This is a genomic window from Halalkalirubrum salinum (assembly GCF_005543295.1).
Classification (GTDB): Archaea; Halobacteriota; Halobacteria; order Halobacteriales; family Haloferacaceae; genus Halalkalirubrum; species Halalkalirubrum salinum.
Genome location: NZ_SRSG01000022.1, coordinates 1 through 55,472, shown reverse-complemented (window position 1 = coordinate 55,472; position 55,472 = coordinate 1). Strand labels below are relative to the sequence as shown.

Sequence of the window (55,472 nt, the reverse complement as noted above, 5' to 3'; positions counted from 1 at the left end):
ATACGTCGCTCCTGTTGAACGAGAAGTGAGACAACGATTTTTGTAAACTTCGTATTCGGCCATAGACAAAATATACCATTTCTCAGTATAATATTTTAGATTGATATATTTCTCTAATACGCTCGATCATCTGCCCATACTCATGACTACAAAACTAATCTACATGCCTGAGCTCAAAATCATGATCACAGCACCCCCGACGACCTTGTCGCCCAACTCGCAGACAAGCAGCAACATATATACCGCGTTGTTGATCCAGAAATATACGAATTGCTCTGTGCAAAGTCTGAATAGTGACGACCAAAATAATGCCTTCTGGAGCCGTTATCGACCACTGTGGGAATCACAATGTAGATGCCGTCACGTAGCAATCCCTAGTGCAAAGGATACGCATCGCTCCCCGACAACGCCATCTCTCTTAGCAGCTGACCACACCCGTTGCAGTGCGTCTGGGTGAGACACAGTCTCAATCTCAGATACAAACACAACAAAATCCGAACCAATTCAATATATCAAATATATAAGAAAATACTAAAAGTATATTTTTTTATTTCTTTATACCGGCGAAGAAACTACTGCAGACTGAATTTCACGTGCTATGTATTCCCCTATAGATCAGATCTCTCAACGACTGGAATTTGCAACCGTGTCGATCGTGACTCTGGGCTACGTTTTGATTTCGAACCGTGCGCCTCCTTCTTCGCTCGTTGTTACAGTCACCGACCAGCCATGTGCCTCGACGATCTCTTTGACGATCGCTAGACCGTATCCAGTACCGTCCTCAGCTGTCGAGTAGCCGCTCTCAAAAACGTTCGCTCGATCGTCTTCTGGGATTCCAGGACCATTGTCGGCAACATAAAAGCCACTATCTGCTATATCACCGACCTCGATCGTCACGCTCGGATTGCTATTACCTACTTCCGTTAGACCCTGTGTATCGGCGTCTGTCGAACCGTGTTCGATCGCGTTCCGAAAGAGATTCTCGAATAGTTGCTTGAGCCGGTTTCGGTCGGCGTTGACGGTTTGTTCGGTCTGGAGTGTGAGTGTTGCGTTGGCCGTGTCGACGGTTTGCCAGCAGGTATCTGCAAGCGCAGCCAGAACGGTGGGTTCGGTTTCGTTGAGCTGGCTCCCAGCTTGTGCGAGTGCCAACAGCACGTCAATCAGTGTCTCCATCCGATCGAGCGCGTGACTCACTTTTGTGAGCTGCTCACTGTCGTTTGCGTCCCGTTCAGGAGATACATAACCTTTGGCAACGGCGAGCGGATTCCGGAGGTCGTGGCTGACAAAGTTGGCACACTGCGAAAGCTGGTTGTTTTTTTCGTTTTAGCTCCTGCTCTTTTTCAAGACGATCAAGTGCTGCGGTTGCGTGGGCACAGAGAAGCTCTGTGACTTTAAGATCGCGCTCGTCGAACGCCCCGGGTTCTGAGGCGTATCCCTGAAACACCCCTCTGTCGTCAAGTGGAACGGTAAGTCCCGATACGATCGACTGGTCGCTCGGTTTTGCCTCCCTATTTTCAAACGCGTTCTCAACAATTACACTCTCACCGTTCTGGAAAGATGTGCCGATAATACTTCATCGACTCGAAACGAGCGGGTTCCCTCATCGAACGGAGCAGACTCAGACACTACTCGTTCGTCGAACACACCGTTGTCTGGAACGGAGACTGCACATGCATCAAATCCGAGCGTGCTGACCACGGTCTCGACGATCGCTTCGTAAATCGCTGTCTCGCTGGAAGCTGACTGCATCCCCGGTACGGCGTCGTGGAGTCGGGTAATTCGCTCGTCGGCCCTCGTTCGTGCCTCGTTGTTTCCCATCCCCGAACCCGTTGTCTACGTACCGGATTGTAACTAAGTGTATTTAATATTATGAAATGTTAATAGTAAATTTATGTTAGGAGATAGCTTTTGTTGTGAATGTTTTTATCGGAATCCTACTTCGTGGGTATTCGTGTGTGAATGGCGAAATCCCTCGCGTATATTGTAGTCTTCTGCCTGTGGGTTGTTTGCAAAATGATCGGCTTTCCCGACTTTCCTTCATTCGATGAGCGGTGGATTTGAGGGCGGGAATTCCCAGAATCCAGGAATCAGCACGAACTTGATTAAAACTCGTCAGTAGAAACAAATCCACGCTTCACTCGGCTAGTTCATTTTCGTTTCCTAGTAGAACTCGATCGCTGCGATGGACCCGCCGGGACTGAGCAAACCCGAAGGGTTTGCGAAGGTCGGCGGGGCCACTGAACGAGTTTGAGGTCAGCGAAAACGAAGTGAAGTGGACCCGCCGGGATTTGAACCCGGGGCCTCTCCCATGCCAAGGGAGTGATCTACCCCTGATCTACGGGCCCTTGCTGCACCCGATTCTTCCCCTGTCCACATATTAAGCCCTTCGACTCGATCGCGATCGGGTGTGACCCAGTTGCACGCCCCTGCGAAATGAAAGCCGTTAAACCCCAGAACAACTCACACGTGACTGGGAACAGCACAGTCGTAACTCTGACTCGCCCACGAGGGCTTGGGATTACGATAGTGCGTCGCCTGTCGAACGGCCGGAAACCGATCGCGGTTGGGTCTCGACAGGCGAACATGTCGTTTTGCGGCTTGTGCCGTTCCAATTCAAACAATGGCACGAATGCATACCCGCCGCCGCGGTTCGTCCGGTTCGGACCGACCGGTGGCAGACGAACCCCCGGAGTGGAGCGACGTAGATGCCGAGGAGATCGAGGCTCGCGTCGTCGAGCTCGCCGAACAGGGCCACGACCCGAGCGTCATCGGGCTCAAACTGCGCGATGAAGGCGTCAAAGGTGTCCCGATTCCGAACGTCAAGCTCGCGACTGACAAGAAGGTTACCGAGATACTCGAAGCTCACGACGCTGAGCCGGAGATTCCTGAGGACCTCCGAAACCTGATGGAACGGGCCATCCGACTGCGCGAGCACGTCGCAGAAAACGGCCAGGATCATCAGAACAAACGCGCCCTACAGAACACCGAATCGAAGATTCGCCGCCTGGTTAATTATTACCGTGGCGACGTCCTCGATGAGGACTTCAGCTACTCGTACGAGGCTGCCGTTCGACTCCTCGAGTAACCCGAACACACCCACACGCACTCGCACTCGCACATGTCCGACACCCGTTCGACGACCGGCACGCAACCCGACGGCTCCAGCAGCGTTGCTGAGGCACTCGCGAGCGCGCCGTTCGTCCGGATGCGGGTCGCACCTGATGCGGATTCGATCGCCGCCGCTGGCGTCCTCGTCGACGGCCTTGACGCCGTTGGCGTGCCGTTTCACGCACGAGCGATCGATCCTATCGCGGTCGATGTGGATGAAGATCATCCCCCAGCCGAAGATGACACAGTCGACGTCTACGTCGGTCCACTCGCCTACGGAGGATCGATCGACACCCTGGCAGTGCTGAGAACAGAGACGCCTGCGAGTGCGACGGCCTTCGAGATCGTCCAGTCACTTGGGGTCGAGCCCGATCCGATTCGAACGCTCGCTGGAAGCTTCGCCGCCGGTGGAGTAGATTCCGCCCCCGGAGCGGCCCGATCGCTCATCGAAGAACAAGAGGCGATCGTGCGTCGTCCGGGCGTTTCGATTGCGACGCGCGATCTCACAGATGGCCTCGCACACGCGACGCTGTTTCACGCGCCGTTTTCGGGGGACGAGGCGGCGACAACGTCGCTACTCGCGGCGTTGGATCTGCCTGCCGAGCCTGACCGGGATGCGTGGACCCGGCTAGCGAGTCGGGTTAGCCTTGCGGTCACCGATCGAACAACTGTTGATTCCCCCGCACGATCGGCGGAATCGATCGGTAGTGCGCTGTACCCGTACGCGACCGTCGAGCATCCATTCGCGACGATCGGCGGCTTTGCCGATGTACTCGCGACGCTCGCACCCGCGTACCCAGGAATGACACTCGCGATCGGGCTCTCGCCCGCCAGCGACGGGATTCGATCAAATGGACTCGAACGCTGGCGATCGATCGCGACAGGGGCCCACGCCGCGATTGAGTCCGGACACACGGGCCGATACGACGGCCTGTTTGTCTTGCGTGCAGCCCTCGACGACCCGAAAACGTTGCCGACAATCGCTCGCCTGGCACGGACATCGATCTCGCCGGAACCGATCGTGGTAGCGATCGAGGGATCGCCGATCGATGGTCGCCAGCACGCAGCGGTTTACTCGGATGGTCCGATCGACGCCGTCGAGGCGCTGCGATCTGCTGCGACGTCAATCGACGGCAACGCGGCCGGCTCAGAAACGGCGGCAGTGGCCAGAATCGACACAGAGTCAGACCGAAGCAGCGACCTCATTGCTGCACTTCGGGAGGCGATCGCATGAGCGAACCTGTGCGACCGACGGACGGAGGGCGGTCGGCAACGATCGAGACGCCAAGCGACGATCCTGTGACGGTTGCGGCCGCGCTTCGGCCGGACAACACCTCATCGATCCGTACCGACGCTGCCAGTGGCTGCGTTCGGACCGCGATCGAACGTGACACGACTGGCGGACTTGCCTCGACCGTTGACGACTACCTTGTCAACTTGGGCGTCGCCGAAACGGTCGCAGCGACTGCACGGCTACACGCGAGGCCTGTGGGGGCACACAACGAGAACGGAGCACCGACTGACAACCAACCCAACAACACATACGAAACCCATGAGTGAACGATCAGTATCACGACAGAAACGCGGAAAGCGATGGTACACCGTACTCGCGCCCGAGCAGTTCGATCGCGAGGAACTCGGTGAAACCGTCGCAGAAGAGCCCGACCAAGTCCTTGGTCGAACGATTGAAACGACGCTTGGTGAACTCGGCGGTGACGCCGGTGCGAACAACACGAAGCTTACGTTCAAGATCACAGATGTCGGTAGCGACAGTGCCTACACTGAGTTCGTCCAACACGAACTCACCCGTGATTATCTCCGCAGCCTCGTCCGCCGCGGTGCGTCGAAGGTCGACGCGAGCATTACGGTCTTGACACAGGACGACTACCGTCTGCAGGTGCAGCCGGTGGCGTTCACGACGAAGAAGGCCGATCGGAGCCAAGAGGCGGCGATCCGCCGCGTCATGATCGACCTCGTCAAGGAGGCCGGCACCGAGCGGACCTTCGAACAGTTCGTCGATAGCGTAATCGAGGGACGACTCTCCTCGGCGATCTACGGCGAAGCAAAGACGATCTACCCGCTTCGCCGCGTCGAGATCAAAAAGTTGAGCCTCCGTGCGCGACCGTCTGAGGTTGCTGCAGAGGAGGAAGCAGCCGTTGACGTTGACGAATCCGACGTCGCCGTCGACGAGTAATACGCTCGCTATCGACGATCGAGACATTCATTTTTTGACATCATTCTTCGACGAGAATCTCGCCGATCATTCCACCCTGCTCGTGGGGGATACAGACGTACGGAAATTCGCCGGGTACCTCGAACGTGTGGGAGAACTGTTCGCTGTTATCGATTCCACCGGAACCATCCTCGGCCCATGCATCCCGGGCATCTTGCGTGTTTGAAAAGTCACCTGTTGCAAAGAACGCCGCATCCTCAGGAATCCGTGAGCCGTAGGCAGTCACCGTGTGTGCTCGCGTGCTTGTGTTCTCCCAGACAACAGTGTCGCCCACTTCGATTGTGAATTGGTCCGGCGTATACGCACTCGCGGTCATGCCGATGTCGTAGTCGTCATCACCATCGAGAAGCGTCACACAGCCGGTGACCGACACGATTGCCGTCCCTCCCATCCCCTGCAAAAACCGGCGTCGATCCATACAGATGGCTAAGAGTCGGAGAAATTTATGGTATCCGATTGTTCTCACTGGCCGGGCTTTGTCGCACTGGATAACAACACGTAAATCGATCGTGTCCATCGGCGGAGGTATGAAGCCTCGGTTCCTGGGACGCCTTGGGCTCGCCGACGCGGTGACGGTCGGTAATGCGGCGCTTGGCTTTCTTGCCGGTGCTGTTGCGATCGTCGATACGGGGCTCGCCTCGCGACTTATTTTGTTGGGCGCGATCGCCGACGGGCTCGACGGGGTGATCGCACGACGCAGAGGCGGAACGGCCGCAGGACCGTACCTCGATTCGCTTGCGGACGTCGCCTCGTTCGGGATGGCTCCGGCGATATTGGTCGCAGCAGTGACCTTCGACACGTGGGACCCACAGACGGAGCCAGGGATGGTTGCGATGGGGTTGGCGATCGGCGCGCTGTTTGTCGCGATGGCGGTCACGCGGCTCGGCCTCTATACGGCGTATGATACTGATGTCAAACAGACTGCAGGCGCACCGACTACGCTCGCGGCGACGATCCTTGCGGCCAGCGTGCTCGCGGGCTACACCGACCCGTGGTTCTTGCTCGCGCTCACCGGATTGCTCGCTGGACTCATGGTATCGACGCTGACGTACCCCGATCTTCACACACAGGACGCACTGGTGATGGGTGTTGTCCAAGCGGTCGCAGTCGTTGCACCCGGCTGGGTTGGACGGGACTTCGCAGTTGCGCTGTTGGTACTTTCGCTCGCGTATCTTTCTTTGTCGCCAATCTACTACTGGCGCGACGGGCTGAACTGGGGCCCACTCAGACGACGCTCGTGACTTTGGAGTTGGTCGACGGTACTCGCGTCGAAACGCCCCAATTGGGAGCGCTCAAACGTCGATTGTGACGGTCAGTGGGACAGTTGCGTCACTCACATCCCCATGTCTGCGGCTGACTCAGGGATCGGCAGGTCGTCAACAGACACGCCGAGTAGCTCCGCAACATGATCGAGCGCCATGTCAAAACCGTAGTAGCGTTCGAGTTCGTCGCCGTCTGGAGTCGGTCTGACCTTCACCATCGCGTACCCGTCGATGTTCTGGGCGATCGCAGCCGATCCATTTTGACCCGAGAAAGACAACACTCGCTCACCGTCGCGTTCGGTGTACGTTGAATCAATCTGCCCGGTGGTTTCCGTAGAGTCGGTCATACCATGGGTACGTACTCAACGTAATCGAAACTGTCGGTTCGATACCTGCGTAGCTGTCAAATATCGATCCCCATGTACGTCGTGGTCTGTGTAAATATTAGTGTTGATAGTTTCTGCACCCATTTTAAGTTAATCGAGTCATGTTACCACATTATACATGTCCCCGGAGCCACCGGAACAAATCTCTACGGGCGTTACAGTTCTCGATACAATGTTAGATGGCGGCCTTCCGTATCGTCGTGGAACTCTTGTCAGTGGCGGTCCAGGGACTGGTAAATCAACACTTGCGATGCAGTTTCTGCAAGCCGGATTAGATACAGGCGATCGGTGTCTCTACATCAGTACTGAACAGACAATAGAAGAGCTCACAGATTCGTTCGCCAGTTTCGAGTTTGATCTGGCGCATGAAAATCTCATGTTTGCCTCCATCCATGCGACGCCAGGAGAAACACTGGAAGACGGTGAGCAGTTCGTCCTGCAAACACTAAATGATGGTGAGCGGTTTGGAGAGGGATTTAATATCCCGTTCACCAGCCAGTATATTCACGAGCACTTACAACGGTATCAACCGTGTGACCGTATCGTGTTGGACAGTGCTTCAGGACTTGCGACAATAACCGACGGGCCAGACCGGTATCGGCGGATCGCACTCGATCTGATTCGATTTTTTACCGATGAACTTGAGGCAACCGCACTGTTGACCGCAGAAAATCATGGAGATCAGGACACATATGGTCACACCAGCGTCCTCCAGTTTACGACCCACGGCGTCATCGAACTCGATCGCGAGTTGGTGAACAACGATCCACATCGTTATCTTTCGATTAAAAAGATGCGTGGAGTCGATCACGATCGCCGACGGGTCGAGATTGAATTTACCCCAGAAGGCCTCAGAGGCGCACCGAGTCGGCGGTCACAACCACCCGAATTGAAAAATCACGCCCACGAACCGGTTGGGATCGAAGGGCTTGATAACCTCGCAGGCGGCGGTATTGTCCGTGGTTCAGGTGTTCTTCTCGAGCACGATGGCCGTGCTAATCTCGGTGCCTTCTTTAGTCAACTGCTTGCTTTCGCGATTAGAAACGGTTATTCGATAGTGCTGGTCCCGACGATCGAACTCAGACAAACCCGCGTTGAGGCGCTGCTTGCAAGCCATGATATCTCTTTAGAGGAACTGCTCGAAACTGAGAGACTCCATGTTGTTGATCTCATTGGTGCGTGGGACCAGACGGTCGACAACGTCTATGGACCCCAAGGGACTGCGGATGAACTCATTAATGTAATGGGGTCAATCCGACGCGATTCTGATAAAAAACAGTTCTGTTTGATCAATGCTGACGCAGTGATCCACGCCCTTGGTGCGGCAGACGCTCGTCGATTCCGATATCATGAAACCTACTGGCTCACTCCGGATGATATGTTGATTCATGTTACGAATGCAAGCGTTGTCGATGATCAAATTAACGCGTTCTACGGCGATGCTGCCGAACAAATTCTGAAAACTTGGATTAAGCCTGATGGGCTGCAGTATCTTTCTCTCCCAAAATCACCGTGCGGATTTGTTGGCAGTACATCACTCGTTGAATACATCAGTGAGCCGCCATATATCAGAGTACAAAATCCGCCACAAACACCCAAGAACCCGTATGCGTCAGAGTGATATAGGATAACCCGTATCTGGCGGAGTGATCAATTAGTCGAGCCTACGGCTGTAAAAGGAAATGTCGTATGAATGTGGACGTCGCCGAGGTTGCCCGGCGTGCCGACGTGGGTAGTCCCAGTTGCCTCCTCCACCCCGCGACCCGACGAGCGACGCACGTCCGGTGGTGGGCTGCTCACTTCCGTGCCTGACCCAATACCGCCGGCGAACCGGCGACAAGCGTCCCTTCGGACGCGGCCGCCGGACCGCTGTCCCCGTCGGACGAGGCTTCTCTGTTGGCTGTTGGGGCCCGCGTCGGTCTGACCGGACGCCCAGGGCGTTCGGCCCCCGCTAAAGACTCTATGGCGGGTTTCGAGCAGGGCCTAACTGCCCGGCCTAGTCCGTCAGATTGTACACCCGAGTCACATAAGGGCCTTTCGACTCGCCACCTTCTCGTCCGGCGATCGTCCGCCCCCGGTCGTCAGGGTGCAATCGGCCAGTTACGGCTGATAAAAGCCTGCTATCAGCTGCGTTCAAGCACTCCTCACTGTAGTCTACCGACTCCATGGGGCTACTACCGGAGGACAGCCCACGCGTAGAGTCCGCCGGTCGCGGCGACGATCGCTGACGTGCCCGCGCTCAACATGGGATGATACTCGATCCACGAGTATTCGGACGGAAAACTAAACACGATCGTATCGGTAATGCTCACTGCCCACAACACCGTCATACCAAAGAGGACAACGCCGACGACAGCCATGATTCCCGCAATGAGCTCTGGGTCGGCCTGGCCACGCTCGCCGGAGAGAAAAATTACGACGCCCAAAAGCGACAGGAACACGGCACCGGCAATGCCGACTGGCCCAGCCCCATAGTATGACCCGAGCAACATGGCTTCGGAGTTGACAAGCAGGTATGGAGCCGACAGCACGATCGCAAGAACGAGACACGACACCGCACCGATGTACGGCACAATCCGGGCGAGATCCATCGTACATGCTCTTGAACTCGATCGGTGTTAAATACCGGTCGTTTCGGCCGCGGGCACGGTCACTCGGGCGCATTACTACAAAAAGTCGAAACGGGTAAACCGATGGCAGACGCGGGTTCGCTATGGAACGCGTTGCACTCATTGGCGCGTCGATGACCCAGTTCGGGCAACGAGACGCTTGGGTCCGAGAGCTACTCTCGGAGGCCGGACTCGCGTGTCTCGACGATGCGGGAGTCGAACCGACGGCGATCGACCACCTGTACGTTTCGAACATGGCAAGCGGGGAGTTCGAGGGCCAAACCGGGATCCCGAATGCTCTCGCGCACGACCTAGCCGCGATGCCGGCGTACACTGCCCGGATTGACCAGACCAGCTCATCTGGCGGGGCGGGCGTCTACGCCGCCTGGCAATCGGTTGCCTCAGGAGCGTCTGACATGACGATGCTTGTTGGCGGAGAAAAGATGACCCACCGATCGACCGCAGAGGCGACGGACGTGATCGCGTCGCTGACTCACCCCGTTGAGTACAAACACGGCGTCACCCTCCCGTCGTTTGCAGGACTCACCGCTCGGCTGTATCTGGACACCTACGACGCACCGAGAGAGAGCCTTGGGAAGGTCGCCGTCAAGAACCACGCAAACGGCGTCGACAATCCACATGCACAGTTCCAAAAGGAAGTCGACCTCGACACCGTGCTCGACTCGCCGATCGTCGCTGACCCACTCCGGCTGTACGACTTCTGTCCGATTACCGACGGCTCAGCAGCGCTCATGTTCTGTCCGGAGTCGATCGCCCGCGAGTACACCGACGACTATGTAACGATTGAGGGGATTGGCGGCGCGACAGACACCCACGTCGTTCACGAGCGCGCGGATCCGACGACAATGGGCGGTGTCGTCGATTCGAGCCAGATCGCCTACGAGATGGCTGATATGGACCCCGACGACATGGACATCGCCGAACTCCACGATATGTTCACTATTCTCGAGTTCCTCCAGTCAGAGGATCTTGGGTTTTTCGAGAAAGGAACCGGGTGGAAGGCCGTCGAAGAGGGACGGACCGATCGCGACGGCGAGTTGCCGATCAACACCTCAGGCGGACTCAAATCGAAGGGCCATCCGCTCGGCGCAAGCGGTGTCGCACAGGTGTATGAGATCTACGCACAGCTCACCCGCACCGCAGGGAACCGCCAGGTCGACGCCGACGTTGGCCTCGCGTGTAACGTCGGTGGGTTCGGCAACTGTGTTACGACGACGATCATGGAGGCACACTAATGACCGACGAGCATCCACCCATGGAAGCCGCGGTGTACGGCGACGGATCGATCACGTACCCACCACACCCGCGCGGCCCAGACGGCAGCGAGGCAGAATCGACGATCGACCTCAGCGATTATAATGCCGAGATCATCACGTGGACGACGTCCACGGCGACCCCACCGGGCGTACGCGCACCGAATCACCTCGCAATCGTCGAGTTCGATGTTGACGGTGAACCGGTCCGGGCGATCGGACAGCTCACGACTGACGACGTTGCGATCGGCGATCGTGTCGAAGCGGTGTACGTTAACGAACTCCGAGATCCTGACGCGGGAATCAGAGAACCCGAAAGTCAGGCGTGGGACGGCTACCGGCTCCGTCCAGTGGACGACAAATAGCAGCTGCGACCCAGGATCGACTGTTTGCGTTACGCGTTACTCTGTTTTCCGATCGTCAGGAGTCTCATCATTCTTACCACTCTCAGCAGCCGCATCATTCTCGCCAGTCTCATCAGCCCCCTCGGTCTCGCCAGTCTCATCTTGATCAGCTCCGTGGGAGTCCGCGCTGGCCTCGTCTTGGCTCTCAGACCTCCCTGAGTCGTCCTCGTCGACATCTTCCTCCGGGTCGAGATCCTGCTTGATGGCCTCCAGCTCAGCGTCGACATCGATCGCTGTCGGATCGTCCAACTGTTCGTCGTTCGATCCGCTACTCCCATCAGTCTCTGTGGAATTGGCAGCCTTGTCGTCGTCGGTGACGTCAATGAAGACGCCGCCATCGCTGTCGCGCGTTCGGGATCGATCGATCTCGTTGGTTGACTGTGTTGGTTGATCGCGCTTTGTTCGATCGCGACTCGCTCGGACGTCGCCTTCGGCCTCACGGATTCGATCTTCGATCTCGCGGGTGAGCGATCGTGCGTCTTCGACCAGTCGACGCGATTCGGGGTTTTCCGGAAGATTTGCCTCCGAAAGAGCGGTTCGGAGCTCAGAAAGCCCACGAGCCAGCTCTTCGCTGGCCTGTGAACCGAGGCGATCGAGCTCTGTTCGCGCTCCAGACGTCTCCTCGCGGACTGCCCGTTTTGGATCCGCCAGCCGCATCGTCCGCCGGAGCAGTTCAAGCGACTTGATCGTCGCTTCTAGCATCGCGATAAGCGTTGGAATGGTGTACTGCTCGGTAAACCGAAGCAGCTCGCCTAATGAGGGTGGCCGCGGCGGTCGGCGGGCAGAATCCGATCGGAGTTCGCTGCGAAGCGCTGAAAGCGTCTCTTCTAACTCGTCGAGGCGATCGGCCAACTCGTCGTCACGGGGCGAACGAGAACTCATACACTCTGTTAGGACCGGATTGTGGTTAAGCGTGGTGACGGATGGTCGACCGAGTTCGGCAGTGGAGGGTGCCGATCGGTTGTGGGTGAGTGCCGGTGAGTGATGACAAAGCATGCCCAGCAGACGGTCTTGTGAGAAATACACAATATATTTATTACGTGAACGCGTAGTCTAGATAATGGAACAACAGTCATCGACACCCGACAGCACTCGGCCGACGGCGATCGCAGACGTTGCAGGCTGGGAGTCGTTCATCGATCGACACGGGACGGCCCTGCTCGAACTGTACACCGAGGGGTGTGGCATCTGCTCGAGCATGGAACCGGTTGTGGCAAACGTAGCCAAGGCAGTCGATATTCCCGTCGCGACGGCAAACGCCCGCGGCGATCCGCAGTTCATCGATCGGTTCACCGTTACAAGCGTCCCCATGTTCGTACTGGTCATCGACGGGGAGATCGCGGCCACACGTGCGGAGGGATTTATTTCGGGAGACGATCTCACGGCGTGGATTGAGGATCACCTCGAATAGCGGACGCAGGTTGAGAGGGAAACACGGCGATCGCTTATCGCGGCTCACCGCGGCTTCGCGCGGCGGTACTGCGGCGGCCACTCGACATCAACCCCGAGCTCGTCCGCCGCATGCAGCGCAAAATAGGGATCTCGGAGGTGTTCACGGCCGACAATTGCAAGATCAGCGCGGCCGTTCCTGACGATCGCATCCGCATGTGTCGCGTCGGTGATCCCACCAACCGCTCCGACGGCAATGTCAGTTTCAGCGTTGATCCGTTCAGCGAACTCCACCTGATAGCCCGGACCGGTATTCGTGATATTTTGATCCGGATGGATGCCCGCTGAGCTCACGTCAATCAAGTCCACTCTGAGGTCGCACAGCCGGTCGGCGAGGCGTACAGACTGTTCGAGATCCCACGACGGGCGATCGTCGATCCAGTCGGTTGCGGAGATCCGAACGAACACCGGCTTATCGTCGGGCCAAATATCTCTAACCGCCGCAGTAACCTCCTCGAGGAGACGAACTCGATTCTCGAAGCTTCCGCCGTAGTCGTCCTCGCGATCGTTCGCGATCGGCGACAGGAACTCGTGCAACAGGTAGCCGTGGGCGGCGTGTACCTCTGCGATCTCGAATCCCGCGTCGAGCGATCGCCTCGCGGCCGCGGTAAAGTCGTCGATCAGGTCCTCAATATCTTTGAGGCTCAGCTTCGTGACGCCGCGATCGCTACCCTCGTAGGGATATGGTTGATCGCTCGGCCCGATTGGCACCCAGCCGCCTTCCTCCAGCGGAATCGGACCGCTCTCGGCTTCCCAGGGACGATACGTGCCCGCCTTTCGGCCCGCGTGGGCGAGTTGAATACCCGGAACGCTGCCCTGTGAGCGAATGAACGACGTGATCGGTTCGAGCGCTTCGGCGTGCTCGTCGCTCCAGATCCCGAGATCTTGCGGGGAAATCCGTCCTTCAGGCGTGACTGCGGTTGCCTCACTAAGGACGATCCCCGCCCCGCCAACTGCGCGGCTTCCGAGGTGGACACGGTGCCACTCTGTCGCAATTCCCTCCTCGGCAGAGTACTGACACATCGGCGAAACGGTAATCCGGTTTCGAACGTGTGTGTCGGCCAGCGTGATCGGGTCAAAAAGCGTCTCCGTCATTACCTGCGATAGATCCCTCGTGGGTATACCGCTGCGGTCCCCGGAGGGCCTTGCCGGCGATCGCAGACCCTCGGTCTGGCTTAGGTCAACCAAAACCTATATAACTTTAGGGTCGCCTAAGCTCAAGTATGGCTGCTCGACATGCTGGAACTGTCGGTGATACCGCCGAGGAACCCCCCTGTGTCTCCGCGCTTCGGTCCTCGCCGGATCGAACTGTCTTTACTGAAGAAGGAAACTGCGACGGCTGGATTTCGACGGACTTTACTGTCGAACTCTGGCGGTAACTCGCTGTGTTCGGATCAGTAGAGCGCTGAATCGGCTGTTCTGTCTCGCTTGTATCGCTGCGAAAGGGAAACGCTCTTAGGAGTATCGCGCCGACGTGTGTACATATGAGCAACGGCGACGACGAGGAGACGCCGGCCGAGGATGAATCTGATTCGGCCACCGAAGCGATCACCGAGGAGGACCTCACCGAGCGGCTCGACGACGCCGAGGCGGCGCTCGAGGCTGCCGAGACCGAGGCTGACCTCGACGCGATCGAAGCGGACCTCGACGAAATCGAGACCGACATTGAGGCCGCGGACCTGCCCGAACCGGACGACGAGGACGAACAGTCCCCTGCGGAGGCACTCGACGAACGCCTCTCTGAACTCCGCGATGAACTTGAATCCCAGCGCGGCCCATACGCCTCTGAGGCGATCGAAGCTGTTGAATCGGCCGCCGAAACTATCACCGATACTCGCTGGACGGACACTGGCGAGGACGAAGTCATCGCGGCAGTAGCGACATTCGCGGCCGAGATTGAGGAGACCCTCGACGCCTCAATCGAGACGGATGTCTCTTCGCTTGCGGCGACAGACGAGGTGCTTTCGAGCGCAGTCGACGCGATCGAGGCGGCTGATCTCGACGCTGACGAGGACACCGAAACGATCGCATCACTACTCGAGGCCACCGGAACCCTCGAAGACGATCTTGAGGCTGCCGAAGAGTGGGACGACCTCGAAACCCGCGAACAGCTTCAGGCACAGGGATTTTACGACATATTGGGTCACTACAAGGACTATCCCCCCGAGTGGTCTGCGCTCAAAGAATACGAGTCCCGTGGGAACGTCGAGATGATCCTCCTCGCGCTCGAGAGCTTCCAGTCGGATTTCATGGAGCGTCACTGTCTCGAAGCGCTCGAGCGGATGGGCAAGCGCGCGGCGACCGACGAGGCGATCGAGACGATGCTCCAGCGAGCGAACAAACGCGACAAGCCGGCGATCCGAATCCTCGGCAAAATGGGTGCAGAGGACGCTGTCGAGACACTCGTCGAGTATGTCGATGAGGATTCTAATCCCGCCTTACAGAAGGTGACGTTCAAAGCCCTCGGCGAGATTGGCGACGCATCGGCGACCCAACCACTCGCGGACAAACTCGTCATGGATAACGGAAACGTCAGGCCGCACGCGGCCCGTGCACTCGGGTTGATTGGCGACACGCGAGCGATCGATCCGCTCGCGGATACCCTCCGTACTGACGAGAACGACAACGTCCGCGCGAGTGCCGCGTGGGCGCTCCGACAGATCGGCACCAAGCGCGCGCTTGAACGGGTCGTCGATCTTGAATCTGACAGCGCATTCATCGTCGACACAGAGATCCAGAAAGCCACCGAAGAGCTCAACGCCGCTGCTGCGTCCGCCTGAACCACCTTTTTATACAAAGCCGACCCCAGCGATTGCGTGTCACGAACCTGGGACGCGCTTCGATCGATCGCGATCGTCTGTGTATTGCTCGGAGCCGCTGTTTCACCGATCGGTGCAGCGAGTCCCGACTCCGACCTCAACCACGACGCAAATCCAGCGCACCCACACAATGCGTTTATACACGATAGTGAACACGCCAACGCAACGACCGAGTCGAACACGACCGCCGCAGAGCCGGGAATTCTCGAACTCTACCCAAACACCTACCGCCACGGGAACGAGGGCGAATTTCTCGTTGTCTCAATAACAGATGAAGGAAACTGGACAGTTCGGGACAACACGGTGAGCCTACCGCTCCCGAAAAACCACAGCGGGCCGATCGCGATCAGTCCCGATCCAACCGTTGCACGCACACTCACTGACGTCCCGGTGATTGATGCGCCGGATGGCTTTCGGCTCTCACAGGGCGGTGAGACGATTCGCCTCGAACAGAACGGATCAATCATCGACGAGGTAACCTACGGCCGTGCCCCAGAGGGCTCACGGTGGGTCAAAAGCGCGGACCCTCACTGGGTTCCAATTGGGCTCAATCTCCGTAGTGCGGCGCCGACAGGATCGGCCACAATCACCACGTTCGTCCTCCCGGACTCGCCCGAAGCAGCGATCGAACCGATCGAATCGGCGACCGATCGGGTGTACGTTGGTGGATATACGCTCTCTTCGGAGCGAGTCGCAACGGCGATTATCGACGCACACGAACGAGACGTCGACGTCCGGGTAGTGCTCGAAGGAGAACCCGTTGGTGGCATTAGCGATCGCCAGGCAGCCGTACTCGACAGGCTGATCGAAAACGGCGTAGATGTGCAGGTTATCGAAGGCGAAAAGCGACGCTTCGCGTTCCATCATCCAAAGTACGCGGTGGTCGACGATCGGGCGATCGTTCTCACCGAAAACTGGAAGCCGTCTGGGACGGGCGGTAATGCAAGCCGTGGGTGGGGCGTGGTTGTGGACTCCCCAGAGACTGCCGAGGAACTAGCTGCCGTGTTTCGTCACGACGGCGGGTGGGAAGACACGACCTCGTGGGAGCAGTACCGAACCCGGATCGAAACGACGGACCAACGCCCGGCGGTTGGCGATTATCCAACTAATCATCGGCCACAGCAGACTGACGGGGCAAACGTAACGGTGCTGACTGCCCCCGGAAACGCTGAAAACGCAGTTATCGATCGAATTGAGGCCGCTGACTCACGTGTCGAGGTTATCCAGCCGTCGATCGATGGGCCAGATCAGGCGTTTACCGATGCTGCCTTGCGCGCGGCAGAGCGTGGTGTCTCTGTCCGGATACTCGTCTCGGACGCGTGGTATGATATTGATCAAAACCGCGCGCTAGCCGAAGAACTCAACGGCTACGCTGCGGATCGAGAGCTATCCTTCGAGATGCGCGTCGACGAGTCTGGCGATCACTACCGCCGCATCCACGCAAAGGGGGTGATCGCCGACGACACGGTGATTCTCGGCAGTATGAATTGGAACGACAACGCCGCACAAAATAATCGAGAAGTTGCGGTGGCGATCAACTCATCCGACGCGGCAGCGTATTATCGCGGCGTGTTCGATAGTGATTTCGAACAACAGTCGGACGATTCATTCGAGTATCAACGGGTCGGTTTGGTCGTACTTGTCGGCGCGGTTGCCACGATCACCCTAGTCGCTGCGCGAAAACGCCTCACGTTCGCAGAGTGATCTGCACGTAGAATGTCGCGAACTGATCGTCGTAGAAAATGACCGACGGGTTTTGACCGCCGCGTATCCGTTCAGTCTTCGATCGTCAGTGTCGTCGTCAGCTCTTCGTCGAGTTCAGCGTTTGCCATTTTCTCGACGAGCGAGTCGATCACTGCCGCGCGTCGGCCTTTGACAAATTTGATCGAGCCGACAACGAGATGACCGCCGCCGGAGACGCCCGATCCGGGCAGTTCTTGGTTCAGTTCTGTGACCATATTCGGGATATCGAGACGGACGCCGTCGGATCGAAGCACCGCAAAGTCAGGGCCGTAGCCGATCGTGATGACCGGCTCGCCAGTTTCTTTGACCTTCCGATCGTGAAGGTTTCCGGTCGTCTTCCCGGGCGCAGGGTAGGTGAATCGGTGGGCGAAGTCGTCCAGATCGATCCGGTACAAATGCGCACCAGAGTCGAGCCGTTCGTGTTCGACGTGGGGTTCGAGCGCGTTGAGCTGGCGATCGACATCTCGTGCCGCCCGCGTCGAGAGGAACTCAACGAGTTCATGGTGACGATCTGGATCGTCGCAGTCGACATCCAGCGCATCATTGACGAGCGCTTTGCCGTCATTGTATCGTAGCCAATGTGCGGCGTAATCGAGCGCTTCGCCGATATCCTCGATGTGCGATCGGCTGTAGCCTGCGTCCGCAGCGAGGTCGAGATACTTCGTCATTGCGTCGGCCTTCGATCGGTCCGAAAGCCCTGCCACTGCAGGGACGTGTTCGAGATCCTCGGTGATCGACGGATCGATGAGTCGCGCAAGTTCGACACACATCATGCCGGTCGTGATTCGGTAGTCCTCACCGTGCAGGTAGGGGTTCACGTGCGCGTCGAGTAGCGGCTCGACAGCCTCCGGATCAGGATGGTGGTGGTCGATAACAGCGATTGGAATATCGTAGTGTGCGAGGTTCTCGTAGGCCGGCACGTCCTCTTCAGTCGAGCCGTTGTCGAGCATCAACAACAACGGGAGCTTCTGGCCGTGTCGTGCCTGCCCTTCTAATGCGAAGTTGAGATCCCGTGTTACGTCTTCCATCTCGTAGAACGGAGCCTTACTCGGAAGCCGTTTGAACAGATGCTGTGGTGCGTCGCTGTCGCGATGAACTGAGGCGATCAGATTTTCGATCGCGAGCTGAAGCGGAATCGACGCACACATTCCGTCGCCATCGGCGTGGTGTCGCGCTCTGATTGGACGTCCTTCGAAGATAGTCTGTCGAAGCATCGTGGCAACCGATCGGAGTTCTTCGTGAATCGGCTCGAACGCCGGCCAGTCGATCAACGGTTCAATGTCGTCAGGGCTGGCTCGTTCTTCGATCGAGGCCTCACGCTCCTCGCGTGCGCGATTCTCTGCTTCGCCGGTCAATGCGTCCATTGACTCGGCTTCGAGCTGTATTGCGCTGTCGTGAGTCGTAATCCGTCCGCTAACACGGACCATATTTCCGATCGCAACGTCTGGGTACGCCCGAACACCGGCGTCCTCGAAGGCCGCACAGATGACGATACCGGTTGTGTCGCTAACATGAAAGAGGGTCGGGCCTGCGGTCTGTTTGATCTGAACGATCTCGCCTTCGATGGTCGCCTCAGTTCCTGCGGCCAGCGACGCGACAGTGTCGATCGATGGCTGATGATCGATCGGTTCAGTGGTGTACGCATCGAGGTCCGGGACCGAAAACGAAAGGTCACCGTTGGCTTTGACCTCTTCGAGACGGACGACGAGACGATCGCCGACCGTGTAGGTCGTTGGAAGCGCACTTTCGTGAACGAGTCCAGAGACCGAGTCGGAGATGTCGACGAACACGCCGTAGTCGACGACCCCATTTACCACTGCGTGGTAGTTGGCTCCTTCTTCGACTGTATCGAGGCCGCATTCGGGAGCGAGGTCGAAGACGATCGGCCGCGTATCGTCTCCAGCGCCGGAATCCCCGGCGAAGTTAGCTGTCATGGGCACAGCTAAGACGGACCAACGTGTTAAGCTTGTTATCTCCGATCGGCACGACCGATCAGCCTCCTTCGGTCGGTTTCGTTCAGTCGTTCCGGAAGCCTTAGGCACTGCCCGAACCGAAACCCTGTATGCGCCTGTTTCGATCGAGCGAGATCCTCGGTATCGCGCGCGACACGCTCAGATTCGCGCTCGAGGCCTCCGAGGAGACGCACCCGAACGAGTACATGGGCTTTCTCCGCGCGCAGGATTCCCGAACGCTGGGGCTCGATCGAAAAGGGCAGGTCATCACGGATGTGCTCGTCATCCCTGGGACCCAGTCGAACCCCGTCAGCGCGACAGTTCAGTCGAATCTGGTCCCGAATGACATCAAGGCGGTCGGATCAGTGCACTCACATCCGAACGGTGTGCTCCGGCCGAGCAATGCTGACCTTGGAACATTCACGAAGGGGAACGTTCACATCATCATTGGTGCGCCATACGGCTGGGGCGACTGGAAGGCATTTGATAGCCACGGCGAGCCCCGATCGCTCGACGTCCTTGATGTTGAGCTTCCAGAAGAGCAGTTCTTCGATTTTACCCAAGAAGATATCGATCGCGAGCTATGACCGGCGGGACAGACGGCGATCGGCCGGACAAAAGTCCCGCTCGCGTTGTCGCACAGGGCACGTTTGACATTCTTCATCCCGGACACGTTCACTATCTTGAGGAGGCGGCCGCCTACGGTGACGAACTCCACGTTATCATCGCCCGGCGCGAAAACGTCACCCACAAGTCAAAACCAATTATTTCGGACCGCCAGCGCCGTGAGATGGTCGACGCGCTGTCGATCGTCGACGAAGCACACCTCGGCCACACCGAAGACATTTTTATCCCGATCGAGCAGATCGATCCTGACGTTATCGTCCTCGGACACGACCAGCACCACGATCCCGAATCAATCGCCGCTGCGCTGGCCGATCGGGGCATCAGTTGTACGATCGAACGGGCCGGTCCGCGTGAGCGCGCGTATGAGGACGAGATTCTCTCGACTGGCAAAATTATCGATCGAATACTTGAACGGCGGAGTGACTGAATCAGGTTCGTAAGTCTCGGTATTGTTGAGTACCAGTGGCTGCCCAATTCTATCGGATTTATAAAAAACAACGGCGATCGATCCAGTCAGCTCAGGTTTCAGCGATATGCCTTTGAGCTACTCGTCTTCAAGCTGTTCGTCAAGCCACTGGTCGTACTCTTCTTGGCTCACGACTTCGATTGAGAAGTACATCTGCGAGTGCGCAAGGCCACAGTATTCCGAACAGTAGCCTTGGTACGTGCCCTGTTCGTTCGTCTCAGTCATAACCACGGAAGTCTGATCGGGGAAGGCGTCGGTCTTCAACCCGAGTTCGGGCACGTGGAATCCGTGTATCACGTCGTCGCTGTATACTCTGAAGTACACATCTTGGCCTTCAGGGACCACGATTTCGTCAGCGCCGACTTCGAGGTCGTGTTCTGGGTAGTACATATTCCAGCCCCACTGGTAGGCCTCAGCTTCGATGAGTACGTCGTTCTCATCGGGCGCAACCTCGTCGCCGGAGTAGGTGACGGCTTCGTTCGCCATGACGCCGTAGGAGGCGGCACCGACAAAAAGCAAGATGACGGCGGTTGCGACGGTCCAAGTCAATTCGAGACGACGGTTCTCTTTGGTCGGCTTCGGGTCGTCGTTGTTACGGAATTTCAACACCGCATACAGGAGGAAAAACTGGGTGACGAGCGTTACGGGAACGGCGACAAACAGTAGCTTATTGTCCAGTTCGTTGATTAGCTCCGCAGACGTGGACTGCGCAACTGCCGGCTGGGCAAGCGCGGCGAGCGCGAGAATCGCCAGCAACGAGCCGAATAGGACGCGCTTTGCACTCATGTTATCGACCCTTAGAAATCGGCACCTAAATACCTACTGACTCGATCGATCGCCAGTCATCGATCCACCGACTGCAGGCAGGTCACTGACGCAACAAACGCGGGAGATAAATAGCGCGGTTCCCAAACCACTGATAGTGAATTCTGATCACACGCAGGAGCGATCGAAGCAACCGCAACGCTTCCCTGGCGTGCTTGCGGCCGCCGCGATGGGGGTGTATTTGCTCCTCGTTGTTGGTGCAGTCACCTCGCTCACTGACGCCGCAGCGGCCTGCTCGGGCTGGCCGGCCTGTGGTGACGGGTGGTCCCTGCCGACAACCACCGCGGGTGCGATCGCGATCGGCCACCGGATCGCGGCAGCGCTCGTCGGCCTCACGGTGCTTCTCGCTGCGGTGCTCGCCTGGCAAGGCCACACTGAGCGACGCGTCAAAACAGCAACAACGATCGCGCTCGCCCTCTACCCGATTCAGGCTGCGATCGGCGCGGCAACAGCGATTGCGATTGTGCCGCCCACCCTCTCGTGGCTCCACCTCGCGGTTGGGATCGTCATCTTCGGGACGCTCCTGGCTGCGCTCGCGTGGCAACTGGAGGCCGACACCGGCGATCCAGACGAAACACCAACTGGAACCCCGTCCGAACCCGCCGAGCCAATCGCCAGTTCCGAACCAACCGGCCCATCGATCGCCGAGACCGCAACCGGCCTCGATCGTGTCAAACAGACTGCGGCGGCGTACTTCAGACTCATGAAGCCGCGGCTGATGTGGCTGCTTTGTCTCGTCGCCGCGGCCGCGATGGCGCTGGCAGGCGGGCCAGGACTCACCGTCTACACGGTGGCCGCGACACTGATAGGTGGCTCACTCGCGATCGGTGCATCCGGAACATTCAATCACGTCCTCGAGCGCGATGTCGATCGACGGATGGCGCGGACAAGTGATCGACCGATCGTCACCGATCTAATCCCCGTTCGAAATGCGATCGCGTTCGGGCTGGCGTTGACCGTCATTTCTGTGGGGTTGTTCGCGACGATCAACCTGCTCGCCGCGGTCTTGGGACTCGTTGCGATCGCCTTTTACAGCGTCATCTATACGCTCATCCTGAAACCGAACACCGTCCAGAACACAGTGCTCGGCGGGGCGGCTGGGGCGCTGCCAGCGCTTATCGGCTGGGCCGCGGTTACCGGTGAGATCGGGCTCGGCGGACTGGGGCTCGCAACGGTGATCTTCCTGTGGACGCCCGCGCACTTTTACAATCTCGCGTTAGCGTACAAAGAGGACTACGAGCGCGGCGGCTTCCCGATGATGCCAGTCGTCCGTGGGGAGACGACGACGCGGCGACACATCGTCTGGTATCTCGGCGCAACGCTCATCGCCGCAGCAGTACTCGCGACTTCAGGGACGCTCGGGTGGTTCTACGGCGTCAGCGGGGTCCTTGTCGGGACAGTGTTCCTCTGGGCGGTTATCCGGTTGCACTACGAACAGACCGAACGCGCGGCGTTTCGGGCGTTTCACGCGTCGAACGCCTACCTCGGCGTCGTGTTGCTCGCGATCGTGCTCGAAGGACTCGCGTTCTGAACCGTACGCACTTTGCTCATGGCACACTCTGATTCGGCTGCGTTCTCGATCCCGATCCCGAGCACACGGGCGCTGTATTGGACGCTGTTTCTCAACACCCAGCTGTTAGCTGTCCTCGGCTACGTTCTGTACACTGATGGCGAAATCCAATCGTACGGGTTCTTGCTCCTGGGACTGGTCTGGATCAACGTCGCCGTCTGGGTGCTGTCGACAGTCAATGTCGAACCGCCGACCGATCGCCTTCGCCGTCGAGCGATCGCACTTTCGGCTGGATATTTTCTCTTGCTCGCAGTCGCTGGCGGTCTCGTGAGTGCGGGGGTTGGCGAGGCGGCGACCGGCTTTCGGCTCGCGATCTTGCCGCCAGGCTGGGGGCCTGCTCCGCTGTACAGCGGCTACTACGTCAACATCACTTTGTTGCCGGCGTATGTGCTCGGCTACATCGCGCTTGCGTGGCTCGTCTATGCGGCGATCGTCGATACTGCGGGCTCTGCGAAAGCCGGCGTCCTCGGGTTGTTTACCTGCATCTCCTGTTCGTGGCCGGTGATCGCGGTTGTCGGCTCGACGCTCTTTGGCGGCGGGTCGATCGTGGCTGCCTCGGCGCTGGAGCTCTCTTATGAGCTCTCAACCGCAGTGTTCCTGCTTACTGTCGTGTTGTTGTACTGGCGGCCCACGCTAACGTCGATGCTTGGCGGTCGCTGAGCGCCGACCGACTGCCCGGCTGGTGACCGCACTCTCGCTCGCCGGGATCGCGGGGTATTTTATCGACCACGGCAAACGCCAGCCTATGACGACCATCGAGATCGAATACTGCGTCCCGTGTGGGATGTTGAATCGCGCCCAGGACGTCCAGGAAGCAATTTTACGACAGTACGGTGACGCAGTCGATCGAGTCTCACTCGTCACCGGCGATGACGGAATATTCGTTGTCCGGGCGGACGACACAGTCGTTTTCGACAAGACTGAAGACGACTACGACGTCGACGCGATCGTACGCGAACTCCGCGCGCACGTAGGGAAGAACTGATGGACGCTATCGCGATCGGACTGGGCGAACTCGGTCGCCGAGAGGCGACAGCGCTCGCCGATATCGACGGTGTGAGAATTGTGGGTGGGGCCGATCCCGCAAAGAACGCACGCAGCGCGTTCAAAGCCGACCATGACGTTCCGACCTACGAGACTCACGGTAAACTTCTCGCGAAAACAGACGCCGATCTCGCAAATATCGTCACACCACACACGCTTCATTACGAGGCGATCAAGGCGTGTCTAGAGCGAGACATCCACGTTCACGTTGAAAAGCCGTTCGTGACCCAGATCGATCACGGACGAGAAGTTATCGATCTCGCCGAGAAACGCGACCTCGTCCTCGCGGTTGGCTACCAGCGCCACTTCGATCCCCGGTATCGGACGATTCGTGAACTGATCGACGAGGGGACGATCGGCAAACCACACACCGTTTCGTGTCATCTCGAACAGTGGTGGCACGAGTTTGCCGCCAACTCCTGGCGCGGCAAGCGATCGCTCTCCGGCGGCGGACAGCTCTCTGACTCCGGTTCACACCTGCTTGATGCTGTCCTGTGGACGACTCGCAGTGAGCCGACTGCCGTTGCGGCGATGGTCGACGACTACGGCCTCGATGTCGATGTCAACAGTGCGCTTGCGGCCACACTCGATCGCGACGGGACACAGATCACCGCTTCGATCAGCGTGAGCGGGGCCGGTCAGTCGACACCGGCTCCCGGCGAGTCGATCCGGATTCTCGGCTCCGATGGGATGATCCGCTTCGACGGGAAGACGATCCATGTCACTGCCGAGGGCGAGACAACGACGAAACAACCGAAAGACATCGGCTTCGATGAACTGACCGCTCGAAAGCTGCAGAACACGGTGGATGCGATCCGCGGCACCGCCGATCTGCAGATCCCAGCAGCAGACGGGTTTGCGGTGACGCAACTGACGCTTGCGGCCTACGAAGCGGCCGAAGGGGGACACACGGTTCGCTTCGAGTAGTACTGACTCACGTGCGACCGAGAGCTCGTCGATCGATCAGCGCGAACGATTCCCGGCGAAGGTACTTCCGACCGCCTGATCAAAACGAGATCGAGTGACTATTCGGACTTACTGTCCGGTTTTGATGATGTTGCCGTCCTCGTCATAGCGCGCCTGTGTAATGCGATCGTGCTGGTCCTCACTGAGGTCAACCTCGGCTGCACCGACGTTTTCATCGAGTTGGCCGACTGTTCGCGCGCCGACGATCGGAATACACGTAAACCGCGACTGATCCATCAGCCACCGCAGCGCAACCTGCGCGGGCGTGGCGTCGACTTCCTCGGCGATCGCTCTGATCTCCTCCAGCACGGTCCAGCCACGCGCGGAGAGATAGAACTTCTCGAATCGCTCGTCGAAGCTCCCGCGTGAGCCGTCGGGTGCACGGACGGATTTGGGGTCGTCTGGATCAGCACGCTCGTATTTGCCCGTCAGGAAGCCCCCTGCCAGCGGCGAGTACGGACACACTGCGATGTCTTGATCCGCGCAAACATCGAGATAGTCCGCTACGTCCTCGTAGTAGGCGGCGTGAAACAGCGGCTGAGTGACGTCGAAGCGCGCGTAGTCGTTGACCTCGCTTTTCCAGAGCGCTTTCGTCAGCTGCCAGGCGGCCATCGTCGACGCGCCGAGGTAGTTCACCTTGCCGTCCTCGACGAGTCCAGTCAGCGTCGAGAGGGTCTCCTCGATCGGTGTCTCCTCGTCCCAGCGGTGGATGTAGTACAGATCGAGATAGTCGGTGCCAAGGCGATCGAGCGTGCCCTCGATCTGGTTTCGGATGTGCGTGCGTGAGAGTCCTGAGCCGTTGGGATTGTCCGGATCAAAGCCGAAATACACCTTCGAAGCGATCACGAAATCCTCGCGATCGCGGGTTTCGAGCCAGTTGCCGATCCAGTCTTCGCTCATTCCGTTCGGATTGCCGTAAACGTTTGCAGTGTCGATGAAGTTGCCGCCACGATCGGCGAAGGCGTCAAGCAGTTCGTGGGCCTCTGTCTCGTCGGTTTCGAGCACGCCGCCGGTTTTTCGACCGAAGCGCCACGTGCCGAAACACAGTTCCGATACCTTCGTTCCTGTTGCGCCGAGGGTTCGATAGTCCATGTCGATCGGGTGTACTCCCGTTTGGCTATTCAGTATACGGGTCCCGGCGGAATGATAGTACATCTCTCGGCGGGATGGTAGTACATCTCCCGGCGGAATCGAAGGCGATCGTGCTGGAAGCAAGGAAGCATCGCCCACCCACCCCCTAAACAGAATCCTTACGAGTGGACCGACCTGACCACTTTGTATGGAACACGCTCTCGTCGCCGAGGGAATTCGGCGCGAGTACGACGGAACGATCGCGGTCGACGGGGTCTCACTGTCAGTCGATCGTGGGGAGATCTTCGGGCTGATCGGCCCCAACGGTGCGGGCAAGACGACGCTCATCCGCGCGCTCACCGGGACGACAGATGCCGAGGGTTCGGTGACACTGCTCGGTGACGCGGCCGACGCGGTCGACGACGCGCGGATCGGCCTCCTGCCACAGTCGTTTTCGCCGCCCGATCGGCTCACGCCACGAGAGCTGATCGACTACTATGGCGATCTGTACGACGATCGCCGCGACACCGACGCGGTGCTCGAAGATGTTGGGCTCACCGAGGCGGCGGAGACGTGGTACGAGAATCTCTCTGGTGGGCAGAAACGACGCGCCTGCGTTGGCATCACACTCGTGAACGACCCCGAGTTGTTGTTTTTGGACGAACCGACCACGGGGATCGACCCAGCGGGACGGCGATCGCTGTGGCGGCTGCTCGAATCGCTCGCCGATCGCGGGCGGACGATCTTTTTGACGAGCCACTCGATGACAGAAGTTCAGCGGCTCGCCGATCGCGTCGGCCTCATACAGGCGGGATCGATCGTGGCCGTCGGCGAACCAACTGATCTCATTGCCAAACACGGCGGATCGAGTCGACTGGTGATCGGCACTGCAGAAGCGGTCATCGAAGCGGCGAAGACGGCGATCGAGGCGGCCGGCTTCGACGCGGCTGGTGGCCTTGAGGCGGTTGTAGTCGAGAACGTCTCTCCGGTGGAGATCTCGGCAATCGTCGAGGCGATCGAGGCCGCCGGCATCGAGTACGGGTCGCTCACGTGGACTGAACCGACACTCGAAGACGTGTATCTTGAACTCACGGGCGAAGCGTTCGAGGGAGTCGGCACTCCAGGTGCGGGCGCGATCGATCGAGACGGTGACGCAGTTGATGTCTCGGCTGAGGAGGGATCGGCGTGAGCCGCGCCCGTCGGATTCGTGCCGAAGTAACTGCTGGGTGGCACTCGTTTCTCCGGCGGCGGACAGCCGTGTTTTTCACCTTCTTTTTCCCGGTAATCCTCGTCGTCATCTTCGGCGCACTTGTTCGGACCCAGCCGACAGATGGCGGGCTCTTCGCTGAGCCGGGCGCGTACTACATCCCCGGCTACCTTGCAACGGTCGTTTTGTTCACACCGCTGTCGCGGATCGGCAGCGAGATCGCTCGCCATCGCGACGGCAACCGATTCGAGAAGCTTGCGACGACGCCGCTCACTCGTGGCGAGTGGCTCCTCGCACAGACGATCGTCAACATTGCCATCATCGGCATTGCGTGCGTGCTCATCCTCGGACTCGTACTCGCGATCACTGACGCGACGATCGCCCCCTCGATCGGACTGCTCTGGCTGGGACCGCTCGTCGTCCTTGGGGTGGTGTTGTTCTGTGGCTTCGGGGCGATCCTCGGGCGGGTTTCAGAGACCCAAGACGGCGTGATCGCCGCGAGCAACACGATCGCGCTGCCGCTTTTGTTCCTCTCGGACACCTTCATTCCGCTGTCACTGTTGCCCGAGTGGTTTGTGCCGGCGATCGAACTGTCGCCGTTGACGTACTTCTCGCGGGGAGTCCGTGCGGTGACCTACCCACCTGCTGGCGACACGCTCGTGCCGGCGATCGCGATCCTCGCGGGACTTGCTGCGGTGTTCTTCCTCGCGGGGGCGTACGCGATCCCGAGAACAGAGTAGCGTACATGATTAGAACACACAGAGTAGCGTACATGGTTAGAACACACACAGAGTAGTGTAACTGATCAGAACACACCGATGATGAACCCGGTGCCCATAATAATGAGAACGGCTGCGGAGAACGCCGGGAGGTACGGCGTGTACTGCTCTACTTGCTCCTCGTAGTGTTGGTATCCTGCGATCAACAGCATGGTAAATCCGACAATCCCCACGATAACGGTGATCGCGTACGCGCTCATCAGTTCGAGGCAGTAGTTCGATCCTGCACAGAGTGCAATAATCTCAAACTCCTCTTCGTGTGCAAATCCAAGGAGGAACGCGAACCACGCAATCCCGAGGAGGCCACGATCGGCCGCATCATCGATATCTGCATGTGAGTGTTCACCACTGAACGGGATGATCCCTTTCAGCCGGGAGCTCACGCTACTGTCGTCGTGGTCATGCGAGTGGGTGTCGTCGTTGTGGTAGCTATGATCGTCCTGGTGGCTGTGGTCGTTGTGGTGGCTATGATCGTCCTGGTGGCTGTGAGTATCGTCTTGGTGGGTGTGCGTGTCGTCGTGGTCATGATCGTGATGATGGTCATGCGAATGGCTGTGGCCGTGTCGGTACTCACGGATTCCCAACCCAATGAGCAAAATGCCAGCAACCAGGCTGACTGGCCCGCCAATAAACACATCTGAGCCGAGATGAATCGGTTCGTTGACCTCAGTGAGGGAGAAATAGTTTTTCGCGTAGAAGAACACCCCAACCATCGCGATACTGCTGATGAGGTGACCGAGACCGAGGATAAAACTCGCGGCGAAGCCGTAGACCCACTTGTTCGACTGATCGAGCGCGTACGAGGCGGCTACGGGCCAGCCGTGGCCCGGTTCCATGCCGTGTATGGCGCCGAGTGCGATCGCCCCGAGCAGCAGGCCGAGTGCATCGCCGTGTAACATCCTTGCAGAGAACTCGGCCAACGACGCCAATAATGGTTGTTAATACCGATCTGGGCGAATCGTCATACCAGTTGTTGGTAATTTGATTGTCTTTATTCAGTTCGGAACGCGTGTAATGCCGCAGATCCTATTCGGTCGGATTCGTATATAAAATGGGTCATATTGCCAACTGCTGATACGGGGACTCTTGTAGTGTTGCGACGAGCCTACTGGTATGCGAACGAGCTTCAACATTCCTGATGAAATCGTCGAGGAGTTCGATCGAGTCTGGCAGGAACAAGCCCTCGAAAACAGGTCGCGGGCGGTCAGAGAAGCAATGTTAGAGTATATTGAATCGCACTCTCGGCTTGAAGAGACGAGCGGTACCGTTGTCGCGCTCGTTGCCTTCGATTATCGCCACCACGAGGTGATACAGGAACTCCACGCGGTCCAACACGCCCACCAAGACGTGATTCTCAACACGAGCCATACCCACCAGGGCGAGTGGTGTCTCGAATCACTCTTTTGTCGGGGTGACGCCGAAGCGGTCCGAGAACTCACGTACCGCCTCCGTGACTTTGATGGCGTGCGTCGGGTGAAAGTGATGGTCATCCGAGATAGTACGGAGTGACGACTCGACTGATCGAATTCGTCGTATACCGATCGTTATCGCCGACGCTTAAGAGCCTCCCTGAGAGACTACTAACATATGAGTAAACAGGATGATCTCGATCGAATCAACGATAGCGGCGTGGTCGCTGTCCTCCGTGGGGCAGATGCGGACACGGTGATCGACGTGGCTGAAGCGCTAAAGGCAGGCGGCGTGACGGCAATCGAACTCACTGCCGATACCCCGAACGTGACCGACATGCTCTCGAACGTCACCGCGTCGTTCGACGACGAGGAGACAATCATCGGCGTTGGGACCGTCCTGGACGCCGAGACCGCCCGGGCGGTGACGCTCGCCGGCGCGGAGTTCGTCGTGAGCCCAAGCCTCCACGAGGACGTGATCGAACTCTGCAACCGCTACGGAACGGTTGTCGTCCCCGGCGCAATGACGCCAACAGAGGTCATCACCGCCTACGAGGCTGGTGCGGACGTCGTGAAGGTGTTTCCCGCTTCAACGCTCGGGCCCGGCCACGTCAAGTCGATCAAAGGCCCGCTCGGACAGGTGCCGATCATGACCACCGGCGGCGTGGATCTGGACAACGCCGCGTCGTTCATCGAAGCGGGTGCGTCTTCGATCGGCGTCGGTGGGGCGCTTGTCGACGACGACGCGATCGAACGCGGCGACTTCGAGGCGATCACGGAGACGGCTCGCGCCTTCGCAGAAACCGTCGACGCAGCCCGCGAGTAATCTCAATCAAAACGCCATGTCCGGAATTGTCTTTTATGAGACCGAGGCGCTCGAACCAGTTGTCGAGTTTTACACCGAAACGATCGGCGCGACCGTCTGGCGCGAGCAGCCGGACTGTACCATTCTCCAGTACGACAACCTCCTGTTCGGCTTCTGTGCGCGCGATCGAACCGATCGCTGTGGGATCATCACCTTCGTCACCGAGGACGAAACGGGGGTTGATGAGCTCTATCAACGGCTTGCTGATCGGGCCACAGAGGAACCACACTACAACGAGAAGTACGGAATTTACCAGTTCTTTGCGACCGATCCTGACGGTCGGACGGTTGAGTGTCAGGCGTTTCTGGACTGATTCAGTGACGGACTACTCTTCAGGACGATCCGGCTGATCGCTGTCGGTAGCGTCGGGCGATCGATCAGCCTTTGTAGAGTCGGGCGATGGATCAGCCTTGGTACTGCCTATCGACCGATCAGCGTCCTCGCTCCCGGCCGCTGTGATCGCGGGTGTGAGCGAGTCGAAGTCGACCGGATTCGGAAGCGCAGGATCTTCGACCGTGTCAATCCACGCAAATCCGCTCGCCGGTTTTCGATCGCGGCGGCGTTCCTCCAGCGAGGCCTGCAGTCGATCGGTGAGTTCCTCACGGACCCGTTCGACATCAGCCCGATCGATATCGAGGGCGGCGGCATCGCTCCCGAGCACTGACAGCGACCCGGCCGTATCTGCGACGACTGTCCCGACATCCCAGCGTCGCTGGAAGATTGTTCGGGTGTCGATCACCGTCTGAATCCGGTAGTAGGGGACGACCTTGGCCTCTCGGTTCCAAAAGCCGCTGCGAGCGACGAAGTGGTCCTCGCCGAGCCAATAGCCGCGGTGGAGCCACTTGTAGTGGGCCGCGATCGGTGTCAATACGGCCGCACCCACGGGGACGTACCACGGGAACGGGATGGTGTAAAACCGCGTGATTGCGAACGCGATCGCCGTCAGTGCACCGATCGCCAACAAGTACCGAACGGCGTACCGGCGGCGAATCCGTTTGGGGGGTCGGGTAAATTCGGGCTCACCGAATGCTTCCAGCTCGTGGGCGAGTCGGTGGACGCGATCGACGGATGCCAGCGGGACCGCTGCCTCGCTTCCCTTCCCGTTGGCCTGTCCTGGCGCGTAGCCAGCCGTTTCAACGCCGAGGGTTGCGTATCCGAACCGTCGTTTCAACGGATTGTCCTCGATCGTTACCGTCTGCACCTTATCGAACGGAATTGTTCCGCTGTATCGCTGTACCAGCCCGCGCTCGTACTGCAGTTCGTCCTCGGTCTGAGTGAGTCGGAAGCCCCAGTAGTTGACGACTGCCGAGATCGCACCCACGATCCACGACAGGGCGATAATCGCCACCCCGACCACGACAATGAGCACTGTCAGCCCGATGCCACTAACGTCGCCAGGGAGGATCGGCGAGACAAACGGCACCGAGCCAGTGAGGAGTGCGAGAATCGCACCAGGGACCCGCGGATCGAACGACAACACGCCGACGAGCGCAAGTTCGCTGGGTTCGATCGAGAACAGCGCTTCGGGTTCAGTCGCGGGTTCGTCAGCGATCACGCCTTCTCGGCGATCGCGGCCTCGTTTGCGATCGCGGACGTCCGTCTGCAACGTTTCGGCCGTCTCTGCGGAGACGTACCGAATCACCGCCTCCGTCGAGCCCCCGCCGGCGGTTTCAACGTTCACCGCCGCAATTCCGAGCGCGCGCTGGATGATATTCTGGCTCACGTCGACGTTTTGGATCCGCCCGTACGGGATCTCTCGCTCGCGGCGGTTGAACACGCCAGAGCTGAGATCGAGCGTATCCGCCGTGAGTTCGTAGCTGAAGCGACGATAGTACAGTAGTTCGTAGCCGATCGAGACCGCGAGAATTGCGATCGCTCCGAGGCCTAATACGAGTCCACCCGGGCCAGCCGCCCCGGTCGAACTGAAAAACACGAGCATGAAGAGCAGGCCACCGCCCTTCTGTACGGCCCGGTAGGGCACAGAGATCGGCGACAGCTTCACACCGCATCCTCCCCGTCGGCTTCGATCGCGAGCCGCTTGAGCCGCTCGCGGAGTGCCGACGCATCATCTGGTGTCAATCCCGGGATCCGGACGTCCGCGCCGCGTGACCCGGCCGTGTAGACGACTGTGCTCGCAAGCCCGACAAGACGTTCAAGCGCGCTCCGACGCGAGTCGACGTGTTGGATCCGGACGAGTGGGACGGCCGTTCGGACCTCAGTAAGTACCCCTCGCTCGAGATACAACGAATCCTCTCGAATCTCATAGCGCCAGTTGCGATAGCGCAACAGGGCGTGGAGCACGCCAACGACGAGCAGGAGGCCGGCGATCGCGATCGGCCACTCAACCGGGACGTCCGTGTACGTCGCGGCGGCGTATCCGACACCCCCGACAATGCCGGCGCTAATGATCGCTCTACCCACCCACAAAATGCGGATCCGCGGCTGGAGCGCGTTCATGCGGACCACTCCGCGACCCGGACCGACGTACTGATCATACCGTTGTTTGCCGCGGGCGAATCATAAACATCGGTTGTTTCGGTTTGTTGTGTCTCGGAGTGGTCGATCGGTTTCTGGTCAGTGTGACGGATCACTTTCTGGTTGGTGCAGTCGATCGCTTGCTGTTCGGCTGTTTCGATCGCCTGTCGCTTGATGTAGCCGATCGCCGACCGATCGAACCTCTGACTGGAGGGTGTCACGCTTTTTCTCCCATCCGATCGCGGATCGCCTCGGTGGCTCGCTTGGCGCAATCACTCACGCCGCGGCCGCCATGAAGCGTGTTTTCGTCGACCGGCGAGGACAACAGACTCGCCTCGTCGGTCTCAAACTCCCGCTGGTGGATCTGGAGGTAGCTGATGACGAGTCGATCAGTATGCGTGACATCCGTGATTTCGCTCATCGCGATCTGTTTATCCTCGAATTTCGATGCCGATCGGCGAGAAATGGACACCATGGACTCGTACACCTCAAGCGTCCCATCTTGAAACGAACACGAGACGATCGGCTCGCCGTCGATCTGGCTGTCGGCCGGTTCCACCGCTGAGTCGGGTGTCGATTGCCGCCAGGGGAGCCGAACCATTGGTTGAACTTCGGGGGACACGGTGAAAAAATCACCGCGGCGGTTCGCACCGATCCAACAACGGCAACTGGGGTAGCGACGAGGATCGAACCAACGACGCTATCCGACCGAACCACGTAGCCACATTATCTGATGGGACGGTCCTGTGCCGTCCGCCACGCTCTCACCATGCCGATCGAAATTCAAGGCGAGTACACCACCGCCCACGTGATGACCGACGACAAGTCGTTGATTGAGCCGAATGTCCGCGAGCAAATCCAAACGCTCGTCGATCACCCCGCGTTCACCGAGCCGATACGGATGATGCCCGACACCCACCTCGGGGCGGGTGCACCCGTCGGGTTCACCATGTCGCTTGCCGACCGAATTGTCCCGAACATCGTCGGCGTCGATGTCGGCTGCGGGATGGCTGCGGTGAATCTCGGCAAGACGCTGCCGCTGTCGGGCCCCGATCGTGAACGCGCGGTCCGGAAGGCGGTCCCAATGGGTCGGGATGTGCATGACTACGACGATGCGCCGCACCTGATCGATGAGTTTCCGTTCGATCGAGCAAACGAAGTCTTCGAGCGGTTCAACGCGGCGTTCGAGGACCGATTCGGCGAGCCGATCGACCCGCTTGAGTTCAACTTCGACGGCTACGACGGGGAGTATTTCAAATCGCTCTGCGATCGGGTACTCCGTGACCAGCGTCAGGGAATTGGACACGTCATCAAGAGTGCGGGCACCCTCGGCGGCGGGAACCACTTCATTGAGTTCGCCCGCGCAGAGAACTCCGGCGAGTACTGGCTCGTCATCCACAGCGGCTCGCGGTATCTCGGTAAGTCCGTCGCAGAGTTCTGGCAGGGCAACGCCAACGACTACCGCTCGGCCGACGCGATCCGCGAGGCGATTCCCGACGGCTACGACCGGTACCTGCAGTTCGATCCCGACGCGGTCAGCGACGCGGAGCTGTATCGGTGGGTTACTGGCGGGATGGGCCAGTCGCATCTGGACGGCGATCGGATCCGAGCGGACTTCGAGGGCTCGGCGATCGAGGATACCTTCGATCGACTCGCGCGGCCGGCTGACCGAGCCGAAGACCGAAACGACAGCCTCGATTGGCTTGAGGGACGAGAGGCCCACGGCTACTACGTAGATATGCTGTTCGCCCAGCAGTACGCCCGCTGGAACCGAACGCTCATGGTCGAGACGATCTGTGACGCCCTCGACGTGGAGCCGATCGACTCGTTTCAGTCGATCCACAACTACATCGACTTTCGAGACCTCACGATCCGCAAAGGCGCGACGCCTGCACGGGACGGCCAGCGGCTCGTCATCCCGTTCAACATGGCCGACGGCTCGATCATTGCTCGCGGTCTCGGCAACCCCGAATACAACCACAGCGCACCACATGGCGCGGGCCGAACGATGAGCCGGAGTGATGCCTTCGATCGAGTGTCGATCGATGCGTTCGAGGCGGCGATGGAGGGAATCTACTCCGAGTCGGTTGTCCCGTCTGTCCGCGACGAAGCGCCGATGGCGTACAAACCCACTGCGGCGATCGAACGGGCGCTCGCGCCGACCGCCGAACTGATCAATCGGCTCTCGGTCGTCCACAACCTCAAAGCGTTGCACTGACGGGCGGCCGACAGCGATCAGTCGAATTTGTTTTGCTGGCGATCACGCGTACGCTTCAAACTCCTTGCCAAACACGAGGAAGTAGCCAGTTCCGATGATGCCGATGATGGCGGCGATACTAAAAGCGACCTCTGGGCTGACGAAGTCCCAGAGATACCCGCCGATCGCCGCACTCGGGATGACGATTGTGTTCCGGAGCAGGTAGTACGTCCCAGTGACCCGTCCGCCTGCCCCGCGCTTGGCTGGGCCGACAATGAGCGCTTTGTGTGAGGGAAGCCCGGCAAACCGAATCCCAGAGAACGCGAAGACGGCGATCATGACCATCGACAGCGGCAGCACCGATCCGGCGATCGCCGGCGCAAAAATCAACACGACCGGAAACACGGCGTAGACGGCAAAGCCGGTGGCAACGACTGGCTTGAGGCCGACCCGTTCGGCGAACTTCGACGCTGGTGCCATGATCAACAGGGCGACGAGCATCTCCACGCCAAGCAGGTACCCAAAGAACGCTGCCGGTGAGAGGCTCACCTCGTAGGAGAACCCACCCAGCGCTAGTGTCATGTCGAACCCAACCTCGAAAAACTGCGTCACAACCAACACAAAAAAGACGTACACCATGCCGTTGGCGAACCGAACGAGGGTGTCACCGACTAACAGCGGCCGCAGCGGCTCTGGCATCTCCTTGAGATCCTGGCGGATCTGATCGACGCCTGCGAACGAATCGCCGAACGAGTCATCGCTTGCATCGTAGAGGAGGTGCTGGACGATCGTCCCAAGCACCCCGAAGCCGACTGCGACCGCGAGGACGAGTTGGAAGCTCACGGTGAACTGTGGGTGCAGGCCAATGAGGACTGCTGCAAGAACCGGCCCGATGAGGAACGCCGTTCGACGGAACGTCTCCGTGCTGGCAAAGCCCGCGGCCAGCCGTGAGGGATCGGTCGCCTGTTTGACCACGGCGAACGTCGCCCCGAGGCCGAAGGACTTCCACGCCTGTGCGAGGATCAGCCCGACGAAGATCCAGATCCACGGCTCGATCGGTACGCCCGCAACGGTGAACGCGCCGAGCGTGGGTGCGACCAACCAGACGCCAAAGCCAATCGTCGAAATCAACCCAAATACCGTTAGTGCGTATCGCGACCCGATTCGATCGGAAACCGCACCACCTGGATACGGGTACAGCGCAGAGATGATATTGCCGAACGTCCCAAACAGCCCGACGACAAAGCCGGACGCGCCGAGTGCCACCATGTACTCGGGGAGAAACCGGTTCGTCATCTGAAAGCCCAGACTGAACGCGAACATCGCGATCGACAACACGAGCACATCCCGCTGCAGCGCGAAGAACTGCCGGAAGGTGTCTAACGGTCCGGTGTCGTCTGTCTTAACGGTGACAGTATCTTGACTCATGTTGGCTTGCGTATCCGTGATCAGCTATCTGGATTGATTGACTACGTTCGGCTGCCCACCCGCTTTGACCACGCTGCTGTTTCTGTGGGTCGATCGAAGCGGGTTGTCCTCCACTGACGGACTACGCCGTTATATTTGGATTCGATCGTGGGTATCTTCATTTTAATATGAATGCACAAATAATACACTGAGGCGCCACTGTCAGCAGTCCTCATTCGATTTCCACTGAGACAGTTCCTGGTGTATCTCTGCCGCTGTTTGTTCATCAAACCGATCGACGTTCTCCTCCAATTTCTGTGCGGTGACCGCTCCCAAGTCGATTTCGAACACCGAAGCCATACTCAGTGCGTAAATGAGGATGTCTGCGAGTTCGTCCTCGACAGCGGTCTGTATCTCTGGATCGTCGTCGTACGCACTTGCTGGGAGGTTGTCGTGCCACTGAAACACCTCCATCAGTTCGCTCGCCTCGACAGAAATTGACATTGCAATGCTCTTTGGGGTGTGAAATTGCTCCCAGTCTCGTGATCGAATGAATGCTTCCTGTTGCCGCTGGAGAGAGTCCAGGTCTTTGGTCATCGTTCCTACCCATGGGTTGATTGCTCGTAAAATATCATTACTCCGCTCGCCTCCAGAATACGATCAGCAACCACACTACTGTGTGGCGCAGTCTCAGTAGTCGATCGTCCCATTGATGTTCGAGAGGCGTTTTCGCATGTACGCTCGAAGCTGATCGTCACAACAGTAGATGTAACAGCCCTTGAGCCCCCTGCTGAGCAGCGTCCGATACGTGTTTTTGATCACCTCGTCGATGATCTCGCGTGCCCGCTCGGGGTCTTCATCGAGCATTTTCTTGATGCCAAACAGCGATCGATCGGTCGTCGCTCGTGCCTCGTGGTCGGTGATAATTTCGCCATCTCGGTATTTGAGATCTGGCCCGATAATCACGCCGACGTAATCGAACTCCAATCCCTGGCAGGTGTGGATACAGCCGACCTCGTCGATCGATCCCTCGTCGACCGCCCACGGATCGCCGCCATCGAGGTTCCAACTCCGACGATACTCGCCGATTTCGATGTCATGGTAGGCTGGATCGCTGCGACCGTCTTTGTCCCACTCCCAGCAATACCCTGCGACGACTCTCGACAGTTGCCCCTCGGTGTTTCTGGCTTCGATCGTTTCGTGTAACCGCTGTGGGTCGTCGTAGAGTCTGACATCGAACTGTAGATCAAAGCCGTCGGCGTTGGCAGTCTCACGGATCGCTAAGACGTCATCGAGCCAGGCGACGTATCCGTCAGAGCCGCTACAGCGGAACTGCGCGTCCAATTCCATTGTCTCAATATCCGCATTCATCTCCGTAGCGAACTTGTGGATTTCCTGTTTTGTCCCAATGTCGTCGATGTGCACACGCTGGCTTTCATCAATAAAGAACACCGAGAATTTGGCAGCGTTGATGATTTCCATAACCTGATTTTCGCCCCGACCAAAGAAGGTCGACTCTTCGTTGAGCCGATGGGCTTCGTCAGCAACGAGGGCCGGATATTGGTTGGGCGGTGTCGACACGTAACTCCCGGCCCCGGTAAACAGATGATCGATCTCCTTGACGAGCATATCGCCACGGAGTTTTTGCTTGTAAACTGCCCGGGGAGCCCGATTCTTCGAAACGTACTGTGTCGTGTATTCGTTCTGGATCAGTTCGGCGAGAATGTTGACTGCGACGACGGTTTTGCCGGTCCCAGGGCCGCCTTCGACGATGAGTACCTTCTTTTCGTCTTCTTCGTTGGCCTGCTTCGCCAGTTCAACGGCCCGTTCGAACACGACTTTCTGTGAATCGATAAGCGTGAACTCGTCGTTGGCTTCCAACATTCCTTCGAGGGAATCCTGTAGTTTTTTGTTGGGTTTGAGGTCTGCATCCTCCACCTGCTGGAGCAGGTCGCCGGTATCTGGCGTTGTAATCTTCGATGCAAGGTACTCGCTGAGTTCATCAACATCCTGTTTGAGGAAGACGGGCGCGCGCTCCGTATAGGGTCGATAAATCTCGTTATCGATCCGATCGCGGTACTTCGCATCGAAGTTATGCAGGTACGCAAGCGGGTGTACCCGGATATTCTCGCGTTGGACTGCAACGTTGAAGTCCTTGATGAGTTGGGTATACGACCACGCCTGGTAGCTCGGATGAGTCGTCTCACGGAGGCCGCCACCCAAAACGGTCGTCACGATCCCATCCTTGTGTGGAACCGGTTCGGTTCGTTCACCGCCCCACTGTTTCAGTTCAATGACGACGAGCGTGCGTTCGCCAGCAGCGTCCCGTCCGGCGATCATGAAATCAACGCGTCGGGAGGTGAGTGGGATCTGAAACTCGATCGCCACCTCCGCGTCGTCCGGCAGCTCCTGCTCAAAAAAGAGGTTCGCCATATACTGCAGCGAATGTCTCCACGCACGTATCTCATTCCGTGCGACGCCGCCGATCCGCTGTGCTTCGAAGCCTGCCAGGATTTGGTCAACGATTCGATTTTGCACCACGTCCTGGAGGAACCCCCTCGCCGTGTTCTTGTAAATGAGCATTACTCGGGACTGTTCGCAGAATGTGACTACACTGAATTAGGTGTTTGCCTCGACTTGCGGCCTCACTTCTGTTCGAGCTGTCTCGTTGCGATTTTACGACTCTCACATCTGTTCGAGCTGTCTCGTTGCGATTTCACGACTCTCACTTCTGTTCGAGTCGTCTAGTTGCAGTTTTTCGGCCCACCGTTGCGGGATATACGCTTCCTGCTTTCGCCAACCCCTGGCGGGGCATGTTGTGGTAGATGGTTTCGTACTCGCCGTCTCCGATCAGATACGTCTCGTGCCAGATGCCGACCGCGTTGCTCTCCTTGAGGATTCGGTTCGTCCACTTCATCGCAGGAGCGTGATGGGCCTCCGAATCGAGCGCGTACTCTCGGAGATCGTCGAACGATCGCCAGTACTGCACGAACTCGTGGTTTCGAATCCCGAGGTTTGTGTCGTACGCCAGCAACCCACTGTCCGGGTCAGACTCCAATTCGTCGAGCATCTTCGGCATCGCTCGGAAGATCGGGAGCCACCGATGCAGCTTCCAAAGTTTGTGAACACGCATTCCGATGCGGAAAACGACAAAATCGTCCTCCATCTCGGCTGCAACCCGTCGATCGTCGATTTCAGCCATTGATTACAATGCGGCTGCGTCCTCGAGTTTGAACTTCTGGACTTTTCCCGTGGCCGACCGCGGCAGTGCGTCGACGAACTCGATCGATTTAGGACGCTGGAAGTCCGCGAGATCGTCACGATCCCGACACCACTCAAGCAGTTTCGCTTCTGTCAGCGACGAGTCTGGATCTCGGACAACCGACGCGACGACCTTCTCGCCCCATTTTTGATCTGGGACGCCGACAACCGCCACGTCAACGACAGCTGGATGCTGTCCCAGAATACGCTCGACATTGACATCAGAGACGTTGATGCCACCGGAGATAATCATGTTCGTCTTTCGCCCTTCGGGCCAGAACCGTCCGTCCTTGTCGACCCGGCCGAGATCGCCCGTGTAGTACCAGCCATCGCGGAACGCCTCAGCAGTCGCATCCGGCCTGTTGAGGTATCGATCCATGCCGTACGGCGAGTTCACGATGAGCTCTCCAGTTTCTCCGGGCGCACAGCGATCGGCGGGATCCCCAGCGTCACCGTCCTCGTTTAGCCTGACAACACGCGTTTCGACGTTGATTGCGGCGGTTCCCGGTGAAGCCGCGCCGCCACGATCCTCGCGGACATCCTGGGTCAAGAACCACGCAATTTCGGTCGCACCCATGTGGTTCCCGAAGTACGTCAACTCGAAGGCGTCGTCGACGCGACGGGCGAGATCCGCCGATAACGGCGAGCCGAACGAAACGACACGATCGAGCGAGTCTGTCTCGAACCGCGACGGGCCCGCGTCCATCATCGCCTGCAACATCGCCGGCACGGCAAGCATGTAGGTAAGCGACTCCCGCTCGATCGCCTCTAAGGCGTGAATGGGGTGGAAGTCCGCGAGCGTGACAATTGTGCCGCCGAAGAACACGGGTGTCGTACCGCCCCCGAAGCTGCCGGCCGCGTGGGGCTGTGGGACGATCGAGAGCGCCCGCTCGTCTTGCTGGCGGAACTGTGCTTTGACCTGCAAGAGCGTCTCGACGAGTCGACGGTTCGTGTACAGACACCCCTTCGGCGCGCCGGTGGTCCCGGAGGTGTACACGAGGTACACCGGATCAGACGGACCTAACGCTGGCGACGGCGGCCGCTCGTCGATGTGGCTTGCCACGGCGTCGTCGTAGTCGTCGGCCCATGCCGGCAGGTCATCACCGACGTACAGGAACGCCTCGACTGTCTTGAGGTCATCTCGTATCTTGGCGATCGTCTCGCGATTTGCCTCGTCAAAAACAACGACACGGGCGGCTGAATCGGTAATAATGTGCGCGATCGCGTTTGGTGATTGTCGGTAGTTCACTGTGTTGACCACCGCCCCCAGCGCGCTCGGGGCGAGGATCGCGCTGGTCTGCGCTAGGCCGTTTTTGAGGACGGTCGCGTACGTGTCCCCGTGACCGACTCCGCGATCGCGCAGCGCGCCGATGAATCCACAGACGTGCTCGTGCAGCTCTCGATAGGTGAATCGCTCGTTGCGTCGGATATCGACGACAGCCTCGCTTTTTCGTGCACTGATGGCCGTTCGTCGGAATAGTTCCCAGGGTGTATTTGCGGTTGGTTCAGTCTTTCGAGACATACCAATTATACAGAAGAGAACCATCAAGAGTGCAATTGCCGGGAAATTCCCACGGCGTAGGAGATGCTCGATCGGCGGGAAATTTATATTAGAGAACATGAATATCATGCCATGGGTTCGCCGATCGACGACGTCGCCTTTGTAGCGCGATCGGAGACACGGGCGAGTATTTTACAGACCCTTGCGGAGCGCCCACACGAGCGGCGAGACCTTGCGACTGTGACGGGAACACCCCGATCGACACTCGGCCGCACCCTTCGCGAACTCGAAGAACGTGGCTGGATCGAACAGAACGGACGCATCTACAACATAACAACTGCAGGTTCGCTCCTCGTCGAGCAGTTCGTTCCACTTCTCGACACCATCACTGTAGTCCAATTGCTCGGAGATGCGATCGAACTCCTTCCACGGGAGGAGACGGACCTCACCGTCAAAGATTTCGCGGACGCACAGTTCGTGACTCCGACAAAAATGGACCCGATCGCGCCCTTCAACTACGGCATCAAAAAACTCCACGAGTCGACGCAATTTCGCTGTGTTGCGCGGACTGCCACGCCACAGTACGTTGCGGCGATTCACGAGGGTGTCGTGACGGGTCGGTTTACTGCGGAGTGCGTGCTGGATGCTTCGTATCTCGAGGCGCTCGGCGATGATCAGGAGTCAACAGGACGCTGGCAAGAGATCGCTGAAGGCTCGTCAACGGTGCGAGAGTACGACGAACCGATCGGGTTCGTCCTCTTGGTTCTTGACGAGATTGTTCACCTCTTTTTGTGTAACGAGAACGGAGAAACCCAAGGCCTGCTCGAAAGTACGACCCCAGCCGTCGTTTCGTGGGCGAACGACACTGTGGACCGGTATCTCGAACGATCGACAGGTATCGACTGGAACGAAGCCTCTAGTTAACTTTTGTGGTCAATGGTGTTTCGATCGGTGTTCTATTCACGCCTACCACTCATACAGGCGGGTTCGTAGTACTCGACAGAAGCCGTTATTTTGTATCAGATCGACGGGCCCTGAGCCATGGTGCCCCAGGCAAATGGCTACCGCCGATCTCGATGAGTCCAATTCTGTGTGCAAGAACGTAAAGTCCGAGTGCGCCAGCGATCGTTGCGGGTGTTAAAAAGAGATGCCAACTGACCAGAGAATCGATCGGATAGCCCATTGTTTCCAGCGCCTCGCGGATAGATTCGAGTATTGCAAAAGTAGTTGGATGGGTAACGTAGATGCCCACTGCATAGATGCCCCAGTTGGGAACTGGTGTCTCGGCGAAGAGTGTCGGCCGCGAGAGGAGATACAGGAACAATGCGGTGCTCAACAAGGCTGTCGACACTCCGTAGCTCGGGGCGTACACGTACGATCCAAACGCTTCACCACGGAGTGGGTATCCGAGGAGATAGAACTCGACGAATTGAACGGCGATGAACAATCCGATGAGACCGACGAGAGGACGGCTTGTTTTTTCTGTTGGCACCCAGTCGCGGACACGAATAGTGTAGCCCAGACTCGTATAAAAAAAGCCAAAGAACAGGGCATCTCGGGTCTCGAATGGGATGTCAACGAACATGGTGTACGTCGATCCGAGGAGTCCGATGAGGTGAAATCCCAGCGCAACTGGGAGAACGTAGCTTGGGGTTCCGACCTCATCGACGAGCGAAACAAACAGCAGTGAAAAGAATAACGCGGGGAGGAACCAGAGAATATCAGAGACCGAGGTGCCGTAGTAGAGGAGTTCGGCAGGGTTCAGGAATTCACGCGCACTACTGATCGCCGTCGTCCAGACCGATTCGTCGGTAAGCTCTGCTCTGGCCAATCGGCCAGCCAAGAAAATCGGTGCCGCGAGCAACAACCCAAAGAGATACAACGAGGTGAGTTTGCCGGCCCGCTGTTTGAGGTACGTTGCGGGATTCCGATCGGCAGTTTTGATCGCGAAAAAATAGCCCGACGTGATGAAAAAGAAGGGAACGGCGAACCGTGAGATCGTCTTCGTTCCAAAGTTGATCATATTTCCGTACGTGCTAACACCCTGGAACGGATCGGTGTGGATCACAACGACGAAAACGATCGCGATAATTCGCATGGCGTCGATGCTGTAAATTCGCCCGGTCACTGGCATGGATACGGCTGAGTCAGTAAAGACTATTGCGTCATGCGCCTGCCCTTCGTGTTCCAGATAGTGGTTCGTCTCAGACTGTCGCGTCGACTCACATCGGTCGAAAGATAACAGCGAGAGTTCCACGGGTTTCCGAAACCGAACGTTTTTGCCTTTTGCAAATCTTCAATTTGCTCAACACTCGATCCGTGGTCATTTACACGCATCCCGGAGTGTCAATTTCTGCCGGTCAGCGTCTCCAGAGATCACGCACACGGAATTCCATCGGGTGGCTCCACAGCTGGTGCGCACTGGAGATCGCGTAGATCCCCAAGACGATGCTGCAGAGCAAAATCGGGTCGATGAGTACAAAAATTGGAACTTCGAGAAGCGAAGCGAGCACAGTCAACAGTCCGAGGACACCAACAGCCCGGTAATACTCTCCCCACGTTAGCCCAAAGTAGGTGACAACCTCCATGTATCGGCTGAGATCGCGCGCGCGATCAAGCGGTTTGACGGTTCGTGCGTCGCGGTTGTAATGGATAATACCGAGTTCATGGAGTTTTGGAAGGTGCGTCTGGTGAAGCGAAGAGTAGACGCTGTCGCGGGCGGACTTCGATGGCGGTTCGCCGTCGGCTTCAGCCTCGGCGATCGCCTCGCTGAGTTCGGCGACCGACACGCTCCCGCCAGCGTCCTCGAGGACGCGGACCGTCTCGAACCGCCGTCGGTTTCCCAGGATTTCATACACCTTGAACTGTGGAAGACTGATCGTCTCTACTGTCTTGAGCCCCATGTCTGGTACACCCTTGATCACGAACGACCGTACTAGTCAAGGACCGTTAGTTATGTATTTGCTGAATTTTCTCTTGAAGCTATAGGTTAGTCTTATAGACAGTCAAGATACTGGAAACATCTGGCTACCGGCGGATCGACGTCTACAGGGTAAGCCTGAAACCCGAAAAATACCGCTGAGATGTCGTTATTTTCCACGAAGATCCGCTCAGACTGCCCGCTGATCGGCTGATATCACGTTACGATCGACTGTGTACTCAACAGTAACATTTCAGCCATCTTATACTAATATGGGTGGGGATACTGGGGGTGAAGTGTGCTGCGACGGCCAGCAGGACCGATTCCTGTTCGAGCCGTCGAGCAATCCAAACCATGAACGACGACAACAGATATGGGCTATCACGGCGCAAAGCACTGGGTGGAATCGGAATCATTGGCCTTGCCTCTGCGGGAGCGGGGATGGGCACCACGGCGTTCTTCAGCGACGAGGAGAGCTTCGAGGACAATAGCTTAGAGGCCGGGGAGTTGGACCTGTACGTCCACTACGACTTTTATGCAGACCAGGGCGAGAAACTCGGTGAATACACTGATTCAGGAACGGTCCAAGGCGATGAGTCCGACGGAGCGTCTGTCAGCTACGGATTGGAGGACGTCAAACCGGGCGATTCCGGTGAGCTCGAGTTCTCCTTCTCGATCGTCGATAACGACGCGTACATGTGGATGTGCGGTGAGCTGACGGAGAACAACGAGAACGGCAGAACTGAGCCGGAAGCGGAGGTCGACGACACAGGCGGTGACCCCGGCGAAGGCAGAGGCGAACTCGCCGACTCGATCGAAGCGACGCTGTACTATTATGACCAGGATGGTGACTCCGAAGAGAGTGAAATCTTCGACGGGACGCTCCGGGGGGCACTGCTTGCACTCCGCAATGGTGTTCCACTCGACGGCGAGGGTGCCGAGAATCCGGTCGATGATCGCAACCCGTTCGAGGGCAACGATTCCGACGGAGAACAGAACGATATCTGTGTTCTACTCGACTGGGAAATCGACCCCGAAGAAGTTGGGAACGAGATCCAGACGGATTCGGTTGGCTTCGATCTGTCGTTCTACGCTGAGCAGTCGCGGCACAACGACGGAACGAACAATCCCTGCGTTACTGGCCGCGAAGGTGAAGACTTCGCCAAGCTTGAAGACGAGCTTGAGGACGCCAGCTGGCACGCGCGTGGGATCTACGGCGACGGAGGCGGTGCGGCGAACCGGGAGCTCGATATCCGGCTGCCTGACGACACGCCAGTCCACTCTGGCAACGAGAACTTTGCGTGGCCCAACAGCCAAGATGTACCGTTCGAGCTGACGATCGAAAACGGCGACGCGATCTGGAGCGTCGACGGTAACGAGGTCACAGTCGAGGATGCCCCGATCCCGATGGCAGATGGCGTCGGTGTGACGGCTAAATCGTCCAAGGAAGACGCGATCGTGACTGTTGAGAATATCATGGTCAACGGGAGCACCCCGTCAGGGGCGACGAGCGTCAGCGCCGAAGAGGAGACGAACCACATCATCCTCGAAGGTGCGACCTTGCAGGAAGGTGACGTCATCTCCGGCGACGTGACGTTCGAATGGGACGACGAGCCCTCGCGTGAGGAACTCGGGTTCCGCGTCGACGTCTGATTGGAATCGGTTCCTGACCAATTACTAACCCACACCGGAACTTCGGCGGTTCGACTCCGCCGGTGGGTTTCCCTTAGAGGGGATCATGAATGACGAACGGCAATACATTCGGTCTGTCTCGGCGAAAACTACTCGGCGGCCTCGGAGCGATCGGCGTCGCTTCAGCGGGTGCAGGGCTCGGCACGAGTGCCTACTTCAGCGACGAGGAGTCATTCGAGAACAACACCCTGACCGCTGGAGAGCTAGATCTCAAGGTCGACTGGACAGAGCACTACTACGACGGGTCCGATGACGAAACGGATGGCGTCGATATCAGTACGGACCCGGACTCCGGATATATCGGGTTTCCGTCGGCGGCATCGGACGAAGAGAAGACGATATACGTCGACGATTCGGCTCAGTTCATGGCCAACACAGCGATCGAGGCGTTTCCGGAATTCGACCCGGAGGAAGCCCCAGAGGAGATCGAAGCCGACGACTACGACGGCCAACAGGTCTTCCTCGACGACTCCATCTGTGAGTTACCGGCCGATCTCGACGATGCTCTGAGTCATCCGTATCGCACCGGTGCAGGAGTCGACGGCGGGGTCACCCTCGGCGACGGCCCGAATCCCCAAACCACCGTGGCCGGCGATCCGCTGATCAACATCAGCGACGTGAAGCCCGGCGACTTCGGCGAGGCCACTCTTAGTTTTCACCTGTGTGGAAACCCCGGCTACGTCTGGCTGACCGGTGCACTCGAGGACGCCAGTGAGAACGGCGTGACCGAACCCGAGGGCGAAAGTGAGAACGAACAAGAGGATGTCGTCGAATTGCTCGATGAAATCCACGCCGCCGTCTGGTACGACACGGGAGCAGACGGCGCTTACGGAGCCGATCCGGATGACAAGGACTCCGGCGAAGGCGATAACGTCCTCGGGGCGGGTGAATTCGTCCTGGCGAGTGGGTCCCTGCGTAGCGTTCTCTCGGTTCTCGAAAACGAAATGTTAATGCTCGACCCCGAGCCGATGTCAGCGTCAAAAATTCAAGAAGCCGACGAGGGCGTCGAAGACAACGGCGATACAAACGTCGTTGAAAGCCTCGACGGGGACAACTACACACTTTATGTGACAACAGACGACGAGGAGTTTACCGATTCGGATATCTCCGGTGCAGGCGGTCCACGAAACTACGACTGCGGACACTACGAGTCGATTTTCGGCATCGATCTCGTCGGATCCGCCGTCGAAGCGGGGAATCTCGAAAGTGAGACGACCTACAGCGGTTGTACAAATTTCACCGTTACTGATTTCAATCAAGAAAACGGCGAAATTACGCTCTCCACGGCCGGCCCGGTTCGCGTCGTTAGCGTAAAGGGCGGCAATAAGGGCGAAAACGTGTATCTCTTCGACGAGCCTGTGATCCTCGACACGGTGACGTTTTCGACGCCGACCGGTCAAGAGATCAGCAACATCGATGTCTGTTGTCCGGTCGGAGACGGTGAAAACGGAGATAACGGCGATAACGGTGACAACGGCGAGATTCCACCCGTTGAGAACGGCGATCGCTGCTTCCTGAACTCAACAACCGCCTACATTGGCTTCGAGTGGTGGGTCCCGACTGACGTCGGCAACGAGATCCAGACCGACTCGGTCATGTTTGACTTATCGTTCTACACCGAGCAGTGCCGCCACAACGACAATCCGGATCCCCGGGATATGGAGGCGGATAACTAGTTTGACACGCTCACACGGCCTTCCGATCACTTCCACCCACGCTGGTGCGTACCGGCCCCGCGGATAACGTGGAGCACTGGTGCTTCGGCGGTTCGATTCCGTCGGTGGGTTTCCCCAGGAGGGGAACACACATGACAAGCGGCAAATACGGACTATCACGACGGAAATTACTCGGCGGCCTCGGAGCGATCGGTGTCGCTTCGACGGGCGCCGGATTGGGAACGAGTGCGTACTTCAGCGACGAGGAGTCCTTTGAGGACAACTCGCTCGAAGCCGGCCAGCTCGATCTCAATGTCGACTGGGAAGAACACTACAACTACCCACAGCTGTACGGCTTCGATAATCCGACAGAGGGGCTCGACGTCCGTCGATCGGAACCGGGAGACGACGAGGACTACGTCGGTCTTCCCAATCCCACCGATCCGCTGCTGTGGATTCACAAGGACGATCTTGGTGACTACATGACCAACACCGCGATCGAGGCATTCCCGGACCCGAACGACGACGGGCGACAGGAGATCGTGGGCGACGCGTTCGAGCACGACGTGTTCGATCCCTGCCGAGACGGCGCAGACCTGCCGGAGGATCTCGAACCGGACAGCAATGGGATCGGGCGAACCGACAACGCGGATACAAACAGCGACGGAGAGCGCCATCCCCTTGTCCACCTTGACGACGTGAAACCGGGTGACTTCGGTGAACTCACACTGAGCTACCACATCTGTGACAATCCGGGGTACGTCTGGCTCACCGGCGAACTCGTCGATGAGGACGGTGGCACCCTGACTGAACCCGAAGAGGCTGTTGACTCGGATAATACAGCCAACCTCGCCGATTACGTTCAGACCGTTTGGTGGTACGACGACGGCGACAACGTGTTCAACCGCACGGACTGCGAGGGCGTTCTCTACATGACCAATCACAGCGCGAATGACCCCTCGACGCTGTACAAGGTGGAACTCGCCGTCGACAACGGGATCGCAACAGCAACGACAGACAAACTGGTGGATCTTGGTGATAACGACAAAAATGCGGATGATCTCGACTTCGCGAAGACCCACATTGCGGCTTCGACTGACGGGGCGACGATCTACGCGGTTGCGGAGTCCGGTGAGGGGCTGGCGAGATACGATACCGACAACGGCGACCTGGAGTATGTGCCGATCGATAGCGATGAGGCGCTTAACAAGATTACGCAGGCTGCCGTTGATACCGACGGACGGCTCTGGATCGGAAGTCATAATGACGATACGTTGTTCGAAATCGCCGACCCAGACGCAGATACCGTCGAGGTAACCGATCAGTTTGACCTGGATATCGATATTGAGGGCGCGGACAACGTGTTCGCCTCCAGTGGGCAACTGTACCTCTACACAAACGCTGACAACGCCCTCTACACTGTGAACCTCCTGACCGGAGATGTGATCGAGGTCGCCGAACTCGAAACCGGCGAAGATCTGACGGGGCTGGCGATCAGTGAGTCAGGGCGTGGTAACTTTGTCGCATCTGTGACAGAAAATACTGAAATCATCGAGTTCGATCTGGACGGGACAGTCCAGGAGCGCTACGAGTTTGACGGCGATCTCACCGATCACACCTACGGCGACCTGACAACCGGAGCACTCTGTGAACAGGAATTCACAGTCGGTGATGGAGGAACGCTTGGAGACGATCTTGATGCGCTCGAAGATGGGGTTCAGCTTGATGACCTCGGCATCAAGGAATGCTTCCAACCCGGGTTCACCCGGTATATCGGCTTCGCGTGGTGGATCCCAAGAGATGTCGAAAACGAGATTCAGGGAGACTCGCTGAGTTTCGATGTCGGATTCTATACGGAGCAGTGTCGCCACAACGACGATCCAAGTGGACCGTCGAGTGACTGACCGCAATACTCCGATTCCCGGAACAACGCCACCTAGGATCGAAGCACCTGCACTCAAACCCTGATAAAACGGATCTGCTCGGAAATAGACATTCCACCGAACACATCCAGACAACCCAACCGATATGAATCGCACACCAGTGCTGTATGCCCTCAAGAACGGCTTTGATCGGTCGTCTTTTTTCCTTTTTAGACACATGCTAAACAGCTACAATGATGCCCTGAACCGGGGTGTAGATCCAGAAGGCAGTTGTTACCTAAACGATATCAAGACAGTTCAACGAATGAATGAGACCGCGATCGCGGACTGTCGGTCAGCAGGCACCTGCGTTGAACCGGAGGGAGAGCGATGACTGACTGGGAACCGCCACTCACTCGCCGCCAACTGCTGGGAACCGCGACAGCCGGTGGACTCCTGTACGGCGGCACATCACTGCTAACGCAGGTCTCTGCGAATAAGCCGACGCACACCCACTATACGTACGCCCAAACGGAATCTGACGGGGATGACTCTGATGGAAGTAATCCATCGTTGCGGATCGCGTGGCGACAGGAGTACAACGGCGCGCTTGTGAGCGAGACTCCTGACGACGCACACAACGGGACCGACAACTGGGCTGAATCACCGATCGAGATACCCGATCGAAACGGCCCGGCGATCGACGAATCGAACATCCTTCCTGGCGACAATGGCAGTCTCCACGTCGGCCTCACTCCTGAGATCGATGACACCAACGAGACCGACGAGGTCGCCGCGTGGTTCCGTCCTCGGTTGACTGACGTGAGTGGACTTGCCAACGTCATCAAAGTCGAACTGTGGTACGACACGGGCTTTGCAGATATTGGTGGGTGTGACGGCGAGAATGGAATCGGAGACGATTCGATCAGTTCAGGAACGCTCCGAGAGGTGTTTACCGCTACCGACCTGTCCAACGGAGCACGTCTTGCCTGTCTTGAGGCGGACGAGCGGCTCTGTCTGGGGTTCACGTGGAGCCTTCCAAAGACAGTTGGGAACGACTATCAGGGCACTGGCGTCGACTTTGCCCTGGACTTCGGACTGACGTACTGTGAGGACCAAACCAGCCCCTTCAACAACGGAGACAACACATGAGCCCTCTTGGATCGGATTCATCGGGATTGAGCCGACGACAAATTCTCGGGCTTGTCGGCAGCGCCAGTGCAGCCGGCGCGTTGACCGGCGCGGCCACGGGTGCGAACCTTCTCGATCGTGAGCGTTTTGACGATAATTCGATCGTGACCGGTACGTTTGGGCTCTCACTCGATTGTGAGGGCGAAAACTGCGGCATAGATCAGCGGACGGTGGTGCTGAGTGTCTCTGATCTCACGCCCGGAGATTCGGGAGACGAGACCGTTACGATCACTGTCGAAGACAATGACGGCTGGGTGTGGCTTCGGACGGCCTGTCCCGACCCTGCGGGACTGGCGAACAATGTGGAGATACGCCTCTTGTTCGATGGCCATGTCCTCAAAGATCCAGACGGCGAGGATGTCGAGGGATCGTTATCAACGGTTCAAAAACAACTTGCCGACGGCGTCCAGCTTACCCCCGTCGGTGAAGAGTGTCTCACTGCTGACGACGAGTACGGACTACAGATCGAGTACAACCTTCCCAACGAGGTGCGTTCGACTCTCGAAAGCACAGAGACGAGTGCACGGTTCGAATTCCGCGCAGAGCAGTGTCGGCACAACGACTCGAGGATGAATCCGTTCGGCGCGTCTTCGTGCGAAGAACCGTGTCTGGAATGCGGCGAGGGTGACGGGAATAAAATCGCTCGTGCGGCCTTCGAATACGATGGCCCTGAGACGACTGTCGAGTTAGCCCAAGGGAGTACGGGCTCAAAGAACGGGAAGGGTAAACGGGCTAGTCAAGGAGATTCGGTGCTCAGTGAAACTGTTTCGTCGGGTGACACGATTACTGCTGATTTCCATGGCGAGACAAACTATGGCCCAGATATCGATTTCATCGCCGAGCAAGAGACGATCGCCTGTTTCCATATCAGCTGTTCTGCGCCATTCGGTCCGGGACTGCAGATCACAGGCGAACACGATGGGAATACCTACACACTGACTGTCGTCTCAGCAGCGGATACCGACGGAAATTCGCTCTGTTCGGTAGCTCCGTCGGCGAAAAATAGCTGTTCTGGGGGATCAAAGAAATGAATCACGCGAAGATCACCAAAACGATTGGAGTATTGCTGTTGATTGCACTGGTGGTTCCGTTCGTTATTTACGCGGCTCCGTGGGTGATCGGTGCCGATGCGAGCTACGTCGTGCTCACTGCGAGCATGACGCCAGCGATTTCTCCCGGTGACGTCGTCATCGTTGCTGAACAGGATCCCGCGACGATCGCCGAGGGTGATGTTATTACGTTTTATCGTGGAGATGAGAACACACCCACAACCCACCGCGTTATTGACGTTGAGGAAACCACCAACGGTCCCGAATTCGAAACGCAAGGGGACGCCAACGACGACCCCGATTCGGGGACCGTTTCACCTGAACAGCTCATCGGTGCGGTAATTCTCACTATCCCATTCATCGGGTACGTGACTCAGTTTGCCAGTTCGACTCTGGGGTTCGTGCTTCTCGTCGTGGTGCCGTTTGGCCTCTTGTTGATCACTGAGGCTTGGTCGATCGTGCGAAACAAAGGTTTATCGAGCGATTCCACATCGAGCGAGCGCACCAAATCAGTACCACCTGCAGATGACGATCGGCCGGCTGGAGTCGACCCACCGCATTCTCCGATAGGCGGCAGTCCAACTGACGTAGGTGGCGAGGCACCCCTCGGCGCACCCACGTACGAACCGTCTGCCGAGCAGGTGACGGTCGCTCCAACGCCCGTAGAATCAGACCAACACCAGGCCGACGACTCGGTTAATGAGCTGACAATAACCGCAACCGATCTCACGGTTTCGACACTCATACTCGGAGTCTTCGCCGGATACAATGTGTATATCGCGCTCAATGTGACGACCGCCCTGACGATCGGTGTGGCGGTCGGCAATACGATAACGTTCCTTATCGCGTTGGGAGTCCGTCTTTCGTCAATATTCTATGCGATGCAGTCACGTAGTCGGTCTGATTTAGACCACGTTACTGAGGCGCCCCACGATCGGCAGAGACCTGCAGAACAAGCTGCCGGAGAGCAGAGTCCCCAGACGACTGATGGAGGCGTCGATTTTACGGCAGGTGCTACTGAGGAGGAATCGGAGAGCAGTGAAGTCGTCGAACAGAGAGAGGACTGGGATAGAGAGGAGGCACCGAAATGAACCGCACGATGATCAGTGTGATTGCCGTAGCGGTGATTCTGTTTCTCGCTGCGTTTGGTGGGAGTGCCAGTACCGTGTCGTATCTGACTGATGGCGGTCAGACTGATATACAGTTCTCGACAAACGATTCGTTCGAACCCACCGAAGAGGCCGATCAAAGAACAGACGCCGAAGAGGGTAACCAAAACGAGAGTGAAAAAGCTGACAAAGACCTGGAGGGAGAAGATGATGACGAAGATAGAACAAAGGACGATGAAAAAGACCGCGACAAAGGTGACCAAGAGGACGGAGATGGGAGTGAAGATGGCGATGATGAAGAGAGTGAAGAGAGTGAAGATGGTGATGGCCTAGAGGGCGAAGAGAAGGATGATGAAGGGGATGACGGAAATGAGAGTGAAGAGGACGGGGAAGACAGAGAAAGCGAGGACAAAAAAGACGGCAAAGAAAATTCCGAAGAGGAAGATCAAGATCCTGACGGCGAAGATAGCGATGAGGACGACAGCGAAGACAGCGATGAGGACGACAGCGAAGACAGCGACGAGGACGACGGCGAAGATAGCGACGAGGACGATGGCGAAGATAGCGACGAGGACGATGGCGAAGATAGCGACGAGGACGATGGCGAAGATAGCGATGAGGAAGATAGCGAAGACAGCGATGAGGACGACGGCGAAGACAGTGATGAGGATGAGGGCGAAGATAGCGATGAGGACGACGGCGAAGACGAATAACTACGGTATCTGACAATCAGTTTTTCGCCATTGTTCGGGGCCCAGATTCTGATCGCACGATCGGATATGAATAGTCACCCTTCAGTCGTAAGTACAATTGCGCGTATCTTACAGCCGTCATTCTGAAGTCGCCTGCAGGTCTAGTAATTGCATGTCTCAGATGTGTGACGAGACGCAGATTCGTGCCCTGCACGACGATCTCGTATCGCTGTACGAGCCGGTCGATCGGGTAGCCGAACACGGCGCAGATCCGACCGCCGATCCGGGAGAGGGCGTCCGGCAGTTGGTGACAACAATCCTCTCACAGAACGTTGCAGATCAGAACACGACCCGCGCGGCCGAAGCGCTGTTTAACAGATATGATGACTTTGCGGCGATCGAGGCAGCCGACCACGAGGAGCTGAAAGAGACGATCCGCGTCGCCGGACTTGCCAATCAAAAAGCCCGCCGAATCCAGCGATCGCTGGCGGCGATCCGCGAAGAGACTGGTGGGGCCTACTCGCTTGCGTTCCTTGACGCAATGCCGACTGCCGAAGCGAAAGACTGGCTGACTGATATCAAAGGCGTGGGCCCGAAGACAGCCAGCGTCGTGTTAAACTTTCATTTCGGAAAGCCGACGATGGCGGTCGATACCCACGTCGAGCGGGTCTCAAAGCGGTTCGGACTCGTCTCTGAATCCGCCTCGAACGGGCGAGCACACGACATACTTGACGAACTCGTTCCAGACGAGCTAATCTATCCGCTCCATGTGCTGTTGATCCGCCACGGGCGGACGTACTGTTCAGCGCGGAGCCCAGACTGTGACAATCCCGTTTGTGAGCGATACTGCGAGTGTGAAGGCTGCGCACCGACGAGCGGAGACTGATCGAGCTGGTAATCAGTTCACAGTTCGAGTCGCCAGATCGGACGCAAATCGATCGAGGAAAGCGTCTCACGCATGGTACGCTGCGACCAGTTCGTCAAGCGCGTCGTGGTGGCTGGCGGTGTGTGGTGCGGTGAGCGGTGAGACGCTAACCGTTCCGTTGTAGACGGCGCGTCGATCGGTCCCCTCTGGGTCGGGCAAATTACCATTGCGCATTCGGCCCCAAATGTGGTCTTCGATCGAGATCACGTCACCGTCTCGTTCTGCGCCCATATCGTAGAATCCAGAAGGCTCGGTAACCGCAATTGGCGCGGATTCGCCGTCGTACAACGGTGCGTTGATGTTTAGATAGTCAACCTGCTCGAAGACGCCGCGGGAAGCCGATTGTCGAACAAAATACGCCGCAGCGTCTGTCGCGTTCCGATACTCCTCTGGCTCTATTGCTCCCGATTCCCAATCTTGATCACTGGGAATATACAGCGACACGGCGATCGCTGGCACACCGAAGTACGCCGCCTCGACAGCGGCACTAACCGTTCCTGACCGACCGAGCACGTACGAACCGAGATTCGCTCCCTTGTTACAGCCTGAGACGACTATGTCGACGTCCGGTGTCAGGGTACTCAGGCCTGCGACGACGCAGTCCGCTGGGGTGCCTTCGACTGCGTAGCCGAGGCGATGATCGTGCACACGTACTTCGTGAGACATCGACCGGCCGACGGCGCTTTGATCGTCAAGCGGGGCGACCGCAACGACGTCGCCGACCGCAGAGAGCGCATCGTAGGTGGCCGCAAACCCGACACTGTCGATACCGTCGTCGTTAGTCAAGAGAATCCGAGGATCGTCCATGTATGTCGGTTGCACGGTGGGATAAAAAACACACCGCTACCTGAAAATGAAAAATAACCCTCCATGCGGTCTCCGAAGTAAACCCGGAAGGAACACAAAGGAGCACCGAGACAATAGGAGTATGGGGCTTGGAAGCACGACAAAAAAGATTCAGTCGATCGCCGACACCGCCGAACAGATGTACCAACGGCTTAATGATCTCCGCGTGCAGGTCGAAAGCACACAACAAACGGTACAAACGACCGGCGAGAAGGTACAGACGCTCGAATCAGAGATCGTCGAACAGCGGGCAATACTCACTGCGATCGCTGAAGAACTCGATATCGACCTCGATCGAGTACAGGCCGACGCACATATTACCGAAGCTGAGACTGACGCCGAAGCTAGTAACGAATCTGACTCGAATAAATCCGACACAGACGAGATTACCGACGCTGAAGAAGACGATACTTCGGGACACACCTAAGAATATTATAAAACGACCCCGAGGCCAGCCAACGATGAGCTTCAGGGTTGCGTAACAGCTACAAAAAGTAGAAGTAAACAGTATCTAATGGTATGATTTATACTCGAAAGTATTACTAGTACCTGTAGCGAAGGTACAAGAGTCACATGGCCCTCAAACACGGTCTATACGAACGTTCAGGAGGGTTTTGTGACA

Annotated in this window: 58 protein-coding genes, 1 tRNA gene, 1 other RNA gene and 1 pseudogene; 34 read left to right on the top strand and 27 right to left on the bottom strand. The window is 58.0% G+C overall.

Translation table 11 applies throughout. The features are described from left to right. Positions 1-666 precede the first annotated feature (666 nt). The 5 genes and pseudogenes from E5K03_RS08755 to E5K03_RS08740 all read right to left on the bottom strand — a co-directional run bounded on the left by E5K03_RS08755 (position 667) and on the right by E5K03_RS08740 (position 2,345). The gene (locus E5K03_RS08755; RefSeq protein WP_265338721.1) at positions 667-1,155 is read right to left on the bottom strand and encodes a sensor histidine kinase; all 489 of its coding nucleotides are present in this window, start codon (positions 1,153-1,155) and stop codon (positions 667-669) included. After that, a pseudogene (locus E5K03_RS17695) lies at positions 1,138-1,293 on the bottom strand (histidine kinase dimerization/phospho-acceptor domain-containing protein); the annotation flags it as partial. The gene E5K03_RS08755 and the pseudogene E5K03_RS17695, both read right to left, overlap by 18 nt. Next, the gene (locus E5K03_RS17905; protein WP_394343973.1) at positions 1,229-1,534 is read right to left on the bottom strand and encodes a GAF domain-containing protein; all 306 of its coding nucleotides are present in this window, start codon (positions 1,532-1,534) and stop codon (positions 1,229-1,231) included. The pseudogene E5K03_RS17695 and the gene E5K03_RS17905, both read right to left, overlap by 65 nt. After that, positions 1,534-1,818: a hypothetical protein gene (locus E5K03_RS08745; RefSeq protein ID WP_138006475.1), complete on the bottom strand. Its 285-nt coding sequence runs from the start codon at positions 1,816-1,818 to the stop codon at positions 1,534-1,536. Before E5K03_RS08745 ends, E5K03_RS17905 begins: the two co-directional genes overlap by 1 nt. Before the next feature lie 455 nt (positions 1,819-2,273). Further along, positions 2,274-2,345: transfer RNA gene (locus E5K03_RS08740), tRNA-Ala, on the bottom strand. A gap of 275 nt (positions 2,346-2,620) precedes the next feature. Here E5K03_RS08740 and E5K03_RS08735 point away from each other — a divergent pair. Genes E5K03_RS08735 through E5K03_RS08720 form a run of 4 tightly spaced genes read left to right on the top strand, consistent with a single transcriptional unit; the run spans position 2,621 to position 5,302 of the window. Then, positions 2,621-3,085 carry a 30S ribosomal protein S15 gene (locus E5K03_RS08735; RefSeq protein WP_138006474.1) on the top strand — a complete coding sequence of 155 codons (465 nt, stop codon included), beginning with the start codon at positions 2,621-2,623 and terminating at the stop codon, positions 3,083-3,085. A 33-nt stretch (positions 3,086-3,118) separates the two neighbouring features. Next, positions 3,119-4,342, top strand: a complete 1,224-nt coding sequence (locus tag E5K03_RS08730; RefSeq protein ID WP_138006473.1) for an exonuclease RecJ — start codon at positions 3,119-3,121, stop codon at positions 4,340-4,342. Further along, positions 4,339-4,668 (top strand): KEOPS complex subunit Pcc1, encoded by a 330-nt coding sequence (locus E5K03_RS08725; protein WP_240729982.1) that lies wholly within the window; start codon positions 4,339-4,341, stop codon positions 4,666-4,668. Before E5K03_RS08730 ends, E5K03_RS08725 begins: the two co-directional genes overlap by 4 nt. Then, a complete protein-coding gene (locus E5K03_RS08720) occupies positions 4,661-5,302 on the top strand; it encodes a 30S ribosomal protein S3ae (RefSeq protein WP_138006472.1) in 642 nt (213 codons plus the stop codon). The genes E5K03_RS08725 and E5K03_RS08720 overlap by 8 nt, the downstream gene beginning before the upstream one ends. A 40-nt stretch (positions 5,303-5,342) precedes the next feature. Here the strand turns inward: E5K03_RS08720 and E5K03_RS08715 are convergent, their stop codons facing one another. Beyond that, on the bottom strand, positions 5,343-5,759 hold the full coding sequence (locus E5K03_RS08715; protein WP_138006471.1) for a cupredoxin domain-containing protein: 417 nt from the start codon (positions 5,757-5,759) through the stop codon (positions 5,343-5,345). Between the two features lie 109 nt (positions 5,760-5,868). Here E5K03_RS08715 and E5K03_RS08710 point away from each other — a divergent pair, with 109 nt between their 5' ends. Beyond that, positions 5,869-6,582 carry a protein sorting system archaetidylserine synthase gene (locus tag E5K03_RS08710; RefSeq protein ID WP_138006470.1) on the top strand — a complete coding sequence of 238 codons (714 nt, stop codon included), beginning with the start codon at positions 5,869-5,871 and terminating at the stop codon, positions 6,580-6,582. A 92-nt stretch (positions 6,583-6,674) separates the two neighbouring features. Here the strand turns inward: E5K03_RS08710 and E5K03_RS08705 are convergent, their stop codons facing one another. After that, positions 6,675-6,950 carry a DUF7111 family protein gene (locus E5K03_RS08705; protein WP_138006469.1) on the bottom strand — a complete coding sequence of 92 codons (276 nt, stop codon included), beginning with the start codon at positions 6,948-6,950 and terminating at the stop codon, positions 6,675-6,677. 157 nt (positions 6,951-7,107) lie between these two features. Here E5K03_RS08705 and E5K03_RS08700 point away from each other — a divergent pair, with 157 nt between their 5' ends. After that, on the top strand, positions 7,108-8,610 hold the full coding sequence (locus tag E5K03_RS08700) for an RAD55 family ATPase (RefSeq protein ID WP_138006468.1): 1,503 nt from the start codon (positions 7,108-7,110) through the stop codon (positions 8,608-8,610). 73 nt (positions 8,611-8,683) lie between these two features. Here the strand turns inward: E5K03_RS08700 and ffs are convergent. After that, positions 8,684-8,996, bottom strand: an RNA gene (ffs, locus tag E5K03_RS08695) — signal recognition particle sRNA. Between the two features lie 167 nt (positions 8,997-9,163). After that, entirely contained in the window at positions 9,164-9,580 is a 417-nt protein-coding gene (locus E5K03_RS08690) for a DUF7548 family protein (protein WP_138006467.1), read from the bottom strand. 122 nt (positions 9,581-9,702) lie between these two features. Between E5K03_RS08690 and E5K03_RS08685 the strand changes: the two genes are divergently transcribed. After that, on the top strand, positions 9,703-10,854 hold the full coding sequence (locus E5K03_RS08685; protein ID WP_138006466.1) for a thiolase family protein: 1,152 nt from the start codon (positions 9,703-9,705) through the stop codon (positions 10,852-10,854). Further along, on the top strand, positions 10,854-11,237 hold the full coding sequence (locus tag E5K03_RS08680; protein WP_138006465.1) for a Zn-ribbon domain-containing OB-fold protein: 384 nt from the start codon (positions 10,854-10,856) through the stop codon (positions 11,235-11,237). Before E5K03_RS08685 ends, E5K03_RS08680 begins: the two co-directional genes overlap by 1 nt. Before the next feature lie 36 nt (positions 11,238-11,273). Here E5K03_RS08680 and E5K03_RS08675 read toward each other — a convergent pair whose 3' ends face one another. Beyond that, positions 11,274-12,158, bottom strand: coding sequence for a DUF7547 family protein (locus E5K03_RS08675; protein WP_138006464.1), 885 nt, complete (start codon positions 12,156-12,158; stop codon positions 11,274-11,276). Positions 12,159-12,336: 178 nt separating this feature from the next. Between E5K03_RS08675 and E5K03_RS08670 the strand changes: the two genes are divergently transcribed. Then, complete coding sequence (locus tag E5K03_RS08670; protein ID WP_138006463.1) at positions 12,337-12,687, top strand: thioredoxin family protein; 351 nt, start codon at positions 12,337-12,339, stop codon at positions 12,685-12,687. A gap of 44 nt (positions 12,688-12,731) precedes the next feature. On the opposite strand, the gene E5K03_RS08665 is transcribed toward E5K03_RS08670, so the two are convergent. Beyond that, complete coding sequence (locus tag E5K03_RS08665) at positions 12,732-13,820, bottom strand: NADH:flavin oxidoreductase/NADH oxidase (RefSeq protein ID WP_138006462.1); 1,089 nt, start codon at positions 13,818-13,820, stop codon at positions 12,732-12,734. A gap of 128 nt (positions 13,821-13,948) precedes the next feature. Between E5K03_RS08665 and E5K03_RS17190 the strand changes: the two genes are divergently transcribed. The 3 genes from E5K03_RS17190 (at position 13,949) to E5K03_RS08655 (ending at position 17,248) form a co-directional block, all read left to right on the top strand. Beyond that, a complete protein-coding gene (locus tag E5K03_RS17190; protein WP_171006644.1) occupies positions 13,949-14,104 on the top strand; it encodes a hypothetical protein in 156 nt (51 codons plus the stop codon). A gap of 105 nt (positions 14,105-14,209) precedes the next feature. Further along, positions 14,210-15,505, top strand: coding sequence for a HEAT repeat domain-containing protein (locus E5K03_RS08660; RefSeq protein WP_138006461.1), 1,296 nt, complete (start codon positions 14,210-14,212; stop codon positions 15,503-15,505). Positions 15,506-15,541: 36 nt separating this feature from the next. Beyond that, positions 15,542-17,248 carry a phospholipase D-like domain-containing protein gene (locus tag E5K03_RS08655; protein WP_138006460.1) on the top strand — a complete coding sequence of 569 codons (1,707 nt, stop codon included), beginning with the start codon at positions 15,542-15,544 and terminating at the stop codon, positions 17,246-17,248. A 71-nt stretch (positions 17,249-17,319) separates the two neighbouring features. Here E5K03_RS08655 and E5K03_RS08650 read toward each other — a convergent pair whose 3' ends face one another. Continuing rightward, positions 17,320-19,221, bottom strand: coding sequence for a DHH family phosphoesterase (locus E5K03_RS08650; RefSeq protein WP_138006459.1), 1,902 nt, complete (start codon positions 19,219-19,221; stop codon positions 17,320-17,322). Between the two features lie 128 nt (positions 19,222-19,349). Between E5K03_RS08650 and E5K03_RS08645 the strand changes: the two genes are divergently transcribed. Together E5K03_RS08645 and E5K03_RS08640 are read left to right on the top strand one after the other, a co-directional pair. Continuing rightward, positions 19,350-19,826: a Mov34/MPN/PAD-1 family protein gene (locus E5K03_RS08645; protein WP_137198287.1), complete on the top strand. Its 477-nt coding sequence runs from the start codon at positions 19,350-19,352 to the stop codon at positions 19,824-19,826. After that, positions 19,823-20,293: an adenylyltransferase/cytidyltransferase family protein gene (locus E5K03_RS08640; RefSeq protein ID WP_138006458.1), complete on the top strand. Its 471-nt coding sequence runs from the start codon at positions 19,823-19,825 to the stop codon at positions 20,291-20,293. Before E5K03_RS08645 ends, E5K03_RS08640 begins: the two co-directional genes overlap by 4 nt. Positions 20,294-20,410: 117 nt before the next feature. Here E5K03_RS08640 and coxB read toward each other — a convergent pair whose 3' ends face one another. Continuing rightward, positions 20,411-21,118: a cytochrome c oxidase subunit II gene (coxB, locus tag E5K03_RS08635; protein ID WP_138006457.1), complete on the bottom strand. Its 708-nt coding sequence runs from the start codon at positions 21,116-21,118 to the stop codon at positions 20,411-20,413. Between the two features lie 208 nt (positions 21,119-21,326). On the opposite strand from coxB, the gene E5K03_RS08630 reads away from it, so the two are divergent. The 4 genes from E5K03_RS08630 (at position 21,327) to E5K03_RS08615 (ending at position 24,698) form a co-directional block, all read left to right on the top strand. Further along, entirely contained in the window at positions 21,327-22,688 is a 1,362-nt protein-coding gene (locus E5K03_RS08630; protein ID WP_240729983.1) for a heme o synthase, read from the top strand. Positions 22,689-22,706: 18 nt separating this feature from the next. Then, positions 22,707-23,387: a DUF7546 family protein gene (locus E5K03_RS08625; protein ID WP_138006456.1), complete on the top strand. Its 681-nt coding sequence runs from the start codon at positions 22,707-22,709 to the stop codon at positions 23,385-23,387. Positions 23,388-23,472: 85 nt separating this feature from the next. Continuing rightward, positions 23,473-23,712, top strand: coding sequence for a SelT/SelW/SelH family protein (locus E5K03_RS08620; protein ID WP_138006486.1), 240 nt, complete (start codon positions 23,473-23,475; stop codon positions 23,710-23,712). Then, positions 23,709-24,698, top strand: a complete 990-nt coding sequence (locus E5K03_RS08615; RefSeq protein WP_394343972.1) for a Gfo/Idh/MocA family protein — start codon at positions 23,709-23,711, stop codon at positions 24,696-24,698. The genes E5K03_RS08620 and E5K03_RS08615 overlap by 4 nt, the downstream gene beginning before the upstream one ends. A 108-nt stretch (positions 24,699-24,806) precedes the next feature. Here the strand turns inward: E5K03_RS08615 and E5K03_RS08610 are convergent, their stop codons facing one another. Then, positions 24,807-25,829 carry an aldo/keto reductase gene (locus E5K03_RS08610; protein ID WP_138006454.1) on the bottom strand — a complete coding sequence of 341 codons (1,023 nt, stop codon included), beginning with the start codon at positions 25,827-25,829 and terminating at the stop codon, positions 24,807-24,809. Positions 25,830-26,016: 187 nt separating this feature from the next. Here E5K03_RS08610 and E5K03_RS08605 point away from each other — a divergent pair, with 187 nt between their 5' ends. Together E5K03_RS08605 and E5K03_RS08600 are read left to right on the top strand one after the other, a co-directional pair. Next, entirely contained in the window at positions 26,017-26,997 is a 981-nt protein-coding gene (locus E5K03_RS08605) for an ABC transporter ATP-binding protein (protein WP_138006453.1), read from the top strand. Next, positions 26,994-27,755 carry an ABC transporter permease gene (locus E5K03_RS08600; protein ID WP_138006452.1) on the top strand — a complete coding sequence of 254 codons (762 nt, stop codon included), beginning with the start codon at positions 26,994-26,996 and terminating at the stop codon, positions 27,753-27,755. The genes E5K03_RS08605 and E5K03_RS08600 overlap by 4 nt, the downstream gene beginning before the upstream one ends. A gap of 65 nt (positions 27,756-27,820) precedes the next feature. On the opposite strand, the gene E5K03_RS08595 is transcribed toward E5K03_RS08600, so the two are convergent. Next, on the bottom strand, positions 27,821-28,693 hold the full coding sequence (locus tag E5K03_RS08595; protein WP_138006451.1) for a HoxN/HupN/NixA family nickel/cobalt transporter: 873 nt from the start codon (positions 28,691-28,693) through the stop codon (positions 27,821-27,823). 214 nt (positions 28,694-28,907) lie between these two features. Between E5K03_RS08595 and E5K03_RS08590 the strand changes: the two genes are divergently transcribed. The 3 genes from E5K03_RS08590 (at position 28,908) to E5K03_RS08580 (ending at position 30,381) form a co-directional block, all read left to right on the top strand. Beyond that, entirely contained in the window at positions 28,908-29,303 is a 396-nt protein-coding gene (locus tag E5K03_RS08590; protein WP_138006450.1) for a CopG family ribbon-helix-helix protein, read from the top strand. A 78-nt stretch (positions 29,304-29,381) separates the two neighbouring features. Then, positions 29,382-30,029 (top strand): bifunctional 4-hydroxy-2-oxoglutarate aldolase/2-dehydro-3-deoxy-phosphogluconate aldolase, encoded by a 648-nt coding sequence (locus tag E5K03_RS08585; RefSeq protein ID WP_138006449.1) that lies wholly within the window; start codon positions 29,382-29,384, stop codon positions 30,027-30,029. Positions 30,030-30,045: 16 nt separating this feature from the next. Then, a complete protein-coding gene (locus tag E5K03_RS08580) occupies positions 30,046-30,381 on the top strand; it encodes a VOC family protein (RefSeq protein ID WP_138006448.1) in 336 nt (111 codons plus the stop codon). A 12-nt stretch (positions 30,382-30,393) separates the two neighbouring features. Here E5K03_RS08580 and E5K03_RS08575 read toward each other — a convergent pair whose 3' ends face one another. Genes E5K03_RS08575 through E5K03_RS08560 form a run of 4 tightly spaced genes read right to left on the bottom strand, consistent with a single transcriptional unit; the run spans position 30,394 to position 33,144 of the window. Then, positions 30,394-32,070, bottom strand: a complete 1,677-nt coding sequence (locus E5K03_RS08575) for a PH domain-containing protein (RefSeq protein ID WP_138006447.1) — start codon at positions 32,068-32,070, stop codon at positions 30,394-30,396. Beyond that, the gene (locus E5K03_RS08570) at positions 32,067-32,525 is read right to left on the bottom strand and encodes a PH domain-containing protein (RefSeq protein ID WP_138006446.1); all 459 of its coding nucleotides are present in this window, start codon (positions 32,523-32,525) and stop codon (positions 32,067-32,069) included. The genes E5K03_RS08575 and E5K03_RS08570 overlap by 4 nt, the downstream gene beginning before the upstream one ends. Then, positions 32,522-32,764, bottom strand: coding sequence for a hypothetical protein (locus E5K03_RS08565; RefSeq protein ID WP_138006445.1), 243 nt, complete (start codon positions 32,762-32,764; stop codon positions 32,522-32,524). Before E5K03_RS08565 ends, E5K03_RS08570 begins: the two co-directional genes overlap by 4 nt. Then, complete coding sequence (locus E5K03_RS08560; RefSeq protein ID WP_138006444.1) at positions 32,761-33,144, bottom strand: hypothetical protein; 384 nt, start codon at positions 33,142-33,144, stop codon at positions 32,761-32,763. Before E5K03_RS08560 ends, E5K03_RS08565 begins: the two co-directional genes overlap by 4 nt. Before the next feature lie 168 nt (positions 33,145-33,312). Between E5K03_RS08560 and E5K03_RS08555 the strand changes: the two genes are divergently transcribed. Continuing rightward, complete coding sequence (locus E5K03_RS08555) at positions 33,313-34,761, top strand: RtcB family protein (RefSeq protein ID WP_138006485.1); 1,449 nt, start codon at positions 33,313-33,315, stop codon at positions 34,759-34,761. 42 nt (positions 34,762-34,803) lie between these two features. Here E5K03_RS08555 and E5K03_RS08550 read toward each other — a convergent pair whose 3' ends face one another. The 5 genes from E5K03_RS08550 to E5K03_RS08530 all read right to left on the bottom strand — a co-directional run bounded on the left by E5K03_RS08550 (position 34,804) and on the right by E5K03_RS08530 (position 40,930). Then, positions 34,804-36,168: an MFS transporter gene (locus E5K03_RS08550; protein ID WP_138006443.1), complete on the bottom strand. Its 1,365-nt coding sequence runs from the start codon at positions 36,166-36,168 to the stop codon at positions 34,804-34,806. A gap of 201 nt (positions 36,169-36,369) precedes the next feature. Continuing rightward, on the bottom strand, positions 36,370-36,744 hold the full coding sequence (locus tag E5K03_RS08545; protein WP_138006442.1) for a nucleotide pyrophosphohydrolase: 375 nt from the start codon (positions 36,742-36,744) through the stop codon (positions 36,370-36,372). A gap of 93 nt (positions 36,745-36,837) precedes the next feature. Beyond that, positions 36,838-38,730 carry a DUF2075 domain-containing protein gene (locus E5K03_RS08540; RefSeq protein ID WP_138006441.1) on the bottom strand — a complete coding sequence of 631 codons (1,893 nt, stop codon included), beginning with the start codon at positions 38,728-38,730 and terminating at the stop codon, positions 36,838-36,840. 142 nt (positions 38,731-38,872) lie between these two features. Then, entirely contained in the window at positions 38,873-39,349 is a 477-nt protein-coding gene (locus E5K03_RS08535; protein WP_138006440.1) for a DUF4188 domain-containing protein, read from the bottom strand. A 3-nt stretch (positions 39,350-39,352) separates the two neighbouring features. Next, positions 39,353-40,930: a class I adenylate-forming enzyme family protein gene (locus E5K03_RS08530; RefSeq protein WP_171006643.1), complete on the bottom strand. Its 1,578-nt coding sequence runs from the start codon at positions 40,928-40,930 to the stop codon at positions 39,353-39,355. Positions 40,931-41,041: 111 nt separating this feature from the next. Between E5K03_RS08530 and E5K03_RS08525 the strand changes: the two genes are divergently transcribed. Continuing rightward, positions 41,042-41,833, top strand: coding sequence for a helix-turn-helix transcriptional regulator (locus E5K03_RS08525; protein ID WP_171006642.1), 792 nt, complete (start codon positions 41,042-41,044; stop codon positions 41,831-41,833). An 85-nt stretch (positions 41,834-41,918) separates the two neighbouring features. Here E5K03_RS08525 and E5K03_RS08520 read toward each other — a convergent pair whose 3' ends face one another. Together E5K03_RS08520 and E5K03_RS08515 are read right to left on the bottom strand one after the other, a co-directional pair. Continuing rightward, entirely contained in the window at positions 41,919-43,037 is a 1,119-nt protein-coding gene (locus E5K03_RS08520) for an acyltransferase family protein (protein ID WP_205742977.1), read from the bottom strand. Positions 43,038-43,269: 232 nt separating this feature from the next. Next, positions 43,270-43,812, bottom strand: a complete 543-nt coding sequence (locus E5K03_RS08515; RefSeq protein ID WP_138006437.1) for a DUF7344 domain-containing protein — start codon at positions 43,810-43,812, stop codon at positions 43,270-43,272. A gap of 371 nt (positions 43,813-44,183) precedes the next feature. On the opposite strand from E5K03_RS08515, the gene E5K03_RS08510 reads away from it, so the two are divergent. From E5K03_RS08510 to E5K03_RS08475, 8 genes are all read left to right on the top strand, one after another. After that, complete coding sequence (locus E5K03_RS08510; RefSeq protein WP_138006436.1) at positions 44,184-45,482, top strand: choice-of-anchor W domain-containing protein; 1,299 nt, start codon at positions 44,184-44,186, stop codon at positions 45,480-45,482. Positions 45,483-45,571: 89 nt separating this feature from the next. Next, complete coding sequence (locus E5K03_RS17545) at positions 45,572-47,197, top strand: SipW-dependent-type signal peptide-containing protein (protein ID WP_240729980.1); 1,626 nt, start codon at positions 45,572-45,574, stop codon at positions 47,195-47,197. A 131-nt stretch (positions 47,198-47,328) separates the two neighbouring features. Next, on the top strand, positions 47,329-49,080 hold the full coding sequence (locus E5K03_RS17540) for a SipW-dependent-type signal peptide-containing protein (RefSeq protein WP_240729979.1): 1,752 nt from the start codon (positions 47,329-47,331) through the stop codon (positions 49,078-49,080). A 348-nt stretch (positions 49,081-49,428) separates the two neighbouring features. After that, the gene (locus E5K03_RS08495; protein WP_138006435.1) at positions 49,429-50,190 is read left to right on the top strand and encodes a hypothetical protein; all 762 of its coding nucleotides are present in this window, start codon (positions 49,429-49,431) and stop codon (positions 50,188-50,190) included. Next, positions 50,187-51,260 (top strand): hypothetical protein, encoded by a 1,074-nt coding sequence (locus E5K03_RS08490; RefSeq protein ID WP_138006434.1) that lies wholly within the window; start codon positions 50,187-50,189, stop codon positions 51,258-51,260. The genes E5K03_RS08495 and E5K03_RS08490 overlap by 4 nt, the downstream gene beginning before the upstream one ends. Further along, on the top strand, positions 51,257-52,369 hold the full coding sequence (locus E5K03_RS08485; protein ID WP_138006433.1) for a signal peptidase I: 1,113 nt from the start codon (positions 51,257-51,259) through the stop codon (positions 52,367-52,369). Before E5K03_RS08490 ends, E5K03_RS08485 begins: the two co-directional genes overlap by 4 nt. Continuing rightward, a complete protein-coding gene (locus E5K03_RS08480; protein ID WP_138006432.1) occupies positions 52,366-53,100 on the top strand; it encodes an AAA family ATPase in 735 nt (244 codons plus the stop codon). The genes E5K03_RS08485 and E5K03_RS08480 overlap by 4 nt, the downstream gene beginning before the upstream one ends. 151 nt (positions 53,101-53,251) lie before the next feature. Beyond that, positions 53,252-53,965: an endonuclease III domain-containing protein gene (locus E5K03_RS08475; RefSeq protein WP_138006431.1), complete on the top strand. Its 714-nt coding sequence runs from the start codon at positions 53,252-53,254 to the stop codon at positions 53,963-53,965. A gap of 66 nt (positions 53,966-54,031) precedes the next feature. Here E5K03_RS08475 and surE read toward each other — a convergent pair whose 3' ends face one another. Further along, on the bottom strand, positions 54,032-54,811 hold the full coding sequence (surE, locus tag E5K03_RS08470; protein WP_138006430.1) for a 5'/3'-nucleotidase SurE: 780 nt from the start codon (positions 54,809-54,811) through the stop codon (positions 54,032-54,034). A gap of 121 nt (positions 54,812-54,932) precedes the next feature. On the opposite strand from surE, the gene E5K03_RS08465 reads away from it, so the two are divergent. Next, positions 54,933-55,277 (top strand): DUF5798 family protein, encoded by a 345-nt coding sequence (locus tag E5K03_RS08465; protein WP_138006429.1) that lies wholly within the window; start codon positions 54,933-54,935, stop codon positions 55,275-55,277. Positions 55,278-55,472: the final 195 nt, after the last annotated feature.

What these genes read in the sequence shown, in the direction of transcription:
- E5K03_RS08590 (WP_138006450.1), top strand. Translation starts at nt 28,908, where the DNA reads ATGCGAACGAGCTTCAACATTCCTGATGAAATCGTCGAGGAGTTCGAT.
- E5K03_RS08510 (WP_138006436.1), top strand. Translation starts at nt 44,184, where the DNA reads ATGAACGACGACAACAGATATGGGCTATCACGGCGCAAAGCACTGGGT.
- coxB (WP_138006457.1), bottom strand. Translation starts at nt 21,118, where the DNA reads ATGAGTGCAAAGCGCGTCCTATTCGGCTCGTTGCTGGCGATTCTCGCG.
- E5K03_RS08630 (WP_240729983.1), top strand. Translation starts at nt 21,327, where the DNA reads ATGGGGGTGTATTTGCTCCTCGTTGTTGGTGCAGTCACCTCGCTCACT.
- E5K03_RS08545 (WP_138006442.1), bottom strand. Translation starts at nt 36,744, where the DNA reads ATGACCAAAGACCTGGACTCTCTCCAGCGGCAACAGGAAGCATTCATT.
- E5K03_RS08480 (WP_138006432.1), top strand. Translation starts at nt 52,366, where the DNA reads ATGAACCGCACGATGATCAGTGTGATTGCCGTAGCGGTGATTCTGTTT.
- E5K03_RS08560 (WP_138006444.1), bottom strand. Translation starts at nt 33,144, where the DNA reads ATGGTTCGGCTCCCCTGGCGGCAATCGACACCCGACTCAGCGGTGGAA.
- E5K03_RS08495 (WP_138006435.1), top strand. Translation starts at nt 49,429, where the DNA reads ATGACTGACTGGGAACCGCCACTCACTCGCCGCCAACTGCTGGGAACC.
- E5K03_RS08550 (WP_138006443.1), bottom strand. Translation starts at nt 36,168, where the DNA reads ATGAGTCAAGATACTGTCACCGTTAAGACAGACGACACCGGACCGTTA.
- E5K03_RS08715 (WP_138006471.1), bottom strand. Translation starts at nt 5,759, where the DNA reads ATGGATCGACGCCGGTTTTTGCAGGGGATGGGAGGGACGGCAATCGTG.
- E5K03_RS08730 (WP_138006473.1), top strand. Translation starts at nt 3,119, where the DNA reads ATGTCCGACACCCGTTCGACGACCGGCACGCAACCCGACGGCTCCAGC.
- E5K03_RS08645 (WP_137198287.1), top strand. Translation starts at nt 19,350, where the DNA reads ATGCGCCTGTTTCGATCGAGCGAGATCCTCGGTATCGCGCGCGACACG.
- E5K03_RS08555 (WP_138006485.1), top strand. Translation starts at nt 33,313, where the DNA reads ATGCCGATCGAAATTCAAGGCGAGTACACCACCGCCCACGTGATGACC.
- E5K03_RS08535 (WP_138006440.1), bottom strand. Translation starts at nt 39,349, where the DNA reads ATGGCTGAAATCGACGATCGACGGGTTGCAGCCGAGATGGAGGACGAT.
- E5K03_RS08720 (WP_138006472.1), top strand. Translation starts at nt 4,661, where the DNA reads ATGAGTGAACGATCAGTATCACGACAGAAACGCGGAAAGCGATGGTAC.
- E5K03_RS08625 (WP_138006456.1), top strand. Translation starts at nt 22,707, where the DNA reads ATGGCACACTCTGATTCGGCTGCGTTCTCGATCCCGATCCCGAGCACA.
- E5K03_RS08475 (WP_138006431.1), top strand. Translation starts at nt 53,252, where the DNA reads ATGTCTCAGATGTGTGACGAGACGCAGATTCGTGCCCTGCACGACGAT.
- E5K03_RS08700 (WP_138006468.1), top strand. Translation starts at nt 7,108, where the DNA reads ATGTCCCCGGAGCCACCGGAACAAATCTCTACGGGCGTTACAGTTCTC.
- E5K03_RS08650 (WP_138006459.1), bottom strand. Translation starts at nt 19,221, where the DNA reads ATGACAGCTAACTTCGCCGGGGATTCCGGCGCTGGAGACGATACGCGG.
- E5K03_RS08540 (WP_138006441.1), bottom strand. Translation starts at nt 38,730, where the DNA reads ATGCTCATTTACAAGAACACGGCGAGGGGGTTCCTCCAGGACGTGGTG.
- E5K03_RS08665 (WP_138006462.1), bottom strand. Translation starts at nt 13,820, where the DNA reads ATGACGGAGACGCTTTTTGACCCGATCACGCTGGCCGACACACACGTT.
- E5K03_RS08605 (WP_138006453.1), top strand. Translation starts at nt 26,017, where the DNA reads ATGGAACACGCTCTCGTCGCCGAGGGAATTCGGCGCGAGTACGACGGA.
- E5K03_RS08515 (WP_138006437.1), bottom strand. Translation starts at nt 43,812, where the DNA reads ATGGGGCTCAAGACAGTAGAGACGATCAGTCTTCCACAGTTCAAGGTG.
- E5K03_RS08670 (WP_138006463.1), top strand. Translation starts at nt 12,337, where the DNA reads ATGGAACAACAGTCATCGACACCCGACAGCACTCGGCCGACGGCGATC.
- E5K03_RS08725 (WP_240729982.1), top strand. Translation starts at nt 4,339, where the DNA reads ATGAGCGAACCTGTGCGACCGACGGACGGAGGGCGGTCGGCAACGATC.
- E5K03_RS08680 (WP_138006465.1), top strand. Translation starts at nt 10,854, where the DNA reads ATGACCGACGAGCATCCACCCATGGAAGCCGCGGTGTACGGCGACGGA.
- E5K03_RS17545 (WP_240729980.1), top strand. Translation starts at nt 45,572, where the DNA reads ATGACGAACGGCAATACATTCGGTCTGTCTCGGCGAAAACTACTCGGC.
- E5K03_RS08710 (WP_138006470.1), top strand. Translation starts at nt 5,869, where the DNA reads ATGAAGCCTCGGTTCCTGGGACGCCTTGGGCTCGCCGACGCGGTGACG.
- E5K03_RS08735 (WP_138006474.1), top strand. Translation starts at nt 2,621, where the DNA reads ATGGCACGAATGCATACCCGCCGCCGCGGTTCGTCCGGTTCGGACCGA.
- surE (WP_138006430.1), bottom strand. Translation starts at nt 54,811, where the DNA reads ATGGACGATCCTCGGATTCTCTTGACTAACGACGACGGTATCGACAGT.
- E5K03_RS08610 (WP_138006454.1), bottom strand. Translation starts at nt 25,829, where the DNA reads ATGGACTATCGAACCCTCGGCGCAACAGGAACGAAGGTATCGGAACTG.
- E5K03_RS08595 (WP_138006451.1), bottom strand. Translation starts at nt 28,693, where the DNA reads ATGTTACACGGCGATGCACTCGGCCTGCTGCTCGGGGCGATCGCACTC.
- E5K03_RS17540 (WP_240729979.1), top strand. Translation starts at nt 47,329, where the DNA reads ATGACAAGCGGCAAATACGGACTATCACGACGGAAATTACTCGGCGGC.
- E5K03_RS08530 (WP_171006643.1), bottom strand. Translation starts at nt 40,930, where the DNA reads ATGTCTCGAAAGACTGAACCAACCGCAAATACACCCTGGGAACTATTC.
- E5K03_RS08485 (WP_138006433.1), top strand. Translation starts at nt 51,257, where the DNA reads ATGAATCACGCGAAGATCACCAAAACGATTGGAGTATTGCTGTTGATT.
- E5K03_RS17190 (WP_171006644.1), top strand. Translation starts at nt 13,949, where the DNA reads ATGGCTGCTCGACATGCTGGAACTGTCGGTGATACCGCCGAGGAACCC.
- E5K03_RS08585 (WP_138006449.1), top strand. Translation starts at nt 29,382, where the DNA reads ATGAGTAAACAGGATGATCTCGATCGAATCAACGATAGCGGCGTGGTC.
- E5K03_RS08525 (WP_171006642.1), top strand. Translation starts at nt 41,042, where the DNA reads ATGGGTTCGCCGATCGACGACGTCGCCTTTGTAGCGCGATCGGAGACA.
- E5K03_RS08675 (WP_138006464.1), bottom strand. Translation starts at nt 12,158, where the DNA reads ATGAGTTCTCGTTCGCCCCGTGACGACGAGTTGGCCGATCGCCTCGAC.
- E5K03_RS08570 (WP_138006446.1), bottom strand. Translation starts at nt 32,525, where the DNA reads ATGAACGCGCTCCAGCCGCGGATCCGCATTTTGTGGGTGGGTAGAGCG.
- E5K03_RS08490 (WP_138006434.1), top strand. Translation starts at nt 50,187, where the DNA reads ATGAGCCCTCTTGGATCGGATTCATCGGGATTGAGCCGACGACAAATT.
- E5K03_RS08660 (WP_138006461.1), top strand. Translation starts at nt 14,210, where the DNA reads ATGAGCAACGGCGACGACGAGGAGACGCCGGCCGAGGATGAATCTGAT.
- E5K03_RS08640 (WP_138006458.1), top strand. Translation starts at nt 19,823, where the DNA reads ATGACCGGCGGGACAGACGGCGATCGGCCGGACAAAAGTCCCGCTCGC.
- E5K03_RS08690 (WP_138006467.1), bottom strand. Translation starts at nt 9,580, where the DNA reads ATGGATCTCGCCCGGATTGTGCCGTACATCGGTGCGGTGTCGTGTCTC.
- E5K03_RS08620 (WP_138006486.1), top strand. Translation starts at nt 23,473, where the DNA reads ATGACGACCATCGAGATCGAATACTGCGTCCCGTGTGGGATGTTGAAT.
- E5K03_RS08580 (WP_138006448.1), top strand. Translation starts at nt 30,046, where the DNA reads ATGTCCGGAATTGTCTTTTATGAGACCGAGGCGCTCGAACCAGTTGTC.
- E5K03_RS08465 (WP_138006429.1), top strand. Translation starts at nt 54,933, where the DNA reads ATGGGGCTTGGAAGCACGACAAAAAAGATTCAGTCGATCGCCGACACC.
- E5K03_RS08685 (WP_138006466.1), top strand. Translation starts at nt 9,703, where the DNA reads ATGGAACGCGTTGCACTCATTGGCGCGTCGATGACCCAGTTCGGGCAA.
- E5K03_RS08745 (WP_138006475.1), bottom strand. Translation starts at nt 1,818, where the DNA reads ATGGGAAACAACGAGGCACGAACGAGGGCCGACGAGCGAATTACCCGA.
- E5K03_RS08705 (WP_138006469.1), bottom strand. Translation starts at nt 6,950, where the DNA reads ATGACCGACTCTACGGAAACCACCGGGCAGATTGATTCAACGTACACC.